Origin of the sequence: Citrobacter farmeri (assembly GCF_019048065.1) — a bacterium.
GTDB lineage: Bacteria > Pseudomonadota > Gammaproteobacteria > Enterobacterales > Enterobacteriaceae > Citrobacter_A > Citrobacter_A farmeri.
The window spans coordinates 173015-230685 of sequence record NZ_CP077291.1; the positions used below are offsets into that span (position 1 = coordinate 173015).

At 54.5% G+C, this 57671-nt stretch carries 56 protein-coding genes (2 of these 56 running past the window's edge); 26 read left to right on the forward strand and 30 right to left on the reverse strand.

Going from position 1 to position 57671, the window contains the following annotated elements; all coding sequences use genetic code 11:
- On the forward strand, positions 1-371 hold the end of the coding sequence (locus I6L53_RS00835; RefSeq protein WP_042325503.1) for a carbohydrate porin. The gene continues 1021 nt to the left of window position 1, outside the view; the window shows 371 of its 1392 coding nt (coding positions 1022-1392); its start codon lies beyond the left edge, outside the window; it ends in the stop codon at positions 369-371.
- Between the two features lie 42 nt (positions 372-413).
- Here the strand turns inward: I6L53_RS00835 and rhaM are convergent, their stop codons facing one another.
- The 9 genes from rhaM to rhaB all read right to left on the reverse strand — a co-directional run bounded on the left by rhaM (position 414) and on the right by rhaB (position 10312).
- Positions 414-728 (reverse strand): L-rhamnose mutarotase, encoded by a 315-nt coding sequence (gene rhaM / locus I6L53_RS00840; protein WP_042325505.1) that lies wholly within the window; start codon positions 726-728, stop codon positions 414-416.
- Positions 725-1873, reverse strand: coding sequence for a lactaldehyde reductase (fucO, locus tag I6L53_RS00845; RefSeq protein WP_042325507.1), 1149 nt, complete (start codon positions 1871-1873; stop codon positions 725-727). Before fucO ends, rhaM begins: the two co-directional genes overlap by 4 nt.
- A gap of 60 nt (positions 1874-1933) precedes the next feature.
- Positions 1934-2938 carry an ABC transporter permease gene (locus I6L53_RS00850; RefSeq protein ID WP_042325509.1) on the reverse strand — a complete coding sequence of 335 codons (1005 nt, stop codon included), beginning with the start codon at positions 2936-2938 and terminating at the stop codon, positions 1934-1936.
- Positions 2935-3939, reverse strand: coding sequence for an ABC transporter permease (locus I6L53_RS00855; protein WP_042325512.1), 1005 nt, complete (start codon positions 3937-3939; stop codon positions 2935-2937). Before I6L53_RS00855 ends, I6L53_RS00850 begins: the two co-directional genes overlap by 4 nt.
- A complete protein-coding gene (locus I6L53_RS00860; protein WP_042325514.1) occupies positions 3939-5444 on the reverse strand; it encodes a sugar ABC transporter ATP-binding protein in 1506 nt (501 codons plus the stop codon). The genes I6L53_RS00855 and I6L53_RS00860 overlap by 1 nt, the downstream gene beginning before the upstream one ends.
- 119 nt (positions 5445-5563) lie before the next feature.
- Entirely contained in the window at positions 5564-6550 is a 987-nt protein-coding gene (gene rhaS / locus I6L53_RS00865) for a rhamnose ABC transporter substrate-binding protein (RefSeq protein ID WP_042325516.1), read from the reverse strand.
- A gap of 99 nt (positions 6551-6649) precedes the next feature.
- On the reverse strand, positions 6650-7477 hold the full coding sequence (rhaD, locus tag I6L53_RS00870) for a rhamnulose-1-phosphate aldolase (RefSeq protein ID WP_042325518.1): 828 nt from the start codon (positions 7475-7477) through the stop codon (positions 6650-6652).
- 109 nt (positions 7478-7586) lie between these two features.
- Entirely contained in the window at positions 7587-8846 is a 1260-nt protein-coding gene (gene rhaA, locus I6L53_RS00875) for an L-rhamnose isomerase (protein ID WP_042325519.1), read from the reverse strand.
- A complete protein-coding gene (gene rhaB, locus I6L53_RS00880) occupies positions 8843-10312 on the reverse strand; it encodes a rhamnulokinase (RefSeq protein ID WP_042325521.1) in 1470 nt (489 codons plus the stop codon). The genes rhaA and rhaB overlap by 4 nt, the downstream gene beginning before the upstream one ends.
- A gap of 300 nt (positions 10313-10612) precedes the next feature.
- Between rhaB and rhaS (I6L53_RS00885) the strand changes: the two genes are divergently transcribed.
- Positions 10613-11449, forward strand: coding sequence for an HTH-type transcriptional activator RhaS (gene rhaS, locus I6L53_RS00885; RefSeq protein WP_042325523.1), 837 nt, complete (start codon positions 10613-10615; stop codon positions 11447-11449).
- Between the two features lie 154 nt (positions 11450-11603).
- Positions 11604-12452: an HTH-type transcriptional activator RhaR gene (rhaR, locus tag I6L53_RS00890; RefSeq protein WP_042325525.1), complete on the forward strand. Its 849-nt coding sequence runs from the start codon at positions 11604-11606 to the stop codon at positions 12450-12452.
- Here rhaR and rhaT read toward each other — a convergent pair.
- Positions 12449-13483, reverse strand: coding sequence for an L-rhamnose/proton symporter RhaT (rhaT, locus tag I6L53_RS00895; protein WP_042325527.1), 1035 nt, complete (start codon positions 13481-13483; stop codon positions 12449-12451). The two genes, rhaR and rhaT, sit on opposite strands and share 4 nt — an antisense overlap.
- Before the next feature lie 286 nt (positions 13484-13769).
- Between rhaT and sodA the strand changes: the two genes are divergently transcribed.
- Together sodA and kdgT are read left to right on the forward strand one after the other, a co-directional pair.
- The gene (gene sodA, locus I6L53_RS00900; protein WP_042325529.1) at positions 13770-14390 is read left to right on the forward strand and encodes a superoxide dismutase [Mn]; all 621 of its coding nucleotides are present in this window, start codon (positions 13770-13772) and stop codon (positions 14388-14390) included.
- Positions 14391-14583: 193 nt separating this feature from the next.
- Positions 14584-15567: a 2-keto-3-deoxygluconate transporter gene (gene kdgT / locus I6L53_RS00905; protein ID WP_042325531.1), complete on the forward strand. Its 984-nt coding sequence runs from the start codon at positions 14584-14586 to the stop codon at positions 15565-15567.
- Between the two features lie 85 nt (positions 15568-15652).
- On the opposite strand, the gene I6L53_RS00910 is transcribed toward kdgT, so the two are convergent.
- Complete coding sequence (locus I6L53_RS00910) at positions 15653-16543, reverse strand: dihydrodipicolinate synthase family protein (protein WP_042325533.1); 891 nt, start codon at positions 16541-16543, stop codon at positions 15653-15655.
- 153 nt (positions 16544-16696) lie between these two features.
- Between I6L53_RS00910 and yiiM the strand changes: the two genes are divergently transcribed.
- Positions 16697-17371, forward strand: a complete 675-nt coding sequence (gene yiiM / locus I6L53_RS00915) for a 6-hydroxyaminopurine reductase (RefSeq protein WP_042325535.1) — start codon at positions 16697-16699, stop codon at positions 17369-17371.
- Positions 17372-17419: 48 nt separating this feature from the next.
- On the opposite strand, the gene cpxA is transcribed toward yiiM, so the two are convergent.
- Both cpxA and cpxR read right to left on the reverse strand, forming a co-directional pair.
- Positions 17420-18793 (reverse strand): envelope stress sensor histidine kinase CpxA, encoded by a 1374-nt coding sequence (cpxA, locus tag I6L53_RS00920; RefSeq protein WP_042325537.1) that lies wholly within the window; start codon positions 18791-18793, stop codon positions 17420-17422.
- Entirely contained in the window at positions 18790-19488 is a 699-nt protein-coding gene (gene cpxR / locus I6L53_RS00925; protein ID WP_001033731.1) for an envelope stress response regulator transcription factor CpxR, read from the reverse strand. Before cpxR ends, cpxA begins: the two co-directional genes overlap by 4 nt.
- Positions 19489-19638: 150 nt before the next feature.
- Here cpxR and cpxP point away from each other — a divergent pair, with 150 nt between their 5' ends.
- From cpxP to I6L53_RS00980, 11 genes are all read left to right on the forward strand, one after another.
- The gene (cpxP, locus tag I6L53_RS00930; RefSeq protein ID WP_042325675.1) at positions 19639-20139 is read left to right on the forward strand and encodes a cell-envelope stress modulator CpxP; all 501 of its coding nucleotides are present in this window, start codon (positions 19639-19641) and stop codon (positions 20137-20139) included.
- Between the two features lie 148 nt (positions 20140-20287).
- The gene (gene fieF, locus I6L53_RS00935; RefSeq protein WP_042325542.1) at positions 20288-21190 is read left to right on the forward strand and encodes a CDF family cation-efflux transporter FieF; all 903 of its coding nucleotides are present in this window, start codon (positions 20288-20290) and stop codon (positions 21188-21190) included.
- 184 nt (positions 21191-21374) lie between these two features.
- On the forward strand, positions 21375-22337 hold the full coding sequence (gene pfkA, locus I6L53_RS00940; protein WP_042325544.1) for a 6-phosphofructokinase: 963 nt from the start codon (positions 21375-21377) through the stop codon (positions 22335-22337).
- A 203-nt stretch (positions 22338-22540) separates the two neighbouring features.
- The gene (gene sbp, locus I6L53_RS00945) at positions 22541-23530 is read left to right on the forward strand and encodes a sulfate/thiosulfate ABC transporter substrate-binding protein Sbp (protein WP_042325546.1); all 990 of its coding nucleotides are present in this window, start codon (positions 22541-22543) and stop codon (positions 23528-23530) included.
- 103 nt (positions 23531-23633) lie between these two features.
- Complete coding sequence (locus I6L53_RS00950; RefSeq protein ID WP_042325548.1) at positions 23634-24389, forward strand: CDP-diacylglycerol diphosphatase; 756 nt, start codon at positions 23634-23636, stop codon at positions 24387-24389.
- Positions 24390-24661: 272 nt separating this feature from the next.
- Positions 24662-25996, forward strand: coding sequence for an MFS transporter (locus tag I6L53_RS00955; protein ID WP_042325550.1), 1335 nt, complete (start codon positions 24662-24664; stop codon positions 25994-25996).
- A gap of 10 nt (positions 25997-26006) precedes the next feature.
- Positions 26007-26957, forward strand: a complete 951-nt coding sequence (locus I6L53_RS00960; RefSeq protein ID WP_042325552.1) for an aminoimidazole riboside kinase — start codon at positions 26007-26009, stop codon at positions 26955-26957.
- Positions 26958-26975: 18 nt separating this feature from the next.
- Positions 26976-28016: an ADP-ribosylglycohydrolase family protein gene (locus tag I6L53_RS00965; RefSeq protein ID WP_042325554.1), complete on the forward strand. Its 1041-nt coding sequence runs from the start codon at positions 26976-26978 to the stop codon at positions 28014-28016.
- A 62-nt stretch (positions 28017-28078) separates the two neighbouring features.
- Complete coding sequence (locus I6L53_RS00970) at positions 28079-28801, forward strand: GntR family transcriptional regulator (RefSeq protein ID WP_042325679.1); 723 nt, start codon at positions 28079-28081, stop codon at positions 28799-28801.
- A gap of 85 nt (positions 28802-28886) precedes the next feature.
- Positions 28887-30191 (forward strand): SLC13 family permease, encoded by a 1305-nt coding sequence (locus I6L53_RS00975; RefSeq protein WP_042325557.1) that lies wholly within the window; start codon positions 28887-28889, stop codon positions 30189-30191.
- Between the two features lie 112 nt (positions 30192-30303).
- Positions 30304-31776 (forward strand): DASS family sodium-coupled anion symporter, encoded by a 1473-nt coding sequence (locus tag I6L53_RS00980; RefSeq protein WP_042325559.1) that lies wholly within the window; start codon positions 30304-30306, stop codon positions 31774-31776.
- A gap of 44 nt (positions 31777-31820) precedes the next feature.
- On the opposite strand, the gene tpiA is transcribed toward I6L53_RS00980, so the two are convergent.
- Positions 31821-32588, reverse strand: coding sequence for a triose-phosphate isomerase (tpiA, locus tag I6L53_RS00985; RefSeq protein ID WP_042325562.1), 768 nt, complete (start codon positions 32586-32588; stop codon positions 31821-31823).
- Between the two features lie 112 nt (positions 32589-32700).
- On the reverse strand, positions 32701-33297 hold the full coding sequence (locus I6L53_RS00990; protein ID WP_042325563.1) for a YiiQ family protein: 597 nt from the start codon (positions 33295-33297) through the stop codon (positions 32701-32703).
- 100 nt (positions 33298-33397) lie between these two features.
- Between I6L53_RS00990 and I6L53_RS00995 the strand changes: the two genes are divergently transcribed.
- On the forward strand, positions 33398-33817 hold the full coding sequence (locus I6L53_RS00995; RefSeq protein ID WP_042325566.1) for a DUF805 domain-containing protein: 420 nt from the start codon (positions 33398-33400) through the stop codon (positions 33815-33817).
- A 42-nt stretch (positions 33818-33859) separates the two neighbouring features.
- Here the strand turns inward: I6L53_RS00995 and fpr are convergent, their stop codons facing one another.
- The 4 genes from fpr to glpF form a co-directional block, all read right to left on the reverse strand.
- A complete protein-coding gene (gene fpr, locus I6L53_RS01000) occupies positions 33860-34606 on the reverse strand; it encodes a ferredoxin--NADP(+) reductase (RefSeq protein ID WP_042325568.1) in 747 nt (248 codons plus the stop codon).
- A gap of 96 nt (positions 34607-34702) precedes the next feature.
- Entirely contained in the window at positions 34703-35713 is a 1011-nt protein-coding gene (gene glpX / locus I6L53_RS01005; RefSeq protein WP_042325570.1) for a class II fructose-bisphosphatase, read from the reverse strand.
- A 150-nt stretch (positions 35714-35863) separates the two neighbouring features.
- Complete coding sequence (gene glpK, locus I6L53_RS01010) at positions 35864-37372, reverse strand: glycerol kinase GlpK (protein ID WP_042325572.1); 1509 nt, start codon at positions 37370-37372, stop codon at positions 35864-35866.
- A gap of 22 nt (positions 37373-37394) precedes the next feature.
- Complete coding sequence (gene glpF / locus I6L53_RS01015) at positions 37395-38240, reverse strand: glycerol uptake facilitator protein GlpF (protein WP_042325574.1); 846 nt, start codon at positions 38238-38240, stop codon at positions 37395-37397.
- A gap of 388 nt (positions 38241-38628) precedes the next feature.
- Between glpF and zapB the strand changes: the two genes are divergently transcribed.
- Positions 38629-38874: a septal ring assembly protein ZapB gene (gene zapB / locus I6L53_RS01020; protein ID WP_094465794.1), complete on the forward strand. Its 246-nt coding sequence runs from the start codon at positions 38629-38631 to the stop codon at positions 38872-38874.
- A gap of 204 nt (positions 38875-39078) precedes the next feature.
- Here zapB and I6L53_RS01025 read toward each other — a convergent pair whose 3' ends face one another.
- The 8 genes from I6L53_RS01025 to priA form a co-directional block, all read right to left on the reverse strand.
- On the reverse strand, positions 39079-39822 hold the full coding sequence (locus I6L53_RS01025) for an SDR family NAD(P)-dependent oxidoreductase (RefSeq protein ID WP_042325577.1): 744 nt from the start codon (positions 39820-39822) through the stop codon (positions 39079-39081).
- A 191-nt stretch (positions 39823-40013) separates the two neighbouring features.
- Positions 40014-40499, reverse strand: a complete 486-nt coding sequence (rraA, locus tag I6L53_RS01030) for a ribonuclease E activity regulator RraA (RefSeq protein WP_042325578.1) — start codon at positions 40497-40499, stop codon at positions 40014-40016.
- Positions 40500-40591: 92 nt separating this feature from the next.
- The gene (gene menA / locus I6L53_RS01035; RefSeq protein WP_042325580.1) at positions 40592-41521 is read right to left on the reverse strand and encodes a 1,4-dihydroxy-2-naphthoate polyprenyltransferase; all 930 of its coding nucleotides are present in this window, start codon (positions 41519-41521) and stop codon (positions 40592-40594) included.
- 66 nt (positions 41522-41587) lie between these two features.
- Entirely contained in the window at positions 41588-42919 is a 1332-nt protein-coding gene (gene hslU, locus I6L53_RS01040; RefSeq protein WP_042325582.1) for an HslU--HslV peptidase ATPase subunit, read from the reverse strand.
- Between the two features lie 9 nt (positions 42920-42928).
- Entirely contained in the window at positions 42929-43459 is a 531-nt protein-coding gene (hslV, locus tag I6L53_RS01045; protein WP_015966504.1) for an ATP-dependent protease subunit HslV, read from the reverse strand.
- 91 nt (positions 43460-43550) lie between these two features.
- Positions 43551-44537: a cell division protein FtsN gene (gene ftsN, locus I6L53_RS01050; protein ID WP_042325585.1), complete on the reverse strand. Its 987-nt coding sequence runs from the start codon at positions 44535-44537 to the stop codon at positions 43551-43553.
- A gap of 85 nt (positions 44538-44622) precedes the next feature.
- Positions 44623-45648 (reverse strand): DNA-binding transcriptional regulator CytR, encoded by a 1026-nt coding sequence (gene cytR, locus I6L53_RS01055; protein ID WP_042325586.1) that lies wholly within the window; start codon positions 45646-45648, stop codon positions 44623-44625.
- Positions 45649-45803: 155 nt separating this feature from the next.
- Entirely contained in the window at positions 45804-48002 is a 2199-nt protein-coding gene (priA, locus tag I6L53_RS01060; protein WP_042325588.1) for a primosomal protein N', read from the reverse strand.
- A 204-nt stretch (positions 48003-48206) separates the two neighbouring features.
- Here priA and rpmE point away from each other — a divergent pair, with 204 nt between their 5' ends.
- The 3 genes from rpmE to I6L53_RS01075 all read left to right on the forward strand — a co-directional run bounded on the left by rpmE (position 48207) and on the right by I6L53_RS01075 (position 50992).
- Positions 48207-48419: a 50S ribosomal protein L31 gene (rpmE, locus tag I6L53_RS01065; protein ID WP_042325590.1), complete on the forward strand. Its 213-nt coding sequence runs from the start codon at positions 48207-48209 to the stop codon at positions 48417-48419.
- A gap of 349 nt (positions 48420-48768) precedes the next feature.
- The gene (locus tag I6L53_RS01070; protein WP_042325592.1) at positions 48769-49449 is read left to right on the forward strand and encodes an oligogalacturonate-specific porin KdgM family protein; all 681 of its coding nucleotides are present in this window, start codon (positions 48769-48771) and stop codon (positions 49447-49449) included.
- A gap of 118 nt (positions 49450-49567) precedes the next feature.
- Positions 49568-50992 (forward strand): MFS transporter, encoded by a 1425-nt coding sequence (locus tag I6L53_RS01075; protein ID WP_042325594.1) that lies wholly within the window; start codon positions 49568-49570, stop codon positions 50990-50992.
- A 72-nt stretch (positions 50993-51064) separates the two neighbouring features.
- Here I6L53_RS01075 and I6L53_RS01080 read toward each other — a convergent pair whose 3' ends face one another.
- Positions 51065-51673, reverse strand: coding sequence for a YiiX family permuted papain-like enzyme (locus I6L53_RS01080; protein ID WP_042325596.1), 609 nt, complete (start codon positions 51671-51673; stop codon positions 51065-51067).
- Positions 51674-51740: 67 nt separating this feature from the next.
- The gene (gene metJ, locus I6L53_RS01085; RefSeq protein WP_042325599.1) at positions 51741-52058 is read right to left on the reverse strand and encodes a met regulon transcriptional regulator MetJ; all 318 of its coding nucleotides are present in this window, start codon (positions 52056-52058) and stop codon (positions 51741-51743) included.
- 276 nt (positions 52059-52334) lie between these two features.
- On the opposite strand from metJ, the gene metB reads away from it, so the two are divergent.
- Positions 52335-53495 carry a cystathionine gamma-synthase gene (metB, locus tag I6L53_RS01090; RefSeq protein ID WP_042325602.1) on the forward strand — a complete coding sequence of 387 codons (1161 nt, stop codon included), beginning with the start codon at positions 52335-52337 and terminating at the stop codon, positions 53493-53495.
- A 2-nt stretch (positions 53496-53497) separates the two neighbouring features.
- Positions 53498-55930, forward strand: a complete 2433-nt coding sequence (gene metL / locus I6L53_RS01095; RefSeq protein ID WP_042325603.1) for a bifunctional aspartate kinase/homoserine dehydrogenase II — start codon at positions 53498-53500, stop codon at positions 55928-55930.
- Here the strand turns inward: metL and I6L53_RS01100 are convergent, their stop codons facing one another.
- On the reverse strand, positions 55931-56311 hold the full coding sequence (locus I6L53_RS01100) for a carboxymuconolactone decarboxylase family protein (RefSeq protein ID WP_042325605.1): 381 nt from the start codon (positions 56309-56311) through the stop codon (positions 55931-55933). It lies immediately after the preceding gene.
- Positions 56312-56400: 89 nt separating this feature from the next.
- Between I6L53_RS01100 and I6L53_RS01105 the strand changes: the two genes are divergently transcribed.
- Positions 56401-57294 (forward strand): LysR family transcriptional regulator, encoded by an 894-nt coding sequence (locus I6L53_RS01105; protein WP_042325607.1) that lies wholly within the window; start codon positions 56401-56403, stop codon positions 57292-57294.
- Between the two features lie 170 nt (positions 57295-57464).
- A protein-coding gene (metF, locus tag I6L53_RS01110; protein WP_042325609.1) for a methylenetetrahydrofolate reductase crosses the window boundary here: on the forward strand, positions 57465-57671 show its 5' portion. It continues 684 nt past the right edge of the window; the window shows 207 of its 891 coding nt (coding positions 1-207); the start codon lies at positions 57465-57467; the stop codon falls past the right edge of the window.

Sequence of the window (57671 nt, forward strand, 5' to 3'; positions counted from 1 at the left end):
CCGATCCGGAGAATGGCATCGTGGTGAACCTGAACACCGCTTATCTTGATGCCAACAACGAAAAAGATTTTACGACCGGGGTGAACGCGCTGTGGAAACGCTTTGAGCTGGGTTATATCTACGCACATAACAAGATTGATGACTTTGCCGGGGTAGTGTGTGATGACGGCTGCTGGATTAACAATGAAGGCACCTATGACATTCATACTATTCACGCTTCTTATCAGTTCGCTAACGTGATGAATATGCAAAACTTCAATATTTACCTTGGCGCATATTATTCGATTCTGGACAGCGACGGAGATAACGTGAACGGTGACGATTCTGATAATCGTTATGGTGGTCGCGTTCGCTTTAAATATTATTTCTAAACGAAGGGGCCCGGTGGCGACGACGCTCACCGGGCTTATTTGTTACTCCAGATAAAACACGTTTTTCAGCTCTGCGCTCACCGGGCTGTTATCCGGGTTCGCGGGCATGACATCGCGCATATGCTTCCACCAGCGCTGACAAACGTCCGTGCTGGCAACGGCATTCCAGCGGTCTTCAGACTCAATCTCCACGGTGGCAAACAGCAGATTACGCGCCGTATCGAGATAGATCGCGTAATGATGCGCGCCGTGAGCCTTCAGTACAGCTTCCAGCTCCGGCCAGATGGGATTGTGACGGCGCTGATACTCCTCGTGCGCGTCGGCATTCACCTGCATCACGAACGCTTTGCGGATCATAGCGCCTCCAGGTACAGCTCGCGCACGTCGTCGCGGCTGGCAGTACGCGGGTTACACGGCGCGCAGGGGTCAGCCAGTGCTTTGTCCAGCCAGCCTTCGATATCCTCTTTGGTGACGCCGAGCTGGCTGAAACCTGTCGGAATACCGACGCGTTTGCTCAGTGCGCGGATGGCGTTGATGGCCTCCTGGCTCGCAGCTTCATCGCTCATACCACGGGTATCAACACCCATCGCCTGCGCAATGCGGGCAAAACGCGCCACTGCGTTCGGGCGGTTAAAGTTTTCGATAATCGGCAGCAGGATGGCGTTACAAACGCCGTGCGGCAGGTTATGCGTGGCACCCGGCTGGTGCGCCAGGGCGTGAACCAGCCCCAGACCGGCGCTGTTAAATGCCATGCCCGCCAGGTACTGACCAAACGCCATCTGCTCGCGCGCTTCCAGGTTGTGGCCCTCATCGACCGCTTTTGGCAGCCACAGGTTGATCAGACGAATCGCTTCCAGCGCATTGGCGTCAGTCAGCGGATGCGCGCCAACAGAAACATACGCCTCCACGGCATGGGTCAGTGCATCCATACCGGTTGCCGCCGTCACGGAGGCCGGAATTTCCAGCATCACGCTGGCATCGTCCACGGCGATGTCCGGGATGATGTTCGGATCGATGATGACCTCTTTCACCTGGCGTCCGGAATCGATAATTACCGCGTTACTGGTCATCTCGGCGGCTGTCCCCGCGGTGGTATTGATAGCAACCAGCGGCACACCGGGGTTTTTCACTTTACCCACGCCGGAGTACGCCGTGGAGGGACCAGGGTTTGCTGTGAGGATTTTCACGGCTTTAGCGGTATCGATCGGGCTTCCGCCGCCAAAGGCGATGATGTAATCACATTTCGCGTCCTGATAGGCCGTGTAGCCTTTTTGTACCAGCGCTTCGGTTGGGTTCGGGAACACGTCATCGAACAGGTGGTACGACATTTTGTGCTCATCCAGCGCCGCAAACAGGCTGTCGAGCAGGCCCAGCTTAACCAGTTGACCGTCGGTGACGATCAGCGCTTTACCCCATTGCTTATTGGCAACGAGGTTCACCATATCGCCAATCGCGCCCGCGCCATGCAGACTGATTTTCGGAAGTGCCAGCATAAAGCTCATGTTTTTTCTCCTTAAAGTGATGATATTTCCGGCGGCAAAACTCCATGTCGCCGGAGGGATTCAGATTCGTCGTCGTTGCATAACCCGGCGCGTCAGGATGGGCAGTGAGATCACCACAATCAGCATCGCGCCGATAATGATCGACATGACGATGCCCGGCACATTGAGCAGGCTCAGGCCGAAGGTCACCAGCCCCATCAGGAACGCCGCGATAATGACGCCGGTCATACTGCCGGAACCGCCGAGAATATTGATGCCACCCAGCACTGCCATCGTCACCACGGCCAGCTCCCAGCCCATCGCGATGGTGGGACGTGTACTGCCAAGTCTGGAGGTGAGTAACACGGCGGCCAGTCCCGCCATGAGTCCGACCAGGGCGAATAAAATCAGGTTGTGGCGCTTGACGTTAATGCCGGAATACCACGCGCCAACCGGGTTATTTCCGATGGCGTAGGTGCGCCGGCCAAAGTTCGTTTTGTGTAGCAGGAAGGTGAACACAACCGCCAGCACGATAAACAGCGCGAACTCGAACGACAGTGCCCCCCAGACATAGCCCTGGCCAAACCACGCAAAGCTTTCCGGGTAAGCATTCAGCGCCTGATCGCCAAGCAGAATGTAGGTTATGCCGCGATACAAACTCATAGTGCCGATGGTGATCACGATGGACGAGAGGTTGAACCGCGTGACCAGGATGCCGTTCAGCAGCCCGCACAAGAGTCCGGTTCCCAGCCCGACGCAGACCAGCAGAGGGGTATCCATTCCTGCTGCTGCGCAGAACCCCATGGCTGTTGAACTGAGCGCCAGAGTTGATGCCACCGAGAGATCGATCTCCCTGGCGATAATCAGCATCGCCATCGGCAGCACGATGATCGCTTTTTCGGTGAAGTTGAACGTCGCGTCGGAGAGATTCCAGATATTGAGGAAGTACGGCGAGGCCAGCGCGTTGACGATAAACACCGCCAGGGTGACGGCAAACAGAAAACCTTCCCAGCACAACAGGCGTTGCCAGCCCGCGCGCGCGTCGGGAGTGCGGTCGATCGCTTCAGACGTCATCACTTTACTCATGAGTTCACCGCCTGTTTTTGCCGTGCCAGTGCCGCGTTGCGAAGAATTAAACGGCCTTTGTGTTTATTGCTGCGTTCGTTGAGCAGAACGGCAATCACGATCACCGCGCCGGAAATCGCCATCTGCCAGAAAGGTGAGATGCCAATGACGGGCAATGCGTTATTGATCACGCCAAGGAACAACGCGCCACACAGGCAGCCGAGAACGCGCCCAATCCCTCCCATCGTACTGATACCCCCAATCACACAGGCTGCCACAACCTGTAACTCAAAACCGTTAGCTACATCGACATAGGCAACAGCGAATCGGGAAATCCACAGGTAGCCGCAGAAACCCGCGAGGGCACCCGACAGGCAGAAGCTGACGAACTGCATTTTCCCGGCGTTGATCCCGGTGTAATACGCCGCGGTGGCGTTACCGCCTGCGGTGTACAGCGCCCGCCCTGTACGGCTGTAGCGCAGGAAGTAGCTCACCACGATAACGGCGGCGATGGCGCACCAGCTCAGTACCGGCAGGCCAAAGAGGGCGAAACGGGGGAGCGCGAGGAAACTGTCGCTCATCTGATGTGAGTTAATCCAGCCGCCGTTCGACAGCAAAAAGATCATGCCGCGATAAATGCTCATGGTGCCGAGCGTGACCACAATCGCCGGAATACCTAATTTCCAGACCAGCAGACCGTTGATCGTCCCCATCACCAGACCACAGGCGGTTGCCAGTAACATCAACGCCCAGACGGGGAGCTCAGGATGCTGGAAGTTGAGCAGGGCGACGATCATCCCGGTGAGCGCCAGATTGGCGGCCATCGACAGATCGATACCTTTGGTTAGCAACACCATCATTTGCCCGAGCGCCAGGATGATAAGAATGGCCGTGTCATTGAAGATCTCGACCAGGTTGCCGGGGGAGACAAACGACGGGACGCGACTGCCGATAACGGCGATCATCAGGAGGATGACCGCTGCCAGCAAGGCTTCGCGATGTTTGAGCAGACGTTGAACCATTATGCAGCCTCCTTCCCGATGCCGCTGGCGGCGCTGACAATGGCCTCCGCCGTGGCTTCACCAGCGCGGTATTGTGCGACCATCAGCCCTTCGTGCATGACGATAATTCTGTCCGCCATGCCCATGACTTCCGGGAGTTCTGAAGAGACCATGATTACCGCCAGCCCTTGCGCCACCAGTTCGGACATAAACTGGTGCACAGCCGCCTTCGAGCCGATATCAATCCCTTTGGTCGGTTCGTCGAGAATAATCACTTCAGGATGGGTGGCGAGCCATTTGCCGATCACTACCTTTTGCTGATTGCCGCCAGAAAGCGTTTCGACCGCCTGACGCCAGCTAAAGGCTTTGACCTGCAAGCGTTTGGCGTAGCTGTCCGCCAGTTGCCACTCCCGCGCCGCATTGAGCACACCGCGCGGATTCAGCTTACTCAACTGCGGCAGGCTGATGTTCTCGGCGATACTCATTTCAATGATTGCCCCCTGTTTTTGCCGCTCTTCCGGCACATAGACAATGCCGGCGCGAATCGCATCGGCGGGCTGATGAAAATGCACCGCCTTCCCGTTGAGGCGGATCTCCCCGTGAGAAGGTCGGGAAACGCCGGACAACGCCTGCATCAGCTCAGTACGTCCCGCACCTACCAGTCCGTAGAAGCCGAGGATCTCCCCCTTTCTTAGGGTGAAATCAATGTGAGCAAATTCGGTGGGATGGCAGAGATTTTTCACCTCCAGCACCGTCTCGCCTTTCTCGCAGGCCTCTTTGGGGAAGGTCTGGGTTATGGCGCGTCCCACCATCATGGCGACCATCCGCTCTTCACTAATTTCATGGATGTCGCCGGAACTGACGAACGCGCCGTCGCGCAGAATGGTGTAGCGATCCGCCAGTTCAAAGATTTCATCGAACTTGTGGGAGATAAACAGAATCGCTTTGCCTTCCTGCTTCAGGCGCTCAACGATTTGATAGAACTCCAGAATTTCGTGTTGTGACAGTGCGGCGGTCGGTTCATCGAGAATCACCACCTGGGCCTCAAAGGAGAGGGCCCGGGCAATGGCCACCATATGACGCTGGGCGATGCTCAGGGTTTTCAGCGTCGCGTGCGGATCGATCTGCACCTCAAGCCGGGTGAGGATCGCCTGCGCGCGACGGTGCATTTCTGGCCAGTCGAGCTTTTTGAGAAGACCTTTATACAGGTACTGGCCGACAAAAATATTCTCGGTCACCGACAGCTCATCGAACAGCACCGTTTCCTGATGAATTGCGGTGATACCGATTTTATGCGCCGCTTCCGGATTCGGGAGCCGAACAGGAATAGCCTTGTAGAGGATTTCCCCCTCTTCTGGCTGATAGATGCCAGTCATCACTTTGACCAGCGTGGATTTACCCGCGCCATTTTCGCCCACCAGAGCGGTCACTTTTCCAGGCCAGAGATCGAGCTGCACATTCTCAAGGGCGCGCACGCCGGGGAATATCTTGGTGATCCCATGAAGTTGTAGTAAAGGGGTGGACATGTCAGTTCTCCTCTTCATGTAGCGTTGCCGGATGGCGCTAACGCTTATCCGGCCTACAAAACGTATCGGTACTCGCCGGCCGGATAAGCACAACGTCATCCGGCGGCGTGACCCTGGGATCAGAAGATTTTTGAGAACTTATCAATGTTGCTGGCATCGTAGACGAATGGCTCAGCCATTGCGCCATTGCCGTCGGCATCCAGTTTCACTTTGCCCAGTTTTCCCATATTGGCTTCAGTTTTGCTGGCAGTGCCTTTGACGAGGTCGTCCGCCAGATACGTTGCCGCATAGCCCAGATCGATAGGGTTCCAGATAGCAAAGCTTTTCGACGCGCCAGACTTCACTGCTCCCGCCATTTCAGACGGTAAGCCGAGGCCGGTCACATACACTTTGCCAATTTTTCCCTGATCCTTCACCGCCTGTGCCGCGGCGACAATACCGACGGAAGAAGGGGAGACGATCACTTTCAGGTCAGGGTAAGATTTGAGCAGTCCCACCGCTTCACGGTAGCTCTTGTCAGAGAGATCGTCGCCATAGGCCACGGTCACCAGATTGATGGACGGATACTGCGGAAGCACCTTTTTCATCTCCGCAATCCAGATATTCTGATTAGTCGACGTTGGAGTGGCGCTCAGGATCGCCACATCGCCTTTCTCCACGTTCAGCGCTTTCAGCGCATCGGCGGCGAGTTTAACGTTGGTTTCGCCGATCAGCGCATTATTCGACGGGTTAAGGTGGATCTGTCGGCCCGCAGGCGCCACGCCGGAATCCCATGAGACCACTTTGATCCCGCGCTGCATCGCTTTTTTCAATACGGGCACGACGGCATCGGGATCGTTGGCGGAGATGGCGATCGCATCCACACCCTGAGCGATCAACCCATTCAATACCTCGATCTGCGCTTCTGCGGTAGTCGTGGTAGGACCGGTGTAGATCACTTTGACATCACCAATCTCTTTGGCTGCCTCCTGGGCGCCGACGTTTGCAGCTTCGAAAAATCCATTACCTAACGATTTCGCCACCAGGGCGATTTTAACTTCAGCTAAAGCGGAACCGGACAACGCCAGAGCGGCAACGGTGAGGATCAAGCTTGTCTTTATTTTCATTGCTTTTACTCCACATGATGTTGATTCCCATAGGGAATGGTTTGGATTTGCAGGTGACAGAGTTCGCCCCGTCTCAGTGAGCGGGGCGCGATGTTGTTATCAATACAGTTCTAATGCACTGGCGAGCGGGGTGACGCCAAAGCGTTTACCCAGCGCGATCAGTTCTTCGCGGCTGATGGTTTGCTTCATGCCGCCCATCGACAGCACTTTGACTAACACTTCGGCGGACTTCTCGGCGGTATCGATCAGCCCAAACGTTTCATCCAGCGTCGGGCCGCTGCCGAATACGCCGTGGAACGGCCACAGCACCAACGAATGTTTCTGCATTTCCTGCGCGGTGGCCTGGCCGATCTCGTCGGTACCCGGCACCATCCACGGCAGAATGCCCACGCCATCCGGGAAGACCACCAGACACTCGGTACTGCCTTCCCACAGTTTGCGGGTGAAAAGCGCGGTGCTGTTTTCCAGCACATAGGTCAGGGCGATCAGGTTGGTGGCGTGGCAGTGCATGATCACGCGATCTTTACCCTGGGTGGTTTGGATGCGCTCACAGTGCGACAGGAAATGTGCCGGCAGCTCAGAGGTGGGCACCGCCTCGTTCGTCAGCCCCCATAGAATGTGGTAGCCCGCTCCGTCGCTGTCCACTTTCACGATGCCTAAATTGGCGGCGGGATCGAGTTGTACGTTGCGGAAGAATTTACCGGAGCCGGTTACGATAAACGGCGTGTTCGCCAGCAGCGGCATAGGCTGGCTCAGGGCGATGTAGCGCGGTGTACGATGGAAGTCGGCGCTGAAGGGGGCGATGTCCGCATCGTCGAGACGCAGCGTCAGGTTGCCGCCGTTGCGCTCATCCCAACCTTTCAACCAGGCATCGGAGGTGGCTTTAATCATTCCCTGAACAAACCAGGCGTTGAGAATATTTTGCATAAAAGATGTACCTGTCTTAGTAAATGCCCGATGGCGCTGCGCTATCGGGCCTACGATGTTGAGAGTGTCAGTAGGCCGGATAAGCGCAGCGCCATCCGGCAATGATGCGTTAACCGCGTTTGCTCAAAATCTCTTTCTCATAGGCGCGAACGCTCTCCAGCCACTGGCTGCCGGCTGGCGTGTCATGGCGCTGGCAATACATCTCCCATACTGCCTGCCACGGCAGGCATTTCTGCTCTTCCAGCAGCGCCAGACGCGCGGTGTAATCGCCGCTGGCTTCCAGTTGGCGCAGATGTTCGGTTGGTTCCAGCAGGGCGCGCAGCAGCGCTTTTTTCATGTTACGGGTGCCGATGACCCATGCCGCGATGCGGTTGATGGAGGCATCGAAGAAGTCGAGACCGATGTGGACGCGGTCGAACAGGTTGTGGCGTACGATCTCGCTGGCAATCGCCTGGGTTTCATCATCCAGCAGCACCACATGGTCACTGTCCCAACGCACCGGGCGGCTTACGTGCAGCAGCAGACGCGGCACGTACAACATGGCGGCGGAGATTTTGTCGGAGATCACTTCTGTCGGATGGAAGTGGCCCGCATCGAGGCACAGGGCGGTCTGGCGGCTGGTGGCGTATCCCATGTAGAACTCGTTGGAACCGACGGTGTAGCTTTCCGCGCCGATACCAAAGAGTTTGCTTTCGACGGCGTCGATATGGTGCGCCGGGTTCAGTTTTTCGCTGATGACCTCATCCAGCGCGTCCATCAGGCGCTGACGCGGGGCCAGGCGGTCCACGGTGACATCTTTCATGCCGTCCGGGATCCAGATATTCATCACCGACGGTGTGCCCAGTTGCTCTCCAAAGTACGCGGATACGCGGCGGCTGGCCTTACAGTGGTCGATCCAGAACTGGCGGATAGTGTCGTCAGCGTGTGCCAGCGTGAAGCCGTCTGCACTCAGCGGATGCGAGAAGCAGGACGGGTTGAAATCCAGACCGAGTTGATGCGCTTTTGCCCACTCCACCCAGTTTTTAAAGTGCTCCGGTTTGATTTTGTCGCGGGCGACCGGGGTATCGGATTCCAGATAGATGGCGTGCAGGTTCAGGCGTTTAGGGCCAGGGATCAGGCTGAGCGCCTGTTCCAGATCGGCGCGTAGCTCATGGGCATTGCGCGCTTTACCCGGATAGTTGCCGGTGGCCTGAATACCGCCGGTCAGCGACCCTTCCGGGTTTTCGAAACCGGCTACGTCATCGCCCTGCCAGCAGTGCATCGAGACCGGCAGACGATCGAGCTGGCGCAGTGCCTCCTCGACATCAATACCTACTGCGGCGAAGCGTTGTTTCGCCAGTTCCCAGGCTTGTTCCAGTTGAGTGGTCATGCGCAAAGCTCCTTTGTCTGTCGTTTTGAATGAAATTGCGCGACATAGCGGGCAATCTCACTGTCAGGATTGGGGGTAAACGTGGTCAGGTTGTAATTGGCGGTGACCACCTGGCGGAAGTCATCGACATTGTTGAGTTCATCCAGTGTCATCAGTTGGATACCGATGTTGCCGAGTGTGGACGCTTCAATAGGGCCGGCTATTACGCGGATGCCGCAAGCATCGGCGCAAAGTTGGTTCAGCAGGACGTTCTGGCAGCCGCCGCCGACAATATGCAACTGGCTGAAGGACTCGCCGCGTAGCGTCGACAGTTCCTGCAACACATCGGCGTAGAGCAGCGCCAGGCTGTCGAAAATACAGCGGGCCAGCTCCGCGTCGCTGTCGGGTACCGGTTGCCCGGATTCGCGGCAGGCGGCCTGAATTTCGGCGCTCATGTTGGCGGGGTTAATAAAGCGATCGTCATTCGGGTTGATCAGAAAGCGACAAGCGGGCAATGACTGCGTGGCGGCAATCAGCGCGGGCAGGTCGTCCACCTGACGCTCTTTTAGCACGCGCTGTAGCAGCCACAGTCCCATAATATTTTTCAGTACCCGATAGCGCCCTTCCGCGCCGCCTTCATTAGTGATGTTCGCCGCCAGCGCGGCGTCGTTGGTGTAAGGCGTTCTGCTTTCAAAGCCCATTAACGACCAGGTGCCGGATGAGAGATACGCGCTGTGTTTATCGGCCAGTGGCGAGGCGATCACCGCGCTGGCGGTGTCATGACTGGCGACAGCCACCACGGGGATCTGATTCTTCTGCGGGCAAATCCAGTAACCAATCACGTTGCCCGGATGCGTCGGGTGACCAAACCAGGCGTTGTCCGCCCCCGTCCACGCCAGCAGCGTTTCATCCCAGTCGTCGCTGTTGATATTCACCAGTTGCGTGGTGGTGGCGTTGGTGTATTCCCAGTTCAATTCGCCGGTCAGACGAAAGCTGAAGTAGTCGGGGATCAGCAGGGCGTGCGTAACGTGCGCAACCAGCTCGGGCTGCTGTTCGACCTGCGCACGCAGCTGGTAAAGCGTGTTGAACGGCAGGAACTGGATCCCGCTGCGTTGGTAAATAGCGCATTTACCGAGCTGTTCCTGTGCGCGCTGCATCACCCCTGTGGTACGGCTGTCACGGTAGGAAACCGGTAGCCCGACGCGCTGACCTTGCTTATCGATCAGGACATAGTCCACGCCCCAGGTATCAATACCGATGCTGTCAATGCGGATGCCTTCATCGCAGACTTTTTCCAGCCCCAGGCGGATGGCGTCTTCGAGGCTGTCGAGATCCCAGGTGTCGAAACCGTCCTGCTTTTGCAGGCAGTTGACGAAGCGATGGATTTCACGCAGCGTCAGGGTGCGATGTTCACTGTCATAGCGCGCCAGCATTACACGTCCGCTGGAGGCGCCAAGATCGACAGCGACACAATGGCGAAAAGTCATAGTGAGGTCCTTCTGAGTTTCATTAAGCCCAGTCTAGAAAACCTCGTCATGGCTCACCTTCTTGTTACTGACAGGCAGAATAGGCCGCTGGCAAGAAAGCAAAGGTGAACGTGATAACGTTCACAGTTTCCGGTAATAGGCGCGATTTCCCCTGATGTGACGCCGTCCGCATTTCCGGATCTTTCCCGTCTTTTCTTGAAAAATTGACCCTGTTTGCACGGTTTCGTGTCAAAAATTTAAGGTGAGGTGGCTAACCCTTAATTACTATTTCTGACATGTTCATTTGACCCGGATGCCATCATGACCGTACTGCACAGCGTGGATTTTTTTCCATCAGGTAAAGCGCCCGTGGCCATTGAGCCCCGGCTACCTCAGTCCGCTTTTCCAGAACATCATCATGATTTTCATGAGATTGTGATTGTGGAACATGGCACCGGTATTCATGTATTCAATGGACAGCCCTATACCATCAGCGGTGGTACGGTCTGCTTTGTTCGCGACCATGATCGGCACTTGTATGAACATACGGACAATCTTTGCCTGACCAATGTGCTCTACCGCTCGCCCGATGCATTCCGCTTCCTGGCCGGGTTGGATCAATTGCTGCCGCAGGAACAGGATGGCGTGTACCCCTCCCACTGGCGGGTGAATCAGAGTGCGCTGCAACAGGTACGTCAACTGGTGGCAAAAATGGAACAGGATGGCGATGAGAGCGATCTCCCCGGCGTGGCCAATCGTGAAATTCTGTTCATGCAGTTGCTGGTGCTGTTACGCAAAAGCAGCCTGATGGAAGGGGCGGAAAATAACGATGCGCGCCTGAATCATCTGATGGCCTGGCTGGAAGATCATTTTGCCGAGGAAGTATGCTGGGAGGTGCTGGCCGATCGGTTCTCGCTGTCCCTGCGGACATTGCACCGCCAGTTGAAACAACAGACCGGGTTAACGCCGCAGCGCTATCTTAATCGTCTGCGTTTAATCAAGGCCCGCCATCTGTTACGCCATAGCGATGAAAGCGTCACGGAGATCGCTTATCGCTGCGGTTTCGGCGACAGTAACCACTTTTCGACTCTGTTTCGCCGTGAATTTGACTGGTCGCCTCGCGATATCCGCCAGGGACGGGATGCGTTACTTCAGTAACGCGAATACTATCAACGTTTTTCGCCGCCAAATCGCTGATAATCATCGTTCTGTGATGCCGGATGGCGACGCGGTGGCGTCTTATCCGGCCTACGTGTTTACGTAATTTGTAGGCCGGATAAGGCGAAGCTGCCATCCGGCAAGGAATATTCTGGTGGCGAATCAACTGATTCTTCTAAAAGACGACTTCTTTGCGAATGCCGGACAGGCCGTCGCCGTTGCCGATCGCTATCCGCAGGATGTGTTTGCCGAACATACGCATGATTTCTGTGAGCTGGTGATTGTCTGGCGAGGCAATGGCCTGCATGTGCTGAACGACCGTCCCTATCGCATCACCCGTGGCGATCTGTTTTATATCCGCGCTGAAGACAAGCACTCCTATACCTCCGTTAATGACCTCGTGTTGCAGAACATCATCTATTGCCCGGAGCGGCTAAAGCTGAATCTGGGCTGGGAGAGTGCAATTCCGGGTTTTAACGGCACGCCGCGGCAACCCCACTGGCGACTGGGCAGTGTCGGAATGACGCAGGCGCGCCAGGTGATAAGCCAGATTGAGCATGAAAGTAACCAGCACGATCCACTCGCCAACGATATGGCGGAGCTGCTCTTTGGCCAACTGGTGATGACGCTGAAGCGCCATCGCTATGCCACCGATACGCTGCCGGCGACCTCCAGTGAAACGTTGCTGGATAAACTGATAACCGCGCTGGCAGCCAGTCTGGAACGTCCGTTTGCGCTGGATGCCTTTTGCGATCGGGAAGCGTGCAGTGAACGCGTGCTGCGCCAGCAGTTTCGTAGCCAGACCGGGATGACAATTAACCAGTATCAGCGTCAGGTTCGCGTCTGCCATGCGCAATATCTGCTTCAGCACAGCCGCCTGATGATTGGTGAAATTTCGATGAAGTGTGGATTTGAGGACAGTAACTACTTTTCTGTGGTGTTCACGCGGGAAACCGGGATGACGCCCAGTCAATGGCGTCATCTCAGTAACTCAAGTGATTAGCTTGCCATGCCCAGGCCGACAATGTTGGCGGCGATGATGATCACCACGCATCCCAGACTCAGTACGCCGACAGGACGACGCCCGGCGTTGTTCCACTCTTTCAGCACCAGACCGACGATACCACCGCACAGCACGTAGAAACTCATGTGCAGCATCCAACTGATGTAGTCATATTGCGCCGGAATACGCGCGTGGCCCCAGGCGTAGAAAAAGAACTGCAAATACCACATCAGGCCACCGAGCGCAGACAGCAGCACGTTGGTGATGATCAGTGATTTTGCCAGCGAGAAGTCGGCTTTTACCGACAGGTTCTTCACTTTTGCCAGACGAATAAAACAGAAGCCCAGGTTGACCAGCGCGCCGCCGCCCATGATCACCACATAGCTTGGCAGCGCGACATACAGCGGGTCTACACCCAGCGCTGCGGCAGCTTCATGCATCGGTTTTGCGGCGTTCATCGCAAATGACATACCTGCGGAGAAAATGCCGCACATTACGGCCAGCAGTAGCCCTTTTTTCAGATTGAAATCTTCGGCTTTGATGCCCATTTTGCGCTCTTTGAGCTGACCCGCACGAGTGACGATCCCAACACCAATCAGCGCAACCAGCACCCCGAGCAGGGTCATACGCCCGCCTTCGGTGTTAATCAGCACATCAAAGTTGCCGTTGATGATAGGGGTCATCAGCGTACCGACAATCAGCGTGATGCCGATAGCAATGCCAATCCCCATCGACATGCCGAGGTAGCGCATGGTCAGGCCGTAGTTGATATTGCCGATGCCCCACATTGCGCCGAACAGAAATACCGGCAGTAGAGTGGAGAGGCTGAACGAACTGTAATAGGCCCAGAAGTCGGGCAGCAGCATGGCGCTAATGGTCCAGGGAAGAATCAACCAGGAGACAATCCCGCCGACCGACCACATCGTTTCCCATGACCACTGTTTCACTTGTTTGAACGGGGCATAGAAACAGGCCGCACTGGCTGCGCCTATCAAATGCCAAAAAATACCCATCGTAATCGCGTTACTCATCACATCATCCTCATTGTTTTTATCGTCGTTTCTACCCTTCCGACGTCATGAGTTTAAAAATTGCGCAGATGTATAACCTTTTGCCGATTGCCGCGATTTTCCCTTTCTGGCAAAGACCCGGTTAAGTGGGTGATATGGCTCACATAATCAACAATAGACGCTTTTGTAATAACCTTATTAAAAGTACGGCATTGATAATCATTTTCAATATCATTTAATTAACTATAATGAACCAACTGCTTACGCGGCGTTAACACCCGGCCGCTCGACAATAATGGAGATGAATATGAGTTATACACTGCCATCCCTGCCGTACGCTTATGATGCGCTGGAACCGCACTTCGATAAGCAGACGATGGAAATCCACCATACCAAACATCATCAGACTTATGTAAACAACGCTAACGCGGCGCTGGAAAGTCTGCCTGAATTCGCTAACCTGTCTGCAGAAGAGCTGATCGCTAAACTGGATCAGGTACCTGCCGACAAGAAAACCGTTCTGCGTAACAACGCGGGCGGTCACGCTAACCACAGCCTGTTCTGGAAAGGCCTGAAAAAGGGCACCACCCTGCAGGGCGATCTGAAAGCGGCTATCGAACGTGATTTCGGCTCTGTTGATAACTTCAAAGCAGAGTTTGAAAAAGCCGCGGCAACCCGTTTCGGTTCAGGCTGGGCCTGGCTGGTACTGAAAGGTGACAAACTGGCGGTTGTTTCTACCGCAAACCAGGATTCCCCGCTGATGGGTGAAGCCATTTCTGGCGCTTCCGGTTTCCCGATTGTGGGTCTGGATGTGTGGGAGCACGCTTACTACCTGAAATTCCAGAACCGTCGTCCGGACTACATCAACGAGTTCTGGAACGTAGTGAACTGGGACGAAGCGGCTGCGCGTTTCGCGGCGAAAAAATAAGTCTTATTTAACAAGATGTAGCGTTTGAATAACCCCGTCGGCGCGGCCGGTGGGGTTTTTTTGTGATCAAAATCGGACCAAAAACAGTGATCCATAAAAAATGAAACATTGTTTTGTTATGTGGTTGGGATCACTTTTATTATTGTGCTGAATGTCTATCGTTGACACATCTTTACATCGGAAGGTGATGGAAATGCAGATTAAACGCACGATAGAAAAAATCCCTGGTGGCATGATGCTCGTCCCTTTGTTCCTGGGCGCGTTGTGCCACACGTTCTCTCCTGACGCGGGGAAATATTTTGGCTCATTCACCAACGGGATGATCACCGGTACGGTGCCAATTCTGGCCGTGTGGTTTTTCTGCATGGGGGCCTCCATCAAGCTGAGCGCGACGGGGACCGTCCTGCGTAAGTCCGGTACGCTGGTGGTGACCAAAATTGCGGTGGCATGGGTGGTAGCGGCGATTGCCTCACGGATTATCCCTGAACATGGTGTGGAGGCAGGGTTCTTTGCCGGGCTGTCAACACTGGCGCTGGTTGCGGCAATGGATATGACCAACGGCGGGCTGTACGCGTCGATCATGCAGCAGTACGGCACCAAAGAAGAGGCCGGGGCATTTGTTCTGATGTCACTGGAATCAGGCCCGTTGATGACGATGATCATCCTCGGTACGGCCGGGATTGCGTCGTTTGAACCGCATGTTTTTGTCGGTGCCGTGCTGCCATTCCTGGTGGGCTTCACATTGGGTAACCTGGACCCTGAACTGCGCGAATTCTTCAGTAAAGCCGTTCAGACGCTGATCCCCTTCTTCGCCTTTGCGCTGGGCAACACCATCGACCTGAGCGTGATTGCGCAGACCGGTCTGTTGGGCATTCTGTTGGGGGTTGCGGTGATTATCGTGACCGGTATTCCGCTGATCGTTGCCGACAAACTGATTGGCGGCGGCGACGGTACGGCAGGGATTGCCGCTTCCAGCTCAGCAGGTGCCGCAGTGGCGACACCGGTACTGATCGCCGAAATGGTGCCCGCGTTTAAACCGATGGCGCCGGCGGCAACCTCGCTGGTCGCCACCTCGGTGATTGTGACGTCAATCCTGGTGCCGATTATCACCTCCATCTGGTCGAAGAAGGTCAAAGCGAAAGCGGCGACAGTCGACATCCAGCATGCAGTGAAATAACCCAATAATGCCGGATGGCACTACGCTTATCCGGCCTGTTTTTTCCGCGTAAAAAGGCCCGGTGAATCTCACCAGGCCTTGTCTTTTAACGACCAAATACCTCATCAATCGTCCGGCAGTCGTGTTCGTTCAACTCGCCGCCCGCATTACGTGAAACTCCGCTGCAATAACCAAACTTCCGCGATACCACCGTCTTGATGGTGGTGACGAAATCTTCGCCAATGGCATAAATCGACATATACACGCCAATTTTCTGCTGAATGTCGCGCAGGGCAGCCAGGTCACCGGCTTTGAATGCTTCACGTGCGCTGACAAACAGCTCCGGCATGACATTGTTGAGTCCGGAGATAATCCCCGCACCGCCAGCCAGCAAGTTGGGAATGAAATACTCGTCATAGCCTGAAAGTACGGCAAAGTCGTCACGCACGGCCTGAGTTGCCTCGATCATTCTGCGGGTATGCGACTGGCAGTCGACAGTATCTTTGATCCCGGCGAAGTTCGGGAATTCGCTGGCAAGCTGGGCGACCAGGTCCGGCGTTAAGTCACTGCCGGTGCGCGGCGGGAAGTTGTAGGCGAACCATTTGCCGCTGAGCTTTTGTCCCACCTGGCGAAAGTAGCTCAGCAGCTGCTTCGGCGTTTGACCGTAGTAATACGGCGGCAGCACCATCACTGCATCGTAGCCTGTGCGATACGCTTCCTGCGCCATCTGTAAGACATCGTGGATGCAGGTGGAGGAGACGTTAGCCACCATCTTCAGCGAGCTCATGGCGCGCGCCTCGCGAATCAGCAGCAAGCGTTCGTCGAGGGTGAAGGAAGCGAATTCCCCGATACTGCCCATCAGCAAAATCACGTCGATTTTTGCCTCGGTCAGGCGTTGAAGGTGTTGGCTCAGACCGTTGAGATCGATATTACCATCCTGATCCATTGGCGTAATGGAGGGGCACCAGACGCCAGCAAACTGCGTTTGACCTGTCACGTTGTTGACTCCTTATTATGAAATGGCGTTTCAAAATCACTTCCATTGATAGCATGGATATCTGCGCGTCGTGTGAACCGTGCTCTCATTTTGCGCGGTTGAGGTAAAATAATTGTGGTTAAATAAGGCAAACTTATCGGAGAGAGGGGCCAGATGCGATATCCAGTAGCGGTATTCAGCGGCAAGATTCAGGAGTACACGGGGAGCCGCCCCAGTGCGATTGGCAAAATTCAGGTTGATGGCGAACTGATGCTGACGGAACTGGGCCTGGAAGGTGATGAACAGGCGGAAACGAAAATCCACGGCGGTCCGGATCGTGCACTGTGCCACTATCCACGCGAGCATTATCTGTACTGGGCACGTGAGTTCCCGGAGCAGGCGGATCAATTCGTGGCGCCAGCTTTTGGCGAGAACCTCTCTACCGATGGCCTGACGGAACAAAATGTGTATATCGGCGATATTTTCCGTTGGGGCGAGGCGTTGATTCAGGTCACGCAGCCGCGTTCACCGTGCTTTAAGCTCAATTTCCACTTTGGTATCAGCGATATGGCAAGCCTGATGCAGAACTGTGGCAAAACGGGCTGGCTGTGCAGCGTGATTGCGCCAGGCATGGTGTCAGCCGATGCGCCGCTGGAACTGGTCTCCCGCGTTAGCGACGTCAGCGTACAGGAAGCTGTCGCCATTGCCTGGCATATGCCCTTTGATGATGAACAGTATCACCGCTTATTGTCAGCAGCGGGGCTATCAAAGAGCTGGACGCGAACGATGCAAAAGCGCCGACTGAGCGGCACAATCGAAGATCAGTCACGACGTTTGTGGGGCAAGTAACCGGGAAGCCGGACGGCCTTGTCGCCATCCGGCACTACGGTGAAGCGATTACGAACGTTTATACAACGGTAGCCAGATAATCAGCCGTAAGCCGCCCAGCGGACTGTCTTCGGCTTTCACCCAGCCGCGATGCTGCTGAATGGCGGTTTCCACAATCGCCAGACCCAGACCGGTGCCGCCGGATTCGCGATCCCGCGCTTCGTCAGTACGATAGAACGGGCGGAAAATCTGCTCGCGGTCTTCCGGGCTGACGCCTGGGCCATCATCATCCACCGTGATCGTAATACCGTCCTTATCCACCGCGAAGCCGACTTCAATCTTCGTGTGTGAATAGCGCAGAGCGTTACGGACGATGTTTTCCAGCGCACTTTCCAGCGCGTTCGGGTTACCGTACAGCGGCCACGGTCCCGGCGGGAAATTCACCGTGAGTGATTTACCCATCTGCTCGGCTTCGAAGGCAGCGTTATCCAGCACCTCGCCCCACAGATGATTGGCCTTCATCGTTTCGCTGACCAGCGCGTTCTTCTGCTGATTGCGCGACATTACCAGCAGATCGTTGATCATGCTGTCCAGACGCTGGGCTTCGGTCTCAATACGCTCCAGCTCCTTGCTCTCGCCGCTGCGGCGACGTAACAGCGCGGTTCCGAGTTGCAGACGCGTGAGTGGAGTTCTCAGTTCGTGTGAGATGTCTGACAACAGGCGCTGCTGTGTCGTCATCATGCGTTCCAGGGCCGTCACCATCTGGTTGAAACTGGCGCCAGCGGCAAGGAACTCCTGCGGGCCAGCTTCCAGCTCCGGATGCTGACGCAGGTTACCCTGAGCCACCTCATCCGCCGCGTTTTTCAATTTACGCGCTGGTTTCGCCAGACTCCACGCCAGCCATAACAACAGAGGGGAGCTGACTAACATGGTGACAATCAGCAACAACAGCGGGCGGTCAAACAGCAGGTTGATAAAATCGGATTGGGAATTGCTGGCTGGTCGAATCAGGTAAAGCTGGTAGTTATCCTCCCCATCTCTTACGGAGAATGGCCCGACCATTTCGACGCGGCCGTACTTTTTCTTCTGCGGATGATCGGCGTTATCCGCCTGACCAATAAAGTTACGAATGATCTGCATTTCGCTGCGTTCAGCGCCGATCACGCGTCCTTCTGTGGTCACAAGCAATAATCGCTGTCCAGGCGGCGCCCACTTATCAATCGCACGGAACAAGCGACGCCACCACATCAAATCATTGGGTGGATCGTTCGCGAGTTCAGCTTCAACGTGTTGCTCAATCATTAACCCCTGGCGCTGTTCGCTGTCCAGTAGCTCGGTCATCTGGCGTGAGTCGAGCTTGGGTAACATCAATACCAACATCAACACCAGTGCCAGCGTCAACCAGAAGATGGCAAAGATGCGCGCGGTTAAGCTCCCTATCATGAAGCGGAAACCATCAGATAACCGCGACCACGCAGGGTTTTAAACCACGGATGTCCGTCTTTCCGCTCCGGCAGTTTGCGCCGCAGGTTGGAGATATGCATGTCGATGGCGCGGTCGAAAGGCGTCAGGCGTTTACCCAGCACTTCCTGGCTCAAATGTTCACGCGATACCACCTGGCCGAGATGCTGCGCCAGCAGATAGAGCAGGGTGAATTCGGTGCCAGTTAACTCCAGTGTTTGCCCGTCAAAGCTGGCTTCCTGGCGGCCCGGATTGAGGCTGAGGGCATCCACTTCCAGCGTCGGTGAGCCATTATCACTGCTTTGCTGCTGTTCGCTCCAGTGCGAGCGGCGCAAAATAGCGCGGATACGAGCGACCAGTTCACGATCGTTAAATGGTTTCGGTAAATAGTCATCCGCGCCCAGCTCGAGGCCAAGTACGCGATCCAATTCGCTGCCGCGGGCGGTCAGCATAATCACAGGGGTCTGGTGTGTCTGGCGAAGCGCTTTCAGCGTATCAATACCGTTTTTCTTCGGCATCATGACATCAAGCAAAAGTAAATCAATGCTGTCGTCCAGAAGCTCAAGCGCCTGCTCCCCGTCATGGGCAACCAGCACATTGAAGCCTTCCATTTCGAGCAGCTCCTTTAACAGGGAAGTCAGCTCTCGGTCATCATCAACTAACAGGATTTTATTCATTGTTTAAGTACCTCCGAGGCAGAAATTACGTCATCAGGCGTCGCTAATCCATGACTTTACGTTGTTTTACACCCCCTGACGCATGTTTGCAGCCCGAATCGTAAACTGTCTCTCGTTGAATCGCGACAGAAAAGATTTTGGGAGCAAATGATGCGCAAAGTTACCGCTGCCGTCATGGCCTCAACGCTGGCACTCAGTACGGTTAGCCATGCAGCTGAAGTCGTTACAGGCGATAACTGGCACCCGGGAGAATCCGCTGCGCCGCGCACTGTACAAAGCCATATGTTTGACGGCATAAGTTTAACCGAACATCAGCGTCAACAGATGCGAGATTTGATGCAACAGGCCCGACATGAACAGCCGCCTGTTAATGTTAGCGAAATGGAGACAATGCATCGCCTTGTCACCGCAGAAAATTTTGATGAAACCGCTGTTCGCGCTCAGGCAGAAAAGATGGCGCAGGCACAGGTTGCCAGACAGGTCGAAATGGCCAGAGTTCGCAACCAGATGTATCGCCTGCTTACCCCCGAGCAGCAAGCGGTTTTGAACGAGAAGCATCAACAAAGAATGGAGCAGTTGCGCGACGTGACGCAATGGCAAAAAAGTTCTTCGTTGAAGTTATTGAGTAGTAGCAACTCACGTTCCCAGTAGTAAACCCTGTTTTCCTTGCCATAGACACCATCCCTGTCTTCCCCCACATGATGTGGGGGTTTTTTTTGCCTGAAAATTGTCATGTTCATAATCGCTGACTGTCTTACACCTTCCGTTATACTACCGGCATGAGATGGCAGGAGTGTTTATGAATCAATCTTATGGGCGGTTAGTCAGTCGGGCGGCCATTGCCGCGACAGTGATGGCGTCGCTGTTACTTTTGATCAAAATTTTTGCATGGTGGTACACCGGCTCGGTGAGTATTCTGGCGGCACTGGTCGACTCGCTGGTGGATATCGCCGCATCGCTCACTAACCTGTTAGTGGTGCGCTATTCGCTGCAGCCAGCGGATGATGAACATACCTTTGGCCACGGCAAAGCGGAATCCCTGGCCGCGCTGGCGCAAAGTATGTTTATTTCCGGTTCGGCGCTGTTTTTGTTTTTAACCGGTATTCAGCATCTGATTTCACCAACGCCAATGAACGATCCGGGCGTGGGGGTTGTGGTTACCATTATCGCCCTGATCAGTACAGTGGTGCTGGTCTCGTTTCAGCGCTGGGTGGTGAAACGGACGCAAAGCCAGGCGGTGCGGGCAGATATGCTTCATTATCAGTCTGATGTTATGATGAACAGTGCGATTCTCGTGGCGCTCGGTCTGGCCTGGTACGGCTGGCATCGTGCGGACGCACTGTTTGCATTGGGGATTGGCATCTATATTTTATATAGTGCATTACGCATGGGCTATGAGGCAGTGCAGTCACTGCTGGATCGTGCCTTACCCGATGAAGAACGTCAGGAAATTATTGAAATCGTGACATCATGGCCTGGTGTCAGTGGTGCTCACGATCTCCGTACGCGGCAGTCAGGGCCGACCCGCTTTATTCAGATTCATTTGGAAATGGAAGATAATCTGCCGCTCGTTCAGGCGCATGTTGTGGCTGAACAGGTAGAGCAGGCGATTTTACGGCGTTTTCCGGGATCCGATGTCATTATCCATCAGGACCCGTGTTCCGTCGTCCCCAGGGAAGGCAAAAGGTTTGAGCTTTCGTAAGTGAGCGTAAAAAAGAGAGCCAGGCCCGCATTTTGTGTATAAATTACCGCCATTTGGCCTGACCTGAATCAATTCAGCAGGAAGTGATTGTTATACTATTTGCATATTCGTTGGATCGTCTCGCTATGCAGGATCGACTTCCGGCAACAGACTTCATTTTGCATTCCAAAGTTCAGAGGTAGTCATGATTAAGAAAATCGGTGTGTTGACAAGCGGCGGTGATGCGCCGGGCATGAACGCAGCAATCCGTGGTGTGGTGCGTGCAGCACTGACGGAAGGACTGGAAGTCATGGGTGTTTATGATGGCTACCTGGGTCTGTACGAAGACCGTATGGTGCAGCTTGACCGTTATAGCGTGTCCGACATGATTAACCGCGGTGGTACCTTCCTGGGCTCCGCACGCTTCCCGGAGTTCCGTGACGAAAACATCCGCGCCGTGGCTATCGAAAACCTGAAAAAACGCGGTATCGACGCGCTGGTGGTAATTGGCGGTGACGGATCTTACATGGGGGCAAAACGCCTGACTGAGATGGGCTTCCCGTGCATCGGCTTACCTGGCACTATTGATAACGATATCAAAGGCACCGACTACACCATTGGTTACTTTACGGCGCTGGGCACCGTGGTTGAAGCGATTGACCGTCTGCGCGACACCTCGTCTTCTCACCAGCGTATCTCTATCGTTGAAGTGATGGGCCGTTATTGCGGCGACCTGACCCTGGCCGCAGCGATTGCGGGGGGCTGTGAGTTCGTTGTGGTGCCGGAAGTGGAATTCAGCCGGGACGATCTGGTCAATGAAATCAAAGCGGGCATTGCGAAGGGTAAGAAACACGCAATCGTGGCGATCACCGAGCACATGTGCGACGTAGACGAACTGGCACATTACATCGAGAAAGAGACGGGCCGTGAAACCCGTGCGACCGTACTGGGTCACATCCAGCGCGGCGGTTCTCCGGTACCTTACGACCGCATCCTGGCTTCCCGTATGGGTTCTTACGCTATCGAACTGCTGCTGGAAGGTCACGGCGGTCGTTGCGTCGGTATTCAGAACGAAAAACTGGTTCACCATGACATTATCGACGCTATCGAAAACATGCAGCGTCCGTTCAAAGGTGACTGGCTGGATTGCGCGAAGAAACTGTACTAATTCTTCTCTGCGCCTGATGGCGCTACGCTTATCAGGCCTACAGATCGCAAAGACTTGTAGGTCGGATAAGGCGTCAGCTGCCATCCGGCATAAGCCCTTCATATATTCCCCTTAGTTATAGCCAATCTTTTTTTATTCTTTAATGTTTGGATTTCTTTCTGGCACGCTTTGCTCATCACAACACAACATAAGAGAGTTGGGCGATGAATAAATGGGGCGTGGGGTTAACTTTGCTGCTGGCTTCCAGCAGCGTTCTGGCAAAGGATATTCAATTACTGAACGTGTCTTACGATCCAACGCGTGAGCTGTACGAGCAGTACAACAAAGCATTTAGCGCACACTGGAAGCAAGAGACAGGCGACAACGTAGTGATTCGTCAGTCGCACGGCGGGTCGGGCAAACAGGCCACCTCGGTGATTAACGGTATCGAAGCGGATGTGGTGACGCTGGCGCTGGCCTATGATGTTGATGCGATTGCCGAGCGCGGCCGTATTGATAAAAACTGGATCAAACGCCTGCCGGATAACTCTGCGCCTTATACTTCCACCATTGTGTTCCTGGTTCGCAAAGGCAATCCGAAGCAAATTCATGACTGGAACGATCTGGTGAAGCCTGGCGTCTCTGTGATCACGCCGAACCCGAAAAGCTCCGGCGGCGCTCGCTGGAACTACCTGGCGGCGTGGGGCTATGCGCTGCACCACAACAACAACGATCAGGCCAAAGCTCAGGATTTCGTGAAGGCGCTGTTTAAGAACGTCGAAGTGCTGGATTCTGGTGCGCGCGGTTCAACCAATACCTTCGTGGAACGCGGAATCGGCGATGTGCTGATCGCCTGGGAGAATGAAGCGCTGCTGGCGACCAATGAGCTGGGCAAAGATAAGTTCGAAATCGTGACGCCGAGCGAATCCATTCTGGCTGAACCGACGGTCTCCGTCGTTGATAAAGTGACCGAGAAAAAAGGTACCCAGGCCGTGGCGGAGGCTTACCTGAAGTATCTCTACTCACCGGAAGGTCAGGAGATCGCGGCGAAAAACTATTACCGTCCGCGCGATGCGGAAGTGGCGAAGAAATACGAAAATGCGTTTCCGAAACTGAAACTCTTCACCATTGATGAGGTGTTCGGCGGCTGGACGAAAGCGCAGAAAGAACATTTCTCGAACGGCGGAACGTTCGATCAGATCAGCAAGCGTTAAGCGCGGATCGCAGAAGAGGCCCGGAGGCATTTGCCGCCGGGCTTTTTTATTTGTCATGATTTTGCGTTACTCTTGCAGGCCGTTGAGATACAGGGAACGCGTTATGAAAAAAACTGGCTATGGGTTACTGGCCGTTGTCGTTATTGCAGCAGTAGCCGGTTTTGGCTACTGGAAGCTGGCCGGAAATCCGGATGCGTTGCGTAAGATTGTCCTTGAGCAATGTCTGCCCAATCAGTTGCAGCATCAAAACCCTGCGCCTTGCGCCGAAGTGAAGCCCGATGCCGGATACGTGGTCTTCAAAGACCGCAATGGTCCGCTGCAATATCTGCTGATGCCGACCTGGCGCATTAACGGCACCGAGAGTCCGCTGTTGGTGGAACAACACACGGCGAATTTTTTCTGGCTGGCCTGGCAATCTCGCGATTTTATGAGCAAGAAGTATGGTCAGGATATTCCGGACAGCGTCGTTTCGCTGGCAATCAATTCGCGCAGCGGACGGACGCAAAATCATTTCCACATCCATATCTCCTGCCTGCGTCCTGATGTCAGAGCGCAACTGGACGCTAACCAGGCCCAAATCAGCACCCGCTGGTTGCCGCTGCCGGGCGGACTGCGCGGACACGAATACCTTGCCCGTCGCGTGACAGAAAGCGAACTGGCGCAGCGCAGTCCGTTTATGATGCTGGCGGAAGAGGTGCCGGAGGCGCGCGAGCGGATGGGCAGCTATGCGCTGGCGTTGGCGCGTCAAAGCGATGACACGTTTGTTCTGTTAGCGACGCAACGCAACTGGCTGACGTTTAACCGGGCGTCGGCGGAAGAAATTCAGGATCACGACTGCACACTGCTCACTCAACCCTGATTGCGATTACGGCGCTGGCGTGCTTCGGCGTTTTTTTGCACAATCTCTCACTTCAGACCAGCGAAGATGTATCGTTGGTTAAATTAATGTGAAACCGATCAAAAGATATAAAGGTATACCTTTATATCTTTTGTGATTCCATTACACTCCCTCATAACGCCTGATCCTGGCTGTCCGAATCATGCGTTAATCATAAAAGCTTTTATTTCACGTAGTTACGTCATTCTTTTTTTCGACATTCTTGCGCCCAACGGCGCAAAAGGAATACCGATATGAAATTGTCTATCGTGGAAAAAATAGGTTTTGGCGCCGGGGATATGGCGATCAACGTAGTGATTATTGCCATGCAGCTACTGCTGGCGTATTTCTACACAGATATTTACGGTTTACGTGCAGCGGATGTGGGTGTGCTGCTGGTGGTTGTGCGGATGATCGATGCCATTATCGATCCGGCAATGGGAATGCTGACCGACAAAGTCTCGACCCGCTGGGGGCGTTATCGTCCGTGGTTATTATGGTTTGCCATTCCGTTTGGTTTTGCCGTCTATCTGATGTTTATCACGCCGGATATGGCGTATACGGCGAAGCTGGCGTGGGCCTATTTCACTTACATCCTGATGACGCTGGTCTATACGGCGATCACCATCCCTTATATCTCTCTGATTGGCGTCATCACGGACGATCCGGGCGAGCGTTTGAGCGCCAACGGGTATCGTTTTGTGATGACCAAAATCGCCGCGTTTCTGGTGACGATTGTGGTTCCGATGCTGGCGGTCTGGCTGGGACAGGGTAATAAAGCACTGGGGTATCAGCTTTCTATGGGCCTGATGGGGGCAATGGGCGCCGTGCTGTTTATCTTCTGCTTTATGACTACTCGCGAACGCAGCGAGCCTGAACTGCCGTCACTGTCGGTCAAACAGCAGTTTGCGAATCTGCTTCGCAACGACCAGTGGTTGATTCTGGGCGTGGTGATTATGTTACTGATGTGCGGCTACGTGATCCGGGGTTCGGTCGCCGCCTATTACGCCAAATATTATCTGAATGGCGGTGACAGCCTGATTTCACCGTTCCTGACCGTTGGCGTTGTGGCGTCTATTCTGGCGATGATTGCGACCACGTGGGTGACGAAGTTCTGGGACAAAATAAAAATGTTCCGCTACACCCAACTGATGACCTTTGCGCTGAGTATTGGCATGTATCTCTGCGTCGGGCAGCAGAACCTGATCCTCGCCTTTGTCTTTTACTTTCTCATCAACTTCTTCTGTGACATGCAAATGCCGGTGTTCTGGTCTTCCATCGCGGAGGCGGTCGATTACGGCGAGAAGAAAACCGGGCTGCGTGTTTCCGGACTGGCTTTCGGCGGCATTCTGTTCTTTCAGAAATTCGGGATGGGGATTGCCGGCGGTGTCCTCGGCTTCCTGCTGAGCCACTTCGGCTACCAGGCGGATGTCCAGCAGAGCGCGAGCTCGCTGACCGGCATTGCGCTAATGATGACGCTCATCCCTGCCATCTTCCATCTGGTGGTTGGCGTGGTGATGAAAAAGTATCTGATCAACAACGATTATTACCGCGACATCCAGAGTGAACTGGCGCAGCGCCAGGCGTGAGGAGGAGCAAATGAATCATCTCAATAAAATCTGGGTGATTGGTGATGCGTCCGTGGATTTGGTGCCGGAAAGAGCGGACTCCTACCTGAAATGCCCGGGTGGTGCATCGGCTAACGTCGCCGTCTGCATCGCTCGACTGGGAGGCGATTGCGAGTTCATCGGCTGTCTCGGAGAGGATGATGCCGGGCGTTTCCTTCGCCAGACGCTGGCAGAAAATGGGGTGGGAGTGGATTCACTCCGCCTCGATCCGCAGCAAACCAGCGCGGTGCTGATCGTCAATTTAACGCCAGAAGGCGAACGCAGTTTTACCTATCTGGTGCATCCCGGCGCGGACACCTTTGTCTCCGTGCAGGATTTACCGGCCTTCAGCGCTAACGAGTGGTTTTATTTCAGCTCGATTGGCCTGACCGACAGTCCGGCGCGTGAGGCGTGTCTGGAAGGGGCCAGACGCATGAAGGCGGCGGGCGGGCACGTCATGTTCGACGTCAACCTGCGTGTCAGCATGTGGCGGGATCGCCATGAAATCGCGCCCTTACTCGCACAATCTATTGCGCTGGCCTCTATTTGCAAGGTTTCTGCCGATGAGCTGTGTTGGCTGGGTAAGGTCGAGCGCTGGCAGGACGCACGCTATCTGATGCGTGAGCTCGGCTGTGAGACCACCGTCATCTCATTGGGCGATGCGGGGGCGTATCTGGTGACGCCGGAGGACGAATGCACCTTTCCGGCCGCGAAAATTTCCGTAGTGGACACCACCGGGGCAGGCGATGCCTTTGTTGGTGGGCTGCTCTATACCCTTTCACAGGCTGCCTCCTGGGACAATCGTCTGCTTGCACAGGCGATTGGCACGGCCAACGCCTGTGGCGCGATGGTGGTCACGGCAAAAGGGGCGATGACCGCGCTGCCTTACCCTGAACAACTCGCCGCCTTTCGCGCCAGCCATCCGCTGGAAAAATCATGCTAAACCGTTAAGGAGTCATTCATGCACGTTGAAATTAACAAAATACTGGGCTGCCTGATTGGTGCCGCTGCGGCCGACGCGATGGGCGCGGCAACCGAAGTGCGCACCCAGCAACAAATTCGCGAATATTTCGGTGGCTGGGTAACCGGTTTTGAGAAACCCCCCGCCGATACGTTTGGCCGCTGTAACGAAGCCGGCATGTGCACCGACGACTTTATTCAGGCGAAGTACATCATGGACGCTCTGTTACAGCATCATCGTCAGGTAAGCGATGAAGCGATGCGTGAAGCCTTCCAGCGCTGGCTGGCCTATCCGTACTATGCCAATTTTACCGGGCCAACCACCCGGGCCGCGATGAAAGCCATCTTTAACGATAACCGAGTGTCCTTACAGGGGGAACTGGAAGGCGAAAAGCAGTCGGTACAGATTATCAATAAAGGCAATGCGGAAGCCACCAACGGCGCGGCAATGAAGATTTGGCCTGCCGCCGTATTGCATCCGGGCAACATAGAAAAGGCGATTCAGACTGCGCTGGATATCTGCCGTTTTACTCATAACAACGTGCTGGCGATGTCAGGTGCCGCGGCGATGGCGGCGGCGACCAGCGAAGCACTACAGCCAGTGGCGAGTGCGGAAAGTATCATTGCGGCCGGGATTTACGGTGCCGACCGGGGCTATGCGCTGGCGGCAGAGCAGGGCGCGATGATGGTTGCCGGGCCGTCGGTGGCGCGGCGTATCGAACTGGCGGTGGCGATCGGCAAGCGCCACGCCCACTGGGAGACGGCGATTGTCGAGATTGCCGATATCATCGGGTCCGGGCTGCACGTCAGCGAGGCGGTTCCGGCGGCGTTTGGTCTGTTCGCGTGTTGTCCGGATTCAGCCGTTGATGCTATTATTTCCGCCGTTAATATCGGCAATGATACCGATACCGTCGCCACCATGGTTGGGGCACTCTCCGGCGCCTGGCACGGTGCCGATGCTTTTCCTGCCGACTATTTAACTACCGTTAATCGTATGAATCATTTCGATTTGGCTGAACTCGCCAGACAGATTAAAGGGTAGTGCGCTGCCCTGCGGGGGCGGCGACAACCGTCCCCGACTGGCAGACTTTCGAGGTAAATGGCTTGCAGGTTGATAAAACGAGTTTTACTCCGCTGTATAAGCAGTTGTTTTATATCATCTGCCAGCAGATCCAGAACGGCACTTTACCGCTGGGGAGTCAGTTGCCTACGCAAAAGGCGATTGCGCAAACCTATAATGTGTCGCTGATTGTCGTGAAGCAGGCATGGAGTGAGTTGATTAACGCCGGGGTGATTACCTCCCAGCGTGGAAGCGGCTCCGTGGTGAGCGCGGTGCCGGAAGGCGTCAGCTACGGTCATACCTTCCGCGGGATCACCAGCGATCTGCGTGATGCCAGCGTGGCGGTTGAGAACCGTATTCTGGAGATCGCCACTCGGCGGGCGCGCGACGCGCAGGAAGATGGCTTAAGCCTGCCAGCCCATCATCACTATCTCTATATTTCTCGAGTGCGATACCTGAATAATCGCCCGTTTAACCATGAGAAAATTTATCTCGATCTCTCCTTTTTCCCGGGGCTCACGCTGACGGCGGATGAACTGGCCCATACCTCGCTTTATCACCTGCTGAATGTGAAAAGCGACTCGGCGATCGAAAAGGTTGATGCCATTCTGCCCAGCCCCGATCTCTGCGAGAAGCTGCAGATTGCTGAGAATAAACCGCTTCTTTCCGTGGCGCGCCAGACGTTTATGGCGGGAGAAGAGCATCCCTTTGAGTATTGCCGCTACTATGTACTGTCTGACTACTTCGGCGAAATCCATTATCACTAACCCTCTGCTTTTTTGGGGGAAGATGCGCGTTTACAGAAGGGGGATGCCCCCGTATTCTTGTTGAAAAAAACAACAGGAGACAGGCATGTCGCTCTGGTTTTCACACCCTCTGTTTCTGCCCTCGCTGGTGGTGGTGGTCACCATCCTGCTCTGGGCGACCTCGCTATTGCCGGAATTTATCACCGCGCTGCTGTTTTTCACCGTGGCGATGGTGGCGAAAATCGCCCCACCGGACGTTATCTTTGGCGGCTTTGCCTCGTCGGCGTTCTGGCTGGTCTTCAGCGGCTTTGTGCTGGGCGTGGCGATCCGCAAAACCGGCCTGGCGGACAGGGCGGCAAGAGCGCTGTCATCACGGCTCACGGAATCCTGGCCATTGATGGTCTCAAGCGTGGTGCTGCTGAGCTATGCGCTGGCGTTTGTCATGCCTTCCAATATGGGACGTATCGCGCTGCTGATGCCCGTCGTGGCCGCGATGGCGAAACGCGCCGGGATCCTCGATGGCACCCGTGCGTGGTATGGACTGGCGCTTGCCGTGGGGTTTGGCACCTTCCAGCTCTCCGCCACTATTCTGCCTGCCAACGTGCCGAACCTTGTGATGAGCGGGGCGGCTGAAGGGTCGTACGGTATCCACCTGAACTATCTGCCTTACCTGTTGCTGCATACGCCGGTATTAGGCTGGTTGAAAGGCGGGGTGTTGATTGCACTGATCTGCTGGCTATTTCCCGGGAAACCCCATGCGCCGCGTGAATTAACGCCGCCGGAACCGATGAGCCGCGACGAAAAACGACTGGCCTGGATGCTGGCAGTGGTGCTGGCGATGTGGGTCAGTGAAAGCTGGCATGGCATTGGCCCGGCGTGGACCGGACTGGCGGCGGCGGTCATCACCCTGTTACCACGTATCGGGTTTATCAACGGAGAGGAGTTTTCCACGGGGGTTAACATCCGTACCTGCATTTATGTTGCCGGTATTCTTGGACTGGCGAGCGTCGTGACGCAAACCGGTATTGGCAATGCGGTTGGTGAGGCGCTGTTACACGTGATGCCGCTGGACCCGGAGAAACCGTTCACCAGTTTTCTCGCCCTGACCGGCATCACCACCGCGCTTAACTTTATCATGACCGCCAACGGCGTTCCGGCGCTGTATACCACCCTGGCGCAGAGCTTTTCTGAGGCAACGCAATTTCCACTGCTGTCGGTGATTATGATTCAGGTGCTGGGCTACTCAACGCCGCTGTTGCCGTATCAGGCATCGCCTATTGTGGTGGCGATGGCGCTGGGAAGAGTGCCGGCGAGAGCCGGGATGTTGCTGTGTCTGGTACTGGCGGTAGCGACGTATCTGGTCCTGCTGCCGCTGGACTATGTATGGTTTAATCTATTAGGGAAATTGTAGTGTTAATAGCCTGATAATTTTGGTTTTGTGAGAGGGCGGTGAGTTTTACCAGCACGAATGACGGTTAATACCAAAACGCATACTTATGCGCAGGATACTCAAGGATTGAACCATGGACAGATTGACCCCCATTCGCTGTTGGCCCGCCGTTATCTCGAGCGTTATCACACTGACCATCTGGTTTATCATCCCATGTCCTGCGGACGTGACGCCACAGGCGTGGCATCTGCTGGCGCTGTTTATCGGCACTATTGCGGCCATTATCGGTAAAGCCATGCCCATTGGGGCGATTGCCGTTGTGGCGATCATGCTGGTGGCGATGACTGGCGTGACGAATCCCGGTAAGCCCGCTGCGGCGCTTAACGATGCGCTAAGTGGCTTTTCCAACCAACTGATCTGGTTGATTGGTTTATCGATCATGCTGTCGCAAAGCTTGCTGAAAACAGGGCTCGGTGCGCGTATCGGCTACGGATTTATTGCGTTGTTTGGTAAGCGGACCTTAGGTATTGCGTGGGCATTAACGCTCGCAGAAACGCTGATTGCTCCGGTCACCCCAAGCAACACGGCGCGCGGTGGCGGTATTATCCACCCGGTTATGCGGGCCATCGCCGACAGCCTCGGTTCGCATCCTGGCAACAGTGAAAATGGTTCAACGGGCCGCTATCTGGCGCTGGTGAATTACAACATTAACCCGATCAGTTCGGCGATGTTCATCACCGCAACCGCTCCTAACCCTCTCATTGTCACCTTTTTGACTCAGGGGACGGATGGGGTACTGAACATGACCTGGGGGATGTGGGCTATTGCGGCGCTCCTTCCGGCGGTGGTTTCGCTACTGGTGATGCCCATTGTCATCTGGTGGCTCTACCCGCCCGCCATTACCCGCACGCCCAACGCGCCGCAGTTTGCCCGGCAAAAGCTGGATCTACTCGGCCCGCTGTCGCTGGCAGAGAAAATCACGCTGGCGGTGTTTATTTTGCTGCTCTGTCTGTGGGCTGGCGTTCCCGCGCTGATCATGGGCAGCGGCTGGACCGTGAACCCCACCAGTGCGGCGCTGATCGGTTTATCGATTCTGTTGCTCTCGGGGGTCTTAAACTGGGAGGACATTCTTAAGTGTCGCGGTGCCTGGGATACCATTGTCTGGTTTGCCGCGCTGGTCATGATGGCGGATTTCCTCAGTAAACTGGGTCTGGTCGGCTGGCTGGCAACGAGTGTGGGCACGGCGATCAATCATCTTGGCGTCCACTGGAGTATCGCGACGCTGCTGTTGATCCTGCTTTACGTCTATTCTCACTACTTTTTTGCCAGCACCACGGCGCATATCACGGCCATGTTCTCCGCTTTCTTCATCGCGGGGTTAGGTCTGGGCGCGCCACCGGCCCTGCTGGGGCTGATGCTCGGTTTCTCATCCTCGCTGATGATGTCGCTCACCCACTACGGTACGGGCACTGCGCCAATCATTTTTGGCTCTGGCTATGTCACGCTGGCGGAATGGTGGAAAGCGGGGCTGGTGATGAGTGTCGTGAACCTGACTATCTGGGCGGTGACCGGGGCTTTCTGGTGGCACTGGCTGGGGTATTGGTAATACGGAGATAAGCCGGGGGGAGAGGCTCCCCCCGACTGCACAACTTAAGCCTGTTTTGCCGCTTCAGCCGCTTTCACGATCACAGCAAAAGCGTCAGCTTTCAGAGACGCACCGCCAACCAGCGCGCCGTCGATGTCCGGCTGAGTGAACAGTTCTGCCGCATTGGCTGCGTTTACGGAACCGCCGTACTGGATGATAACCTGTTCAGCAATTTTCGCGTCCGCTTTAGCAATGTGGTCGCGGATGAATTTGTGAACAGCCTGTGCCTGCGCTGGGGTTGCAGATTTGCCGGTGCCGATTGCCCAAACAGGTTCGTAAGCGATAACCACGCCTTCGAATGCCGCAGCACCCTGGGTTTTCAGAACGGCGTCGATCTGACGTGCGCACACTTCTTCCGTTTTGCCCGCTTCGTTTTCGGCTTCGGTTTCACCGATGCACAGAACCGGAGTCAGGCCCTGCTCTTTCAGCACGGCGAATTTTTTCGCGATCAGTTCGTCAGACTCTTTGTGGTAAGTACGACGCTCAGAGTGGCCGATGATGATGTACTGCGCGCCGATGTCTTTCAACATTTCAGCACTTGTTTCACCGGTAAATGCGCCGGACAGGTTCAGGTCAACGTTCTGTGCGCCCAGAAGGATGTGGCTACCGGCCGCAGCGTGTTTTGCCAGGTCGATGTACATTTCCGGCGGCGCGATCGCTACCGCACAACCTGCGACGCCAGCCAGCTCTTTACGCAGGTTAGCAATCAGTTCGTTTACCATGTGGCGGCTGCCGTTCAGTTTCCAGTTACCCATCACTAAAGGATGTCGCATTTCTATTCTCCACGCTTTATCAGCGAATTAAGGAAGATGGCCGCCCCTTGGGGCAGCATGGTCTGTGAAACAGTATAGAGATCACTCCCCGGAAAGGCTTTGCTTTTTATCATCAATTGGACCCATCCAGGTTTTCAGATAACGCCAGCTTAATCGGTTCAACTGCGAAGGTCAGCCCCTTTTCGCCGTTATCTGCGACAACATAGCGAATCGCGCCGTCGGTCTCCGCGTAATAGCGCTTGTTTTTCCCGGCGATGAGTAGCTTCTGTAGCTTTTTCTGACTTTGCTCTTTGGTCAGCAAGGGGGCGATGGTGCGGATCACCGCCGCCATATACTCCAGCGCTTTGGCTTTCGCCGCTTTTTGTTCCGGCCCCTGAATCGGTAGCCAGGTTATTTGCATACTCTTGATCTTCAATGTTCCGCGCTCAAGGGCGGTTGAGGCATAGAGATTTTCATTAATTTTGCTGGCCGCGCGGGTGAGGTTGGCTTTGTCGCGACTGCTGTCGATCGCCCGGAATTCGTTTAAGGTAAGTTTGTGATTTTGCGCATTAAAGTTTTCGCGAAACTGGCTGATGGAAAGATCAAACGTGGGGGCTCCAGCGAGCAAATACGGTGCGGTGGTGGCCGTCAATGGCTCAGCCGCCAGCGCCGGGGGGCTGGAGAACATCGCAGAAAATAATAATAAAAACAGTGAACATCCTGGCTTCATCAATCTTACCTTTCGTTATGACTGTTCACGATTAAAACGATAACCGTCTGGCTTGTCAAAAGGGTAAACTGTCGAAGATAGTCATTTTTAAGGAACAGGCATGACCCTACAGCAGTGGTTATTCTCATTTAAAGGGCGTATTGGACGCCGTGATTTCTGGATCTGGATGGCGCTGTGGATTATCAGCATGGTGGTTCTGTTTTCGCTCGAGAGTCAAAAATTACTCCCCGATCAGATCGCTCCCTTTGCCCTGGTGTGTCTGCTCTGGCCGACGGCGGCGGTCACAGTGAAACGTCTGCACGATCGTGGGCGTTCGGGGTTGTGGGCGTTATTGATTATTCTTGCCTGGATGCTGTTAGCCGGCAACTGGGCCATTCTGCCGGGGATGTGGCAATGGGTGGTCGGACGCTTTGTGCCGACGCTGATCCTCATCATGACAATTATCGATTTGGGGGCATTTGTCGGCACCCAGGGCGAAAATAAATACGGCAAAGACACGCAGGATGTGAAGTTCAGATAAAGCGTAGCCGGATAAGGCGAGACCGCCTGTCCGGCAACATACTTACCAGTAGTGTTCTGCGGTCATATGGCCCGGTCGACGGCGTAAATGTTTAGTCATCTGGCGGGTCTCTTTCAGCAACTGCTGCGTGTCGCGAACCATCTGCGGATTCCCGCACAGCATCACATGGCTGGTCTCTTTATCCATCGGTAAGCCTATCGCTTTTTCCAGTTCGCCATTTTCAATCAGCGCCGGAACGCGACCGGTCAGTGAACCTGCGACCGTCTCACGGCTTACCACCGTCTGGATCCGTAGCTTGCCTTCGTAGCGCGTTTGCAGCGCCTGCATCAGCGGCAGGTAGCTTAAATCAGCGGCATAGCGCGCGGCATGGACCAGCACCAGGTTTTTGAAGCGATCGAGATCTTTACCCAACTGCAGAATCGATAAATAGGGACCGATGGCGGTGCCGGTTGCCAGCATCCACAGCGTGTCGCAGTCTGGCACCTCGTCCAGCACAAAGAAACCAGCGGCTTCGCTCACCACTTGCACCTCATCGCCAGGCTTCAGTGCTGCCAGACGCGGGCTCAGTTTACCGTCAGGTACGGTGACCAGGTAAAACTCCAGATCGGGATTGTCAGGGGCATTCACATACGAGTAAGCGCGCTGGACGCGCTCGCCGTCAATCTCAAGACCGAGCTTGGTAAATTGACCTGCGGTGAAGGGATGAACGGGGGCGTGAACGGTCAGACTAAACAGGGCATCGGTCCAGTTCTGTACCTTTGTGACTTTGCCTGTTACCCAATCTGCCATGGTTTTCTCCTGTTCAGTTATCATCCCCTTATCTTCGTTTGTTGGCAGAAAGATTTCCAGCCCGGCGGGGCTGGAAGGCTCTAACGAACAAATCAATTACAGGATGTGCGCCTGCACGTCCGGGTCTTTACGATCGAGGTAGTGAATCGACTGAATGCGGCGAATGGTGCGTGATTTACCGCGGATCAACAGCGTTTCGGTGGTTGCGATATTACCTTTACGACTAATCCCTTCCAGCAGATCGCCTTTAGTGATGCCGGTTGCGGAGAAGATGACGTTGTCGCTGCGCGCCATCTCATCCAGACGCAGCGCTTTACCGGCTTCGATACCCATAGCCTTACAGCGCGCCAGCTCCTGTTCACCGATACGGCGGTTCTCTTCGCTGTCGCCTTTGACATCATGACGTGCCAGCAGACGGCCCTGCATGTCGCCGTCCAGCGCGCGGATCACTGCAGCAGATACTACGCCTTCTGGCGCACCGCCAATTCCGTACAGCACATCCACCTCGCTGTCCGGCATACAGGTCAGGATCGAAGCAGCAACATCGCCATCGGGAATCGCAAAAACGCGCACACCCAGCCTCGCCATTTCTGCAATGACGTCATCGTGGCGGGGTTTTGCCAGAATCGTCACCGTCAATTCGCTCAGCGGTTTGCCCAGCGCGTTAGCGACATTGCGCAGATTCTCCTCCAGCGACAGATTGAGGTCGATGCTGCCTTTCGCGCCTGGGCCAACGATCAGTTTTTCCATGTACATATCCGGTGCATTCAGGAAGCAGCCCTTGTCACCGACGGCCAGAACGGCCAGCGCGTTGGCTTGGCCCATCGCTGTCATTCGCGTGCCTTCGATGGGGTCGACAGCAATATCTACCGCATCGCCGCGGCCGGTACCGACTTTCTCACCGATGTAGAGCATCGGCGCTTCGTCGATCTCGCCTTCACCGATCACGATGGTCCCGTCAATGTTGACCTGGTTTAGCATAATGCGCATGGCGTTGACCGCAGCGCCGTCGGCGGTGTTTTTGTCACCGCGTCCTAACCATTTGTAGCCAGCCAGCGCCGCCGCTTCGGTTACGCGGGAAAATTCGATGGCAAGTTCTCGTCTCATAGCAAACTCGTAGCAGAAAGGAATTGGCGCGAAGTGTAGCACAGGGGAGGAGGGGGAATTATTGATGTGTATGCGGGGTTGCCCCCGCACACGTAATACAATCCGTAGGCCGGATAAGACGCGTTCGCGTCGTCATCCGGCAATTCACGATTACTCTTCGTGATCTTCCCACGCCAGCGCGCGTTTGACCGCTTTCTTCCAGCCGCTGTAACGGTAGTTACGTTCGGTGGTTTCGATGCCAGGGCGGAATTCACGTTCGATAACCGCTTTTTCCTGCAGCTCATCGAGGTTCTGCCAGAAACCAACCGCCAGACCGGCCAGGTAGGCCGCGCCCAGCGCTGTCACTTCACGCACTTCCGGACGCTCAACGCGCGTGCCAAGAATGTCGGACTGGAACTGCATCAGGAAGTTGTTGGCAACTGCGCCACCGTCCACGCGCAGGGCGTGCAGGCGAATACCGGAGTCTGCCTGCATCGCTTCCAGCACGTCGCGAGTCTGGTAGGCAATCGATTCCAGCGTTGCGCGAATGATGTGGTTGGAGTTCACACCACGGGTTAAACCGAAGATCGCACCGCGCGCATACGGATCCCAGTAAGGCGCGCCCAGACCGGTAAAGGCCGGTACCACGTACACGCCGTTGGTATCCTTCACTTTGGTCGCGAAATACTCGGAATCGAAGGCGTCGCTGATGAGCTTCATTTCATCACGTAGCCACTGAATGGAGGCACCCGCCATAAACACTGCGCCTTCCAGCGCGTAGTTCACTTCTCCGGTCGGGCCACAGGCGATGGTAGTCAGCAGGCCGTTCTCGGACTTCACCGCTTTCTCGCCGGTGTTCATCAGCATAAAGCAGCCAGTGCCGTAGGTGTTTTTCGCCATCCCTTCCTTCACGCACAGCTGGCCGAATAGCGCAGCCTGCTGGTCACCGGCGATGCCGGAGATCGGAATACGCGTGCCGCCTTTACCGCCGATGTTGGTTTGACCGTAGACTTCGGAAGAACGACGCACTTCCGGCAGCATGGCGCGCGGAATATCCAGTGCATCCAGCATTTTGTCGTCCCAGTCCAGCGTGTGGATGTTGAACAGCATAGTACGTGAGGCGTTGGTGTAATCCGTCACGTGTACGCGTCCCTGGGTCATTTTCCAGATAAGCCAGGTATCAACGGTACCGAACAACAGTTCGCCGCGACGTGCGCGCTCACGGGAGCCTTCGACGTGGTCGAGGATCCACTTCACTTTGGTGCCGGAAAAATACGGGTCAATGACCAGACCGGTGTTATTGCGGATGTATTCTTCCATGCCATCGCGCTTCAGGCGTTCGCAGATGTCCGCGGTACGACGACACTGCCAGACAATCGCGTTATAGATAGGTTTACCGGTTTCACGTTCCCAGACGATGGTGGTTTCACGCTGGTTAGTAATCCCGATAGCTGCAATCTGATCGGAACTGATGTCCGCTTTGGCCAGCACTTCCACCAGTGTAGAGCTCTGTGTTGCCCAGATTTCCATTGGGTCGTGTTCTACCCAGCCTGCTTTCGGGTAGATCTGCTCAAATTCGCGCTGTGAAACGCTCACAATATTGGCATCATGATCCATCACGACGGCGCGGGAGCTGGTGGTTCCCTGGTCGAGCGCAACGATATACTTTTTCTCAGTCATAATTATTTGTCCCGTAGTCACATTACAGCGAAGCTTTTTGTTGTGAAGTGGTCGTGGTTTCCTTCTCTTCCACGGCACAGGTATCGCACGGCAAATGGCGACCGATCAGCTTGCGATAGGCGAAAGCGCCCAAAATAGCGCCAACGATGGGGCCAAACAGCGGCACCAGGAAGTAAGGAATATCTTTGCCACCGGTGAAGGCTACGTTACCCCAGCCCGCGAGCCAGGCGAACGCTTTTGGACCGATGTCACGTGCCGGGTTCATCGCAAACCCGGTCAGTGGGCCCATGGATGCGCCGATAACCGCAATCAGTAAACCAATCAACAAAGGCGCCAGCGGGCCACGCGGTACACCGTTACCGTCATCAGTCAGCGCCAGGATAAGCCCCATCAGGATAGCGGTAATCACCATTTCAACCGCGAAGGCCTGCACAAAATTGATATGTGGATTGGGATACGTTGAGAAAGTGCCGGCCAGATCAACACTCTCAATGCTGCCACGTACAATGTGGTGCGTTTGTTCGAAGTCGGCGAAAAGATTGTAGTAAAGCCCGTAAACTAACGCCGCTGCGCAAAAGGCACCGGCAAATTGAGAAAGGATAAAAGGAACAACTTTGCGCTTGTCGAAACACGCAAACAGCCACAATGCAATCGTGACTGCCGGGTTGAGATGTGCGCCAGACACACCTGCGGTCAGGTAAATAGCCATGGCTACCCCCAGTCCCCAGATGACGCTGATTTCCCACTGCCCAAAAGACGCACCCGCGACTTTAAGCGCAGCGACACACCCCACACCGAAGAAAATCAACAACCCGGTACCGAGGAATTCAGCAATGCACTGGCCTTTCAAGGTTGATGTTTGACTCATAATCGGATCCTGAAGAGTTTAATGTTTATTGTATGCGAGGAGGTCACTGACGTCCGCGATGCCCTGTAGGCACACTGTTAATTTATCGTTAACGAGCACAAACGAGAAATATCGAACTTAAAATGTGTGTGCTGCGTCAATAAAATGAGCGTTTTCGCGCCATGAAGCGCGTTTTGTTATACAAAAACAGTGTGAGCTGAATCATTTCATTAACCAAAGCATTAACACTTAAGAGTTAGGTGGTTATTGTCTGTAAGAGTCGACTGAAAAGTGTTGCAAACCGCAATCAGCGCGGGATGCCGCTGGACAGGGAGGGCGGGGCTTCATACAATCGGCACTATATATTGTGCGCGTTCACGTGAAGCGTCGCCTTGCAATTCAGGAGAGTATGACCATGTCTTTAGAAGTGTTTGAGAAACTGGAAGCAAAAGTACAGCAGGCGATTGATACCATCACCTTGTTGCAGATGGAAATTGAAGAGCTGAAAGAGAAGAACAACTCGCTGGTGCAGGAAGTGCAATCTGCACAGCACAGCCGCGAAGAGCTTGAGCGCGAAAATCAGTCTCTGAGAGAACAGCAGAATGGCTGGCAGGATCGTCTGCAGGCATTGCTGGGCCGCATGGAAGAAGTCTAATCCTCGTCATATTTCACGTGATGGCGGCGTCGGCTGCACGTATTCACCCCAGGAACATAGTCATCTATGTTCTTGGGGATTCATTCGCTTGCCGCCTTGCCATAACGCGAAATCTTTAGAGGATTGCGGTAAGTCATGTAGGCCGGATAAGGCGCAAGCCGTCATCCGGCAATATCATAGCCTTACCGCGATACAACGTTAGTTTCAGGCATTCAAACCCCCATCCACGTCCAGACCAGTGCCGGAAATCTGCCCAGCCGCTGGGCTTGCCAGAAACGTCACCGCCGCTGCAACATCCTCCGGTGTACCGTAATGCCCTGTCGCAATAAGCTGTCGTTGGGAGTCCGCCTGTTCGCCATCTGCTGGGTTCATATCACTGTCCGTTGGGCCTGGATGGACAAGGTTGACGGTGATACCCCGAGGGCCGAGATCACGAGCCAGCCCACGGGTTAGCGAGTTGAGCGCTGATTTAGTCATCGCGTAGACAGCAATCCCCGGCTGGGCGACACGGTTGGCAAGGCAACTGCCAATATTGATAATCCGCCCACCTGCAGGGAGATGTGGCAACGCGGCCTGTATGGCTACCACCACGCCACGGATATTCACGTTAATCAACGCGTCGATGTCTTCCAGTGACAGCGACTCCAGCGGGCCACCGCGTGCGATCCCTGCGTTGTTGACCAGAATATCTAATCCTCCTAGTGACTGTATCGTGTGATTTACGGCGTTCTGAATAGCCTGAGCGTTTGCACTGTTTGCCTGAATAGCCTCGCCATGGCGGCCGAGTGCTGTAATTTCATTGGCAACGGCCTGGGCTTTCTCCGCAGATTTTTCATAGGTTATGACAACATCAGCACCGGCTTTCGCCAGCGACAGTGCAATAGCACGCCCTAATCCGCGACTGGCTCCGGTGACCAGCGCTTTTTTACCTGTCAGATCGATATGCATGATGACCCCGTGACGAGAGTGATGAGATTCATCATTAGGTATAGAGAGAGTTTTTTCTTCGTCAATGCGCTGAATGGGGGAATCGAAAGGGTGAAGTGACAAAAAAGAGGATCTGGAGATTTCCAGAATCGAAGTAAATTGCCAGTCAGTTGTTTAACCGACTGGCATTACACCGAATTGCGGTATTTTCTTTACTCGATATCGAGCGGGTCTTCGGAGAGGATGATTCCCGTATTGTCGGCGTACAGATGATCGCCGGAGAAGAAGGTCACGCCGCCGAAATTGACGCGGACATCGCTTTCCCCAATCCCTTCACCTGATGCACCTACCGGAATCGCGGCAATCGCCTGAATGCCGATGTCCAGCTCTTCCAGATCGTCTACCTGACGCACCGCGCCGTAGATGACCAGACCTTCCCATTCATTTTGTACAGCCAGACGCGCCAGTTCGGCGTCGACCAGCGCACGACGGACAGAACCGCCGCCGTCGACCAGCAGTATGCGACCACGGCCATTTTGTTCGAGCAGATCGTACAGCAACCCGTTGTCCTCGAAACATTTCACCGTGACGATTTGTCCGCCAAACGACGACCGTCCTCCAAAGTTAGAGAACAGTGGTTCCACGACGTTGACATCTTCTTGATAGATGTCACAAAGCTCGGAAGTATCGTATTTCATAGGCTTAACGTTCAGTTGCTGCGAGAATTTTTAGTATATCGCGCTATGTGTACTGTTGGCAAAATCATCAATTGTTAATTGATATTTGTCAGTTATCTTGCCCACTGGCTTAAGAAAATCCCGACGACAAACAGTAGGTTAGTCAGCAACGCGGCTTTTACCGTACGTTCGAGCATTGGACGCATCGCCGCCGGTTCCATTTGGCGCATCACGTAACGCGCCTGTTTTACCAGTACCGGCGCGGCCAGCAGGAACAGCCAACCCCACGGACTTTGCAGTGAAAGCAGGTTAAACAGCGCCAGGCAAACCAGCGTCCCCATCAGCAGACAGGCATGGTAACGACGGGCATTCATGGCACCGAGGCGGACGACCAACGTATTCTTGCCGTTTTCCCGGTCGCTGTTGATATCGCGCAGGTTATTGATATTAAGCACGGCGGTGGCAAGCAGACCACAGGCGGTTGCCGGAAGGATTAGCGCCGGGATCAGCGTATGCGCCTGCAGATACCAGCTGCCCATCACGCTTAGCCAGCCAAAGAAGACCAGCACGGAAATATCGCCCAGGCCGATGTAGCCATAGGGACGATTGCCTACGGTATAGGTGATGGCGGCAATGATCGACAACACGCCAAGCACCAGGAAACCGACAAAATCCGCCGGCGTGCGGCACGCCACGGCAACCAGCGACAGACCGGACAAACAAATGAGTACGACGGTGATGATCAGTGCGCGCTTCATCTCCTGTTGGGTGATCACCCCTTTCTGCATCCCACGCAGTGGTCCGATGCGGTCCGGCTTGTCGCTGCCCTTAACGGCATCGCCATAATCGTTGGCGAGATTTGACAGGATTTGCAGAAGCCCTGCGGTAATGAGTGCCAGCAGGGCGACCAGCGGATCAAAGTATCCCTGCCACCATGCCAGGGCCGTACCGACGATGATCGCCGCGAAGGCGAGCGGTAGGGTCTTGGGTCGTAAACTTTCCAGCCAGGCCTGGGAGCGGCTAATTTGTTGTTGTTCAGTCATATTTAGCGCCAATAAAAATGGGGCCTTTCAGCCCCATCAACAGTGATGAAAATGCAGTGAACGCGATTATAGGATAAAACGGCTCAGATCTTCATCTGCGACCAGCGCATCCAGATGTTTGCTCACATAATCCGCATCAATTGTTATGCTTTGACCGTTCAAATCGCTCGCATCATAGGAAATATCTTCCATCAGGCGCTCCAGAACCGTGTGCAGACGACGGGCACCGATGTTTTCGGTGGTCTCGTTAACCTGCCATGCCGCTTCAGCAATTTTCTTGATACCGGATTCCGTAAACTCAATGTTGACGCCTTCGGTCGCCATCAGTGCTTTGTACTGCACGGTGACAGAGGCATTAGGCTCCGTCAGAATGCGTTCGAAGTCGCTGGTGGTCAGCGCCTGCAGTTCCACGCGAATCGGCAGACGACCCTGCAGTTCCGGGATCAGGTCAGACGGCTTCGCCACCTGGAATGCCCCAGAGGCGATAAACAGAATATGGTCGGTTTTGACCATACCGTGCTTGGTGGAGACGGTGCAGCCTTCAACCAGCGGCAGCAGGTCGCGCTGTACGCCTTCACGAGACACGTCAGGGCCAGAGGATTCGCCGCGCTTACAGATTTTGTCGATCTCGTCGATAAACACGATCCCGTGCTGCTCAACCGCATCGATAGCTTCCTGTTTCAGCTCTTCCGGATTCACCAGTTTGGCGGCTTCTTCTTCAATCAGCAGCTTCATCGCATCTTTGATTTTCAGCTTACGCGCTTTCTGCTTCTGCCCGCCCAGGTTCTGGAACATGGACTGCAGCTGGCTGGTCATCTCTTCCATTCCCGGAGGCGCCATGATTTCCACGCCCATCGGTGCAGCGGCAAGATCGATCTCGATTTCTTTATCATCGAGCTGGCCTTCGCGCAGTTTTTTACGGAACGCCTGTCGCGCCGCAGAAGGTTCAGACTGCTGTTCCGCCTGGCCCCAGTTATTTTTGGCCGGCGGGATCAGCACATCAAGAATACGCTCTTCTGCCATCTCTTCTGCACGATAGCGGTTTTTCTCGATCGCCTGGACGCGAACCATTTTGATGGCGGCATCGGTCAGATCGCGAATGATAGAGTCGACTTCTTTACCGACATAACCCACTTCGGTGAATTTTGTCGCTTCCACTTTGATGAACGGCGCATTGGCCAGTTTGGCAAGACGACGGGCGATTTCAGTTTTACCGACACCGGTTGGGCCGATCATCAGGATATTTTTCGGTGTGACTTCATGGCGCAGCTCTTCGTCGAGCTGCATGCGGCGCCAGCGGTTACGCAGTGCAATCGCCACGGAACGCTTGGCGTTATCCTGGCCGATGATGTGCTTGTTCAGTTCGCTAACGATTTCGCGTGGGGTCATTTCAGACATGGGAGATCCTTACGCTTTAGACGGTAATTCTTCAATGGTATGGAAATGGTTGGTGTAAATGCAGATATCACCTGCAATATCCAACGCTTTTTCAGCAATGTCGCGAGCGCCGAGCTCGGTGTTTTCCAGCAGAGCACGTGCCGCAGCCTGGGCGTAGGGACCACCGGAGCCGATAGCAATCAGATCGTTTTCCGGCTGCACGACGTCACCGTTACCGGTGATGATGAGGGAGGCGGTTTCATCCGCGACCGCCAACAGCGCTTCAAGTTTGCGCAGCATGCGATCGGTACGCCAGTCTTTCGCCAGCTCAACGGCGGCTTTGACCAGATGTCCCTGATGCATTTCCAGCTTGCGCTCAAACAGTTCAAACAGCGTGAACGCATCCGCAGTACCGCCTGCAAAGCCAGCAATGACTTTGTCGTTGTACAGACGGCGTACTTTTTTCACGTTGCCTTTCATTACGGTGTTACCCAGTGTGGCCTGACCATCACCGGCGATAACCACATGGCCGTTACGGCGTACGCTTACTATTGTTGTCACGAGCAGACCCCTTGGTTACAAATACAGAATACAAGCCCCGCACGGTGTACGGGGCGTAATGCAAGTATAGATGGGGGGGATTTTGGGGGTTTCAACCCCCGGAGGCGAGTCGAATACAGTTTGTGTGACCTGCCATCTTCAGACGGCTAATGGTGCTGTCGGCATTCTCTTTGCCTTTCACCGGCCCGATGACCACGCGATTCCAGCCATTGTTGGTGGTGATTTTGGAGTCAAAGCCTTCAAAAGCCAGCTGTGCACGCACGGTTTCTGCCTGCTCTGCGCCTTTAAACGAGCCGCACTGTACCATCCAGCGACGTTCGTCTGTCTTCTCCGCTGTCGGCTTCGGTGCCTCTGGCACACGCTCAACCGGAGCGGCTGGCTGCGTTTTCGGCTGAGATGCCGTTGTGTGCGCTGGGGTTTGTAGAAGATCCTGATACGGCTGTGACGTCGCGGCGGGTTTCTGCGACTGCGTGGCAGGCTTCGAGGGTTGCTGTACCGGTGCCGTTTGCGCCGTGCGCGTTTGTGTCTGTGGTTGCGTACGCGGCTGTTGAACTGGCTGCGTATTGTTCCACTGCTGCTGTTGCTGCTGCTCAACCTGACGTTGCTGAGCCTGGCGCTGCAACGTTTGCTGACGCTGTGCCGGCGTTTGTTCGTTCCACGGCACTTCGTTGAGTTGCGTTGGCTGCTGACGCATGTCGGCCTGCATTTGCGCAAGCAACTGGCGCTGTTCGTTGGTCAGTTGATCCGGTTTCATCACTTCACCGCCTGCAGACGGTTCTGTCGGTGCGCGGACGCCCGGCTGACGGCTTTCCAGCTCTTTAATATAGCGCCAGCGCTCTTCCGGCTTAGGCGGCAACCCGTTGCCAGTCACTTTCTGACCCTGCAACGTTTCGGATTCTTCTTTCTTATGATGCGTGATGAAGTACAGACCACCGATAAAGGCCACAAGGACGGCGGCGGCAATGGCGACCATTGCGGGCGATACCGCAGACGTGTTGCGTTGCTTTTTCCGTGAGGTGCTCTTTTTGCGCCGCGAAGGTGCCGGTTGGCCGCGACGTACATAATCTCGTTGTGCCACTATCGTTTCGCTGTATTGATTTGTTCGTCAGCCCGCCATGTTACTTAAGCGGCGGGCCTTTGACCAGACACGGTGTCTGAAAGGTTTACGTTAAGGCGCGCGTGGTACCGCGAAGGATCAGTTCACAGTCCATCAAACGCGAGCCGCTGTTGACATTTTGTCCATGGATTTGATCCAGCAACAACAGCATCGCTTCACGACCAATTTCGAAGCGTGGTTGCGCAACGGTGGTCAGCGGCGGATCGCAAAATTCCGCCAGGGCGATATTGTCGAAACCAATAATCGACAGGTCATCCGGGACTTTGATGCCCTGACGCTTGGCCCAGGAGAGGGCGCCGAGCGCCATGACATCACTATGACAAAATACCGCTGTCGGCGGTTGCGGCAATTCAAATAGCTGCCTGAGCGCATTGCCGCCAGCTTCGAAAGTGAAATCCCCGCGAGCGATGTAGTGCGGATCCACCGTCACACCGCAACGACGCAGCGCCTGCACGTAACCTTGCAAGCGGTAATGACACAACGGCATCTCTTCCGGTCCGGCAATGCAGCCAATGCGCTGATGCCCCAGTTCATGCAGGTAGTTCACGGCATTGAAGGCCGCGGTCAGGTTATCGATATGGACGGTGGGTAACTCCAGTTCCGGCGCAAACTCGTTCGCCATCACCATCGGCGGCAGATTGCGCTGCTCTTCAATACTGGCGTCAAACGGCAGACGCGAGCCCAACAGCAACATGCCATCAATTTGCTTGGTGATGATCAGATTGACGAAGGTTTTTTCCTGCTGGTTCTGGTGTGCGCAATCGCCGATCAGCACCAGATAACCATGACTGGCGGCGGTGACCTCGATCCCACGGATCAATTCGCTAAAAAAGGGATCGCAAATATCCGGGACAATCACCAGAATCGTTCGCGATTCATTACGTTTAACGTTGCGTCCCGTCGCCTGCGGTAAATACCCCACTTCTACAGCTGCCTGTTCCACCCGGTTGCGGGTGGACTGAGAGACTTTATCGGGGTTCATTAGCGCGCGGGACACCGTTGCCGTTGAGACTTTCGCCTTCATGGCAACATCTTTCATTGTAGCGGCAGCGGTCTGCTTATTCGGTTTCACTCTTTCTCCTCGCCAGGGTAATCCGGCGCAGCACAATCCCTGTTGAATTCACATCAAAAACATTTTTATCAGATAGCGAATGGAAACGGTTACAGAATTTTCATAAAAAGTGTGACGGATGTTGAATTTTACGATCCGCCTCGCATCTGAGGGCGTTATCCCTCAATGGGATCGACATCCAGCACCCATTTCACCTTGCGCGATTCCGGTAACGTATTGATGAGTGCCAGCGTGCCACTCACGATATGCTGCAAACGAATCCGCGATGGATGTTGCAATAAAATTTGCCAGCGATAACGTCCGCCGCGCTTCGGCGCCAGCGCCGGTACCGGGCCTAAAATCCAGAGCTTATCGTCAGCCAGGGGACTGGCGTGAATCAGATTACGCAGTTGCTGCAAAAACAGCGGCGCCTGCTGATTATTATGATCTTCCGCACGTATGATGACGTGACTGGTCCACGGCGGCAATTGCAGGGTTTGTCGTTCCGCCAGCGCCTGTTCAGCAAATGCGTCATAGCCTTTATGTAACAGGGTTTGCAGCAGCGGATGTTCCGGATGGTGGGTTTGCAAAACCACTTCCCCTTGTTTGCCTGCGCGTCCTGCACGCCCGGAAACCTGCGTATAAAGTTGGGCAAAGCGTTCCGCTGAGCGGAAGTCCGCCGAGAACAGCGCACCGTCCACGTCCAGCAGCGCAACCAGCGTCACGTCAGGGAAGTGGTGGCCTTTTGCCAGCATTTGGGTGCCGATCAGGATCCTTGCGCCACCGCGATGTACTTCCGCCAGATGCTGCTCAAGCGATCCTTTGCGGCTGGTAGTATCCCGGTCAATGCGGGAAATGGGCACGCCGGGAAAGAAGGGGGCCAGCGCCTGTTCAAGCTGCTCGGTTCCTAACCCAACCGGGACCATATGCGTCGATCCACAGGAAGGACACTGACGCGGCACCGGACGCTGGCTGTCGCAGTGATGACAGCGCAAATGGTGCTGTGCCTGATGCAGGGTGTAGTAGTGATCGCAACGCGGGCACTCCGCAATCCAGCCGCAGTCGTGGCAAAGCAGCGCAGGTGCAAAGCCCCGGCGATTGAGAAATAAAATCACCTGGTTGTCGGCCTGTAAATGCTGGCGCATACGGGCGATCAGCGCTGGCGCCAGACCGGCCTGCACCTGCTGACCTTTTAAATCCAACACGTGCTGAATCGCGGGACGCGCGTTTCCGGCGCGGCGCGTCAGGCGCAGCATACGGTATTTTTTCTGCCGCACGTTGCCCAGCGTTTCCAGTGCCGGAGTTGCCGAACCGAGGATTATCGGAATGCGTTCGCTATGGGCGCGCCAGACCGCCAGATCGCGGGCATGATAGCGCCAGCCTTCCTGCTGTTTATAGGAACTGTCGTGTTCTTCATCGATCACGATCACGCCGAGATTTTTAAACGGCGTAAATAAGGAGGAGCGTGTGCCAATGACGATTGCCGCTTCGCCGTTTTTGGCCTTCAACCAGGCAGAAAGGCGTTCGCTGTCATTGAGACCGGAATGCAGCACTTCCACCGGTGCGTTGAAACGTTCGCGAAAACGGGCGATGGTTTGCGGCGTAAGACCAATTTCCGGCACCATTACCAGCGCCTGCTTACCCTGTGCCAGAACGTTTTCCAGTACGCTCAGATAAACTTCGGTTTTACCTGATCCCGTTACCCCGGCCAGCAGCCAGGCGGAGAAACTGTCTGACGCACTGTGAATTGCGCCAACGGCGGTGGCCTGTTCGGTGTTCAGTCGCAAACGTTCGCCACAGACCGCGTAGTGCGTGCGCCAGTCGCTAAAACCGGGGGTTTTGCTTGCCAGCTCGCACAAGCCTTTTTTACGCAGCGCCTGAAGCGCAGCATCGTTGAATTCGAGATCGGCGACTTGATCGCGCCAGATTTTTCCCTGTCGCAATGCGGCCAGCGCCTGCTGCTGTTTGGGGGAGCGTTTCAGGCTATTGAGATCAACAGCCTGGCCCTCTTCGGTGGCAAACCAGTACCACATTGGCGCGTTGGTAGCAGGTTTCCCCTGACGCAGCAGAATGGGCAGGGCATGGAACAGCACATCGCCAATGGGATGATGGTAATAATCCGCCGCCCAGATCAGCAGACGCCAGACGGAGGTCGAAAAGAGCGGCTCACCATCCAGCACATCAACGATCGCTTTCAGTTCATTCCGCGGCAGCTCGCTTTTGTCGCTGACGGAGACCACGATCCCAACGCGCTCCTGCTGTTTGCCAAACGGTACGCGCACGCGACACCCCGCTTTGACGTTCATACCTTCCGGCAGAAGATAGTCAAAGGTGCGAGGGAGCGGAACGGGTAAGGCAACGTGCGCTACGGGCATAAATCATCCTGACTTGAAATCTGGCCGGTTAGTATACACATTAGTCGTGGGTGACGAGCGAATCAGTTTGCATGAGCGGGCTAATTTCTGTATGATTCGCCGCCTTTGATGCAAATTACTTGTGTCAAAACTATACTATCAACATCGCGTGGTGTCTGGCGTTAGGGCTGGAAGAGCGACGCGGCCTTAAACTGAGGTTTCCCCATGAAAAAAGATATTCACCCGAAATACGAAGAAATTACTGCTACCTGTTCTTGCGGTAACGTCATGAAAATTCGCTCTACCGTTGGTCACGATCTGAACCTGGACGTGTGCGGTAAATGCCACCCGTTCTACACTGGCAAACAGCGTGACGTTGCAACCGGTGGCCGTGTTGACCGCTTCAACAAGCGTTTCAACATCCCGGGCAGCAAATAAGTTTCTGCTGTCAAAAAAAAGCGCCTTCTGGCGCTTTTTTTGTATCTGAAATTTATCTTTTTCATCTTAATTATTGACGTCTTGAATAAATAATATAATACCATCTTGAAATGGCGTTTTAATTTATCGGTAAATTGTTTTAGTTGGTGACGTCTGTCTCGCTTATCTTCCCTTTTTTGCCACAATTTGTATTTGCTGGCAAAATTTAAAAGGTTTTCACTTTCCCACTTAAATAAACTTCGTTACGTAATATAAATCTATTTTATCTTTATTTTCATCATTGCGCTTTATCGTAGTGATGTTGATAAGGTCAGACCGTTGTGGGCGTTTTTTATTGAGAGGGATTGCTATGAAGCGTGGATATGCATTGTTACTTATTCCATTATTATCTGGGGCTGCTCATGCTGGCTACGTAGATTATCGTCATGAATATTATGATGATGGACGTAACTATGACCGTGTTTATATGTCTCACCGTTTTGCGACTGGTTTTGGTGTGGCAGTAGAAGCTATCTCCCGTTCTGATAATGCGCAATCGAATGATGCGTGGAACAATATGGAAAGCAATGGCAACGAATATACCGCAAGCTATCAATTTACCTGGCAGGGTCTCATCTGGCAGCCGGGCATCGCCGTTGAAACGGGTGATAACATAGCGATCTATAAGCCTTATCTACGCGTACAGTATAATATCAATGATAACTGGTGGACTGCATTCCGCTATCGTCAGGAATATATGCGTAGAAATGCTGACGGCAAAGATGACCGGATGGTCTATCGCCCGGAAGCATGGCTCGGTTATAACCTCAATAACTGGATGTTTGAACTCAACGGCATTTATAAAATTGCCGATAGTGAAGATTTGTATAACAATAAAAATGAAGATTATGAATATAACTTCCGTGTTGCGTATAAGTTAGGTTCCTGGGTTCCTTTTGTAGAAGTGGGTAACGTTTCCTCTGGTTATAACACAACAACGACAGACGATCGCCAGACGCGTTATCGCGTGGGTCTGGGTTATAACTTCTGATTGTTAATCCCGTTAACATGAAATTTATCTATACAAAACATGATCAAGTTGCCTTTCAATACGCAAAACTACGCGGGCTTTAATTTTCGCGTGAATAAGGTGCCCAGGAGTTGACATAATGTCCAGTGATGAAAATGTTATAAGAAGTAATGCCAGCATTGCTATCAGGCCTTTCGGATTTAGAGATAAAATAGGTTACTTGTGTGGCGACCTGGGAAATTGTTTTATCCTTGGGTTGGTAAATAGCTTTCTAATGATTTATTACACTAATGTGCTCGGTGTTTCCGGGGTTATTGTCGGGTCACTCTATTTTGTAACAAAACTCTTTGATGCGTTTGTGGATGTTGCCGTAGGGCGCTTATGCGATACGTCTAAACTGACCGTTTACGGGCGTTTTAATCCCTGGGTTCGTCGCATGAAATACCCTTTCTGCATCATTTCGGTCGTTCTTTTTCTGCCGTTTGTTCATGAATTTTCTGAAACGGTGAAAATCATCTATATCTGCTGTTCCTATTTTATTTATGGAGCGTTGTTATCGACCGTTAGCATTCCCTATGGTGCAATGTCAGCCGCGATTAGCTCGAATCCGGACGATCGTGTTTCGCTTTCGACATACCGTAGCGTTGGCTCAGCGATAGGGGGTGGGGCAACCGGTTTTTTTATTCCTATTCTGATGTATACCACCCTTGTTGATGGAAGCATGGTTATTTCGGGGCAACATTTCTTCTGGATTGCGATTGGCTGCTCGATACTGGCTTTTATCTTTTTAACACTGACCTGTCATTTAACGACAGAGCGCGTGCGCGTAGAAAAGAAAGAGAGCATGCCCGTCTCTGTTTTACTCAAGGGATTGCTACGCAATAAGGCGTTGATTGTGCTGGTTGTGGTTGATCTGCTTATTGTTATTAACCAGGGTCTCTCCGGCACCAATATGACCTATCTGTTTAATGATTATTTCCACAATAAAGCAGCCATGTCTGTCGCTCTCTTATTTACCTTTGGTTCCCTGATTCTGCTGGCACCATCGGCGTCCTGGCTTACGAAGCGGTTTGGTAAAAAAGAAGCCAGCGTAGGCGCACTGCTCTTTTCAGTGGTGATGTATCTGATGATGTACTTCATCCACATTACGGATGCGAAAGTCTATCTGGTCTTTCTTTTCCTTGCGACGCTTGGGGCCGGATTATTCAACCTGATGATTTGGGCATTTATGACTGATGTTTGCGACTACCATCAGTATGTTACTGGCGATCGTGAAGATGGCACCGTTTATGGTGTGAACTTCTTTGCTCGCAAAGTGGGTCAGGCATGTGCGGGAGCCATTGGGGGTTTTATGCTGGCGCTTATCGGCTATCAATCCTCGTCAACGGGCGGGGCTGTGCAAACCAGCGTCGTGCAGGAAAATATTTACACGATGGCAAATCTCATACCGGCTTTATGCCTGTTTTTAGCCGCCGTGATGCTGATTTATTTCTATCCACTGAACCGTAAAGAAACGCTCAAAATGGAAGCAACACTGAATAAATTTAATGGGATTAGCAAATAAACCGCGAGTACTTTATAAAGATAACGGGATTATGCGTCTGAAAGGCAGGGGGAAACCTCTGCCTTTGTTGCTTCACCACCAAAGCAGCGGCCTCGCCTTCCCGACTGTTGCCAGTTGCGGCGCGTCAAAAAGCGCCTGCGGGGAAATAACCGTTTCATTCAGCGGGATATTTTTACCGTAGCGCTCTTTCATTTTGGCTTGCACCGCCGGGTGGCTGAGATCGAAATCCTTTAGCTTTTGCAGCTTACCCATTTTCATTCCGAGCGCATGGTCATACACCTTCCACACCACTTCGGAGCAGTACTGACGCTCGTCACTCCAGGAAAAGGCCAGATCATATGGTTTACCGAGATATTGCTTTGCGGTGTGCGCGAGCTTTTGCTGCTGCTGCGCCGAGAGTCCGCCGTCAACGCGACGTACGATGTATTTTCCGTCTTTACCGTGTTTTATCCACTTTTGCAGTGGGGTATAAACCACCGGGCCGACGGCTTCAAAGACATACGCTTTTTTCTCGCGGATAACGATCATGCCGGTATGGCTATAGTCAGAATGCGTTGCCAGTTGAATCGCCTGGCTCTGGGAGGATAAGGACGTTTGAAAGATGATGTCGCCGGTTTGCGGTTCCCAGGCAAAAACAGGCGTCGCAATCAGCAGACTGAAAACCAGTAAGCCTCGATTCATGGCATAACGTCCTTGTTACACAATTAAAAAGAGCGGCCAGGAAGCCCGCGCCGCTCTTTTTTGCAAATCAATATTCCCACGTCTCTGGGTCGATCCCCAGTTCACGCATGATCTCTTTCGCCGCTTCCGGGATTTCATCACTGCGCTCTTTACGCAGGTCTGCATCGTTCGGCAGGGGTTGCCCGGTAAAGGCATGCAGAAACGCTTCACACAGCAACTCGCTGTTGGTGGCGTGGCGCAGGTTGTTCACCTGACGACGCGTGCGTTCATCGGTGAGGATTTTTAACACCTTCAGAGGAATGGAAACCGTAATTTTTTTTACTTGCTCACTCTTCTTACCGTGCTCAGCGTATGGGCTGATATATTCGCCGCTCCATTCAGCCATGAGATACTTAATCCTCTTTGTCATTAATATGAGGCAAAGCCGCACTATTTGTGTGGCTACTCGCCGTAATTCCGCATAGTTTACCGTACAGGCGATACTGTGACACTGATAAAGCGCCTGTAGTTGTGCGCTAATGCAGATAATTTTAACGGCTATTTCCAGTTTGCTCAATCTATACGCAAAGAAGTTTAGATGTCCAGATGTATTGACGTCTATTGTTAACCTGTTTACTCTGGGACCTGACTTTTCATCGACTCAGCTCAGGAACACCCTAACATGACGCGTAAACAGGCCACCATCGCAGTGCGTAGCGGGTTAAATGACGACGAACAGTACGGTTGCGTCGTTCCGCCGATTCACCTTTCCAGCACTTATAATTTTACCGGATTTAATGAGCCTCGTGCCCATGACTACTCCCGTCGCGGCAATCCTACGCGCGATGTGGTTCAGCGTGCGCTGGCCGAACTGGAAGGCGGTGCGGGGGCGGTGATGACCAATACCGGCATGTCGGCGATTCATCTGGTGACGACCGTGTTCCTGAAGCCTGGCGATCTGCTGGTGGCACCGCATGACTGCTACGGCGGCAGCTACCGCCTGTTTGACAGTCTGGCGAAGCGCGGATGCTATCGCGTACGGTTTGTCGATCAAGGCGATGAGCAGGCATTGCAGGCCGCGCTGGCAGAAAAACCCAAACTGGTGCTGGTTGAAAGTCCGAGTAATCCGCTGTTACGCGTGGTGGATATTGCGAAAATCTGCCAACTGGCGCGTGACGCAGGAGCCGTCAGCGTTGTCGACAACACTTTTTTAAGCCCGGCACTGCAAAATCCGCTGGCATTGGGCGCCGATCTGGTGTTGCATTCATGCACGAAATATCTGAATGGCCACTCTGATGTGGTCGCAGGCGTGGTGATAGCCAAAGATCCGGAAATCGTCACCGAACTGGCATGGTGGGCGAATAATATCGGCGTGACCGGCAGCGCGTTTGACAGTTACCTGCTGCTGCGCGGGTTGCGTACGCTGTCGCCGCGCATGGAAGTCGCGCAACGCAATGCGCAGGCGATCGTCGATTATCTGCAAACCCAGCCGCTGGTGAAAAAGCTATATCACCCGTCGCTGCCGGAAAATCAGGGGCATGACATTGCCGCGCGTCAGCAGAAAGGCTTTGGCGCAATGTTGAGTTTTGAACTGGATGGCGATGAGCAGACGCTACGTCGTTTCCTGAGCGGGCTGTCGTTGTTTACGCTGGCGGAATCCTTAGGGGGAGTGGAAAGCCTGATCTCTCACGCGGCAACAATGACGCATGCCGGCATGGCGCCAGAAGCGCGTGCCGCCGCCGGGATCTCCGAGACGCTGCTACGTATCTCTACCGGTATTGAAGATGGCGAAGATTTAATTGCCGACCTGGAAAATGGCTTCCGGGCTGCAAACAAGGGGTAAACATGAGTGTGATTGCGCAGGCAGGGGCGAAGGGTCGTCAACTGCACAAATTTGGTGGTAGTAGTCTGGCTGACGTGAAATGTTATCTGCGCGTCGCGGGCATCATGGCGGAATACTCACAGCCTGATGACATGATGGTGGTTTCCGCCGCGGGCAGTACGACCAACCAACTGATCAGTTGGCTGAAATTAAGTCAGACCGATCGCCTCTCTGCGCATCAGGTGCAACAGACTCTGCGTCGCTATCAGTGTGAGCTGATTAGCGGCCTGCTTCCCGCCGACGTGGCGGAGGCATTAACCAGCCTGTTTATTAGCGATCTGGAGCGTCTGGCAAATCTACTGGACAGCGGTGTGAATGACGCCGTATATGCGGAGGTTGTGGGGCACGGTGAAGTGTGGTCAGCACGCTTGATGTCTGCAGTGCTTAATCAGCAGGGTATGGAATCGGCCTGGCTGGATGCGCGCGAGTTCTTACGCGCCGAGCGCGCCGCGCAACCGCAGGTGGATGAAGGGCTTTCTTATCCGTTATTGCAACAACTGCTGATCCAGCACCCGCAAAAACGTCTGGTGGTGACCGGTTTTATCAGCCGCAGTAATGCGGGCGATACGGTGCTGCTGGGCCGTAACGGTTCCGACTATTCCGCCACGCAGATTGGCGCGTTGGCAGGGGTTTCCCGTGTCACCATCTGGAGCGATGTCGCCGGGGTATACAGCGCCGATCCGCGTAAAGTTAAAGATGCCTGCCTGTTGCCGCTGTTGCGTCTGGATGAAGCCAGCGAGCTGGCGCGTCTGGCAGCACCGGTTCTGCACGCCCGTACGCTGCAGCCGGTTTCCGGGAGCGATATCGATCTCCAGTTGCGCTGTAGCTACACGCCGGATCAAGGTTCTACGCGCATTGAGCGCGTCCTGGCTTCAGGTACTGGCGCACGTATCGTGACCAGCCATGATGACGTTTGCCTGATTGAATTTCAGGTTCCTGCCAGTCAGGACTTTAAGCAGGCGCATAAAGATATCGACCAGGTTCTCAAGCGTGCGCAGGTGCGTCCGCTGGCCGTTGGTGTCCATACCGATCGTCATCTGCTGCAGTTTTGCTACACCTCGGAAGTAGCCGACAGCGCCCTGCGAATCCTTGATGAAGCGGGTTTACCAGGTGAACTGCGTTTACGTCAGGGGTTGGCGCTGGTGGCGATGGTGGGCGCGGGCGTCACCCGTAACCCGCTGCACTGCCATCGCTTCTGGCAGCAGTTGAAAGGACAGCCGGTGGAATTTACCTGGCAGTCGGAAGAGGGCATCAGCCTGGTCGCCGTGCTGCGTACCGGCCCGACGGAGAGCCTGATTCAGGGTCTTCACCAGTCCATTTTCCGCGCAGAAAAACGCATCGGCCTGGTGCTCTTCGGTAAGGGCAATATTGGTTCCCGTTGGCTGGAACTGTTTGCCCGCGAGCAGAGCACGCTCTCGGCGCGTACCGGTTTTGAATTTGTGCTGGCAGGGGTGGTCGATAGCCGTCGCAGCCTGCTGAACGACGAAGGACTGGACGCCAGCCGGGCGCTGGCGTTTTTCAACGATGAAGCCATTGAACAGGATGAAGAGTCGCTGTTCCTGTGGATGCGCGCGCACCCCTATGACGATCTGGTGGTGCTGGATGTGACCGCAAGCGAACAACTGGCCGATCAATATCTCGACTTCGCCAGTCACGGTTTCCACGTCATCAGCGCTAACAAACTGGCCGGAGCGAGCACCAGCAATAAGTATCGCCAGATCCACGACGCGTTTGATAAGACCGGGCGTCACTGGCTGTACAATGCAACCGTGGGGGCAGGGTTGCCGATCAACCACACCGTGCGTGATCTGATCGACAGCGGCGACACCATCCTGTCAATCAGTGGGATCTTCTCCGGTACGCTGTCCTGGCTATTCCTGCAGTTTGATGGATCCGTGCCGTTTACCGATCTGGTGGATCAGGCCTGGCAGCAGGGGCTGACGGAGCCCGATCCGCGTGTCGACCTGTCGGGTAAAGATGTAATGCGCAAGCTGGTGATTCTGGCGCGTGAAGCGGGTTATGACATCGAGCCGGATCAGGTTCGCGTTGAGTCGCTGGTTCCTGCGCATTGTGAAGAAGGTTCAATCGATCACTTCTTTGAAAATGGCGATGAGCTGAACGACCAGATGGTGCAACGTCTGGAAGCGGCCCGTGAAATGGGGCTGGTGCTACGCTATGTGGCGCGTTTCGACGCCAACGGCAAAGCGCGCGTCGGCGTTGAAGCCGTTCGTCCAGAGCACCCGCTGGCGGCGCTGCTGCCGTGCGATAACGTCTTCGCCATTGAAAGTCGCTGGTATCGCGATAACCCGTTAGTGATCCGCGGACCCGGCGCCGGGCGTGACGTCACCGCCGGGGCGATCCAATCGGATATTAACCGTCTGGCGCAACTGCTGTAATCAGCCTTCAGGGTTCGCCGCAAAGACCTCTTTTGCGGCGAACAGACCGTTCAGCGCGGCCGGGAAACCGGCATACACCGCCATCTGCATCATCACCTCAATAATCTCCTCCTGCGTTAACCCGACGTGCAGCGCGGCGGCAATATGTACCTTCAACTGCGGCGTGGCGTTACCCAGCGCGGTCAATGCGGCGACGGTGGCAATCTCCCGACTGCGTAAATCCAGCCCGGGTCGGGAATAGATGTCGCCAAAAGGAAACTCAATCAGATAGCGGGCGAAGTCGGGAGCAATATCTTTCAGGCTCTCAACGACGGCATCGCCGCCTTTGCCATCGACCTGCTGCAACATGTTTTGACCGGTAATAAAGCGTTCTGAATGCATAGTATCTTCCTCGTCTGCGTAATGTATGGCGTGAGGATAGGGCGGGCGGAATGATTTGGATAATACCGTTTCCGTGATACCTTTTCGGTATGACAACACCGCCTCTGCACTCTCTGGACATCCGCCAGCTGCGCTACTTTGCCGTAGTGGCGGAAGAGAACAACATGAGCCGGGCGGCCCAGCGACTGTTTATGTCGCAACCGCCGCTCAGCCGCCATATTCGCCAGCTAGAAGAACGTCTGGGGGTGACGCTGTTTGTCCGTCATACCAAAGGCCTGACGCTGACAAACGAGGGGTTGCGCGTGCTGGAGATCGTGCGGCCGCTGCTGGAACAGCAGGATAAAACCTGGGCAGCCCTGAGTCAGCTTGCGCCAAATGGCGTGCAGTCGCTGCGTCTGGGGCTGACGACGGCGTTTGAGCAGGGTGTTTTCGCTACGCTGGAAACGCAACTCAATACCCGGGTAGAAACTCTGCGTCTGGTACGTCAGGGCTCGCCCGATCTGGTGCGTCAGGTACGACGCGGAAAACTGGATGCTGCCGTGGTGGTGTTGCCGCTGGAGGCCGTCGGACTTGCCGTCACGCCGATCGACTGGCACGAGCCGCTCATTGCTGCGCTACCCGCCATCTGGCCAGAGGCAGACAGAGAGTCCGTCCCCCTGACGGCACTTCACCACCGGCCGCTGTTCTGGTTTAGCCGGGAACGAAATCCGGCCTTCTTCGACGCGACACGGGAGTGCTTCCAGCGCGTGGGTTACGCCCCTGCCTGTCTTGAAGAGCCGCTGGAGCATGACGTTTTGTTGGCGCGAATTGCCCATGGCGATGGTCTGAGCTTACTTCCGGCCTCCTTTGCCGCTATTCAGCGCCAGGGCGTGGTTTTTCGTCCACTGTGCGACGGTGAGCTCAGTATTCAGGCGGGGCTGGTGATGCTGCCGGAGAACGTTGCGCGCTTACAGTGGCTGAAAAGCGTGATGCCCTCTCTGTGAATGGTGGGTTAACGTGAATTTTTTTCATCTTCCCTGACTTTTCCTCACCATCAACGATGATTTTTCAGTTGACGTCATCGTGCTTTTCCGTCATTTTTTACATCTGGACGTCTAAACGGATAGATGTTCACAACACAACATATAATGACAAGCGATTGATGAGGTAAGGTATGAGCTTTTTTCACGCCAACCAGCGGGAAGCCCTGAATCAGAGCCTGGCGGAAGTCCAGGGTCAGATTAACGTTTCATTCGAGTTTTTCCCGCCGCGCACCAGTGAAATGGAGCAAACCCTGTGGCACTCCATCGATCGCCTGAGCAGCCTGAAGCCAAAGTTTGTTTCCGTCACCTACGGTGCAAACTCGGGTGAGCGCGACCGT

Bases quoted from the DNA above. Each gene is read 5' to 3' on its own strand.
- rhaM (WP_042325505.1), bottom strand. From the start codon at position 728: ATGATCCGCAAAGCGTTCGTGATGCAGGTGAATGCCGACGCGCACGAG.
- fucO (WP_042325507.1), bottom strand. From the start codon at position 1,873: ATGAGCTTTATGCTGGCACTTCCGAAAATCAGTCTGCATGGCGCGGGC.
- I6L53_RS00850 (WP_042325509.1), bottom strand. From the start codon at position 2,938: ATGAGTAAAGTGATGACGTCTGAAGCGATCGACCGCACTCCCGACGCG.
- I6L53_RS00855 (WP_042325512.1), bottom strand. From the start codon at position 3,939: ATGGTTCAACGTCTGCTCAAACATCGCGAAGCCTTGCTGGCAGCGGTC.
- I6L53_RS00860 (WP_042325514.1), bottom strand. From the start codon at position 5,444: ATGTCCACCCCTTTACTACAACTTCATGGGATCACCAAGATATTCCCC.
- rhaS (WP_042325516.1), bottom strand. From the start codon at position 6,550: ATGAAAATAAAGACAAGCTTGATCCTCACCGTTGCCGCTCTGGCGTTG.
- rhaD (WP_042325518.1), bottom strand. From the start codon at position 7,477: ATGCAAAATATTCTCAACGCCTGGTTTGTTCAGGGAATGATTAAAGCC.
- rhaA (WP_042325519.1), bottom strand. From the start codon at position 8,846: ATGACCACTCAACTGGAACAAGCCTGGGAACTGGCGAAACAACGCTTC.
- rhaB (WP_042325521.1), bottom strand. From the start codon at position 10,312: ATGACTTTTCGCCATTGTGTCGCTGTCGATCTTGGCGCCTCCAGCGGA.
- rhaS (WP_042325523.1), top strand. From the start codon at position 10,613: ATGACCGTACTGCACAGCGTGGATTTTTTTCCATCAGGTAAAGCGCCC.
- rhaT (WP_042325527.1), bottom strand. From the start codon at position 13,483: ATGAGTAACGCGATTACGATGGGTATTTTTTGGCATTTGATAGGCGCA.
- sodA (WP_042325529.1), top strand. From the start codon at position 13,770: ATGAGTTATACACTGCCATCCCTGCCGTACGCTTATGATGCGCTGGAA.
- kdgT (WP_042325531.1), top strand. From the start codon at position 14,584: ATGCAGATTAAACGCACGATAGAAAAAATCCCTGGTGGCATGATGCTC.
- yiiM (WP_042325535.1), top strand. From the start codon at position 16,697: ATGCGATATCCAGTAGCGGTATTCAGCGGCAAGATTCAGGAGTACACG.
- cpxA (WP_042325537.1), bottom strand. From the start codon at position 18,793: ATGATAGGGAGCTTAACCGCGCGCATCTTTGCCATCTTCTGGTTGACG.
- cpxR (WP_001033731.1), bottom strand. From the start codon at position 19,488: ATGAATAAAATCCTGTTAGTTGATGATGACCGAGAGCTGACTTCCCTG.
- cpxP (WP_042325675.1), top strand. From the start codon at position 19,639: ATGCGCAAAGTTACCGCTGCCGTCATGGCCTCAACGCTGGCACTCAGT.
- fieF (WP_042325542.1), top strand. From the start codon at position 20,288: ATGAATCAATCTTATGGGCGGTTAGTCAGTCGGGCGGCCATTGCCGCG.
- pfkA (WP_042325544.1), top strand. From the start codon at position 21,375: ATGATTAAGAAAATCGGTGTGTTGACAAGCGGCGGTGATGCGCCGGGC.
- sbp (WP_042325546.1), top strand. From the start codon at position 22,541: ATGAATAAATGGGGCGTGGGGTTAACTTTGCTGCTGGCTTCCAGCAGC.
- I6L53_RS00950 (WP_042325548.1), top strand. From the start codon at position 23,634: ATGAAAAAAACTGGCTATGGGTTACTGGCCGTTGTCGTTATTGCAGCA.
- I6L53_RS00955 (WP_042325550.1), top strand. From the start codon at position 24,662: ATGAAATTGTCTATCGTGGAAAAAATAGGTTTTGGCGCCGGGGATATG.
- I6L53_RS00960 (WP_042325552.1), top strand. From the start codon at position 26,007: ATGAATCATCTCAATAAAATCTGGGTGATTGGTGATGCGTCCGTGGAT.
- I6L53_RS00965 (WP_042325554.1), top strand. From the start codon at position 26,976: ATGCACGTTGAAATTAACAAAATACTGGGCTGCCTGATTGGTGCCGCT.
- I6L53_RS00975 (WP_042325557.1), top strand. From the start codon at position 28,887: ATGTCGCTCTGGTTTTCACACCCTCTGTTTCTGCCCTCGCTGGTGGTG.
- I6L53_RS00980 (WP_042325559.1), top strand. From the start codon at position 30,304: ATGGACAGATTGACCCCCATTCGCTGTTGGCCCGCCGTTATCTCGAGC.
- tpiA (WP_042325562.1), bottom strand. From the start codon at position 32,588: ATGCGACATCCTTTAGTGATGGGTAACTGGAAACTGAACGGCAGCCGC.
- I6L53_RS00990 (WP_042325563.1), bottom strand. From the start codon at position 33,297: ATGAAGCCAGGATGTTCACTGTTTTTATTATTATTTTCTGCGATGTTC.
- I6L53_RS00995 (WP_042325566.1), top strand. From the start codon at position 33,398: ATGACCCTACAGCAGTGGTTATTCTCATTTAAAGGGCGTATTGGACGC.
- fpr (WP_042325568.1), bottom strand. From the start codon at position 34,606: ATGGCAGATTGGGTAACAGGCAAAGTCACAAAGGTACAGAACTGGACC.
- glpX (WP_042325570.1), bottom strand. From the start codon at position 35,713: ATGAGACGAGAACTTGCCATCGAATTTTCCCGCGTAACCGAAGCGGCG.
- glpK (WP_042325572.1), bottom strand. From the start codon at position 37,372: ATGACTGAGAAAAAGTATATCGTTGCGCTCGACCAGGGAACCACCAGC.
- glpF (WP_042325574.1), bottom strand. From the start codon at position 38,240: ATGAGTCAAACATCAACCTTGAAAGGCCAGTGCATTGCTGAATTCCTC.
- zapB (WP_094465794.1), top strand. From the start codon at position 38,629: ATGACCATGTCTTTAGAAGTGTTTGAGAAACTGGAAGCAAAAGTACAG.
- I6L53_RS01025 (WP_042325577.1), bottom strand. From the start codon at position 39,822: ATGCATATCGATCTGACAGGTAAAAAAGCGCTGGTCACCGGAGCCAGT.
- rraA (WP_042325578.1), bottom strand. From the start codon at position 40,499: ATGAAATACGATACTTCCGAGCTTTGTGACATCTATCAAGAAGATGTC.
- menA (WP_042325580.1), bottom strand. From the start codon at position 41,521: ATGACTGAACAACAACAAATTAGCCGCTCCCAGGCCTGGCTGGAAAGT.
- hslU (WP_042325582.1), bottom strand. From the start codon at position 42,919: ATGTCTGAAATGACCCCACGCGAAATCGTTAGCGAACTGAACAAGCAC.
- priA (WP_042325588.1), bottom strand. From the start codon at position 48,002: ATGCCCGTAGCGCACGTTGCCTTACCCGTTCCGCTCCCTCGCACCTTT.
- rpmE (WP_042325590.1), top strand. From the start codon at position 48,207: ATGAAAAAAGATATTCACCCGAAATACGAAGAAATTACTGCTACCTGT.
- I6L53_RS01070 (WP_042325592.1), top strand. From the start codon at position 48,769: ATGAAGCGTGGATATGCATTGTTACTTATTCCATTATTATCTGGGGCT.
- I6L53_RS01075 (WP_042325594.1), top strand. From the start codon at position 49,568: ATGTCCAGTGATGAAAATGTTATAAGAAGTAATGCCAGCATTGCTATC.
- I6L53_RS01080 (WP_042325596.1), bottom strand. From the start codon at position 51,673: ATGAATCGAGGCTTACTGGTTTTCAGTCTGCTGATTGCGACGCCTGTT.
- metJ (WP_042325599.1), bottom strand. From the start codon at position 52,058: ATGGCTGAATGGAGCGGCGAATATATCAGCCCATACGCTGAGCACGGT.
- metB (WP_042325602.1), top strand. From the start codon at position 52,335: ATGACGCGTAAACAGGCCACCATCGCAGTGCGTAGCGGGTTAAATGAC.
- metL (WP_042325603.1), top strand. From the start codon at position 53,498: ATGAGTGTGATTGCGCAGGCAGGGGCGAAGGGTCGTCAACTGCACAAA.
- I6L53_RS01100 (WP_042325605.1), bottom strand. From the start codon at position 56,311: ATGCATTCAGAACGCTTTATTACCGGTCAAAACATGTTGCAGCAGGTC.
- I6L53_RS01105 (WP_042325607.1), top strand. From the start codon at position 56,401: ATGACAACACCGCCTCTGCACTCTCTGGACATCCGCCAGCTGCGCTAC.